26 protein-coding genes (1 of these 26 only partly in view) are annotated in these 57,671 nt (G+C 44.2%); 17 read left to right on the forward strand and 9 right to left on the reverse strand.

Going from position 1 to position 57,671, the window contains the following annotated elements; genetic code table 11:
* Window positions 1–329 precede the first annotated feature (329 nt).
* The 3 genes from MLE17_RS03625 to MLE17_RS03635 all read left to right on the forward strand — a co-directional run bounded on the left by MLE17_RS03625 (window position 330) and on the right by MLE17_RS03635 (window position 11,389).
* A complete protein-coding gene (locus tag MLE17_RS03625; RefSeq protein WP_243347153.1) occupies window positions 330–5,879 on the forward strand; it encodes an alpha-2-macroglobulin family protein in 5,550 nt (1,849 codons plus the stop codon).
* A 26-nt stretch (window positions 5,880–5,905) separates the two neighbouring features.
* The gene (gene pbpC, locus MLE17_RS03630; protein ID WP_243347154.1) at window positions 5,906–8,305 is read left to right on the forward strand and encodes a penicillin-binding protein 1C; all 2,400 of its coding nucleotides are present in this window, start codon (window positions 5,906–5,908) and stop codon (window positions 8,303–8,305) included.
* A 432-nt stretch (window positions 8,306–8,737) separates the two neighbouring features.
* Window positions 8,738–11,389: an alpha-L-arabinofuranosidase C-terminal domain-containing protein gene (locus MLE17_RS03635; protein WP_243347156.1), complete on the forward strand. Its 2,652-nt coding sequence runs from the start codon at window positions 8,738–8,740 to the stop codon at window positions 11,387–11,389.
* Window positions 11,390–11,722: 333 nt separating this feature from the next.
* On the opposite strand, the gene MLE17_RS03640 is transcribed toward MLE17_RS03635, so the two are convergent.
* The 3 genes from MLE17_RS03640 to MLE17_RS03650 form a co-directional block, all read right to left on the reverse strand.
* Window positions 11,723–12,883 carry an ATP-binding protein gene (locus tag MLE17_RS03640; protein WP_243347158.1) on the reverse strand — a complete coding sequence of 387 codons (1,161 nt, stop codon included), beginning with the start codon at window positions 12,881–12,883 and terminating at the stop codon, window positions 11,723–11,725.
* A gap of 218 nt (window positions 12,884–13,101) precedes the next feature.
* Entirely contained in the window at window positions 13,102–17,079 is a 3,978-nt protein-coding gene (locus MLE17_RS03645; protein WP_243347163.1) for a hybrid sensor histidine kinase/response regulator transcription factor, read from the reverse strand.
* A gap of 168 nt (window positions 17,080–17,247) precedes the next feature.
* Complete coding sequence (locus tag MLE17_RS03650; RefSeq protein WP_243347164.1) at window positions 17,248–19,665, reverse strand: glycoside hydrolase family 127 protein; 2,418 nt, start codon at window positions 19,663–19,665, stop codon at window positions 17,248–17,250.
* 303 nt (window positions 19,666–19,968) lie between these two features.
* Here MLE17_RS03650 and MLE17_RS03655 point away from each other — a divergent pair, with 303 nt between their 5' ends.
* The 8 genes from MLE17_RS03655 to MLE17_RS03690 all read left to right on the forward strand — a co-directional run bounded on the left by MLE17_RS03655 (window position 19,969) and on the right by MLE17_RS03690 (window position 36,667).
* Window positions 19,969–21,237 carry a putative DNA modification/repair radical SAM protein gene (locus MLE17_RS03655; protein WP_243347165.1) on the forward strand — a complete coding sequence of 423 codons (1,269 nt, stop codon included), beginning with the start codon at window positions 19,969–19,971 and terminating at the stop codon, window positions 21,235–21,237.
* A 57-nt stretch (window positions 21,238–21,294) separates the two neighbouring features.
* Entirely contained in the window at window positions 21,295–22,056 is a 762-nt protein-coding gene (locus tag MLE17_RS03660) for a TIGR03915 family putative DNA repair protein (protein ID WP_243347167.1), read from the forward strand.
* A gap of 415 nt (window positions 22,057–22,471) precedes the next feature.
* Window positions 22,472–22,669, forward strand: coding sequence for a hypothetical protein (locus tag MLE17_RS03665; protein WP_243347169.1), 198 nt, complete (start codon window positions 22,472–22,474; stop codon window positions 22,667–22,669).
* Between the two features lie 512 nt (window positions 22,670–23,181).
* Entirely contained in the window at window positions 23,182–27,600 is a 4,419-nt protein-coding gene (locus tag MLE17_RS03670) for a two-component regulator propeller domain-containing protein (protein ID WP_243347171.1), read from the forward strand.
* A gap of 295 nt (window positions 27,601–27,895) precedes the next feature.
* Window positions 27,896–31,144, forward strand: a complete 3,249-nt coding sequence (locus tag MLE17_RS03675; RefSeq protein ID WP_243347172.1) for a SusC/RagA family TonB-linked outer membrane protein — start codon at window positions 27,896–27,898, stop codon at window positions 31,142–31,144.
* A gap of 30 nt (window positions 31,145–31,174) precedes the next feature.
* Window positions 31,175–33,115: a RagB/SusD family nutrient uptake outer membrane protein gene (locus tag MLE17_RS03680; RefSeq protein WP_243347173.1), complete on the forward strand. Its 1,941-nt coding sequence runs from the start codon at window positions 31,175–31,177 to the stop codon at window positions 33,113–33,115.
* A 12-nt stretch (window positions 33,116–33,127) separates the two neighbouring features.
* Window positions 33,128–34,801 (forward strand): fibronectin type III domain-containing protein, encoded by a 1,674-nt coding sequence (locus tag MLE17_RS03685; RefSeq protein WP_243347175.1) that lies wholly within the window; start codon window positions 33,128–33,130, stop codon window positions 34,799–34,801.
* Between the two features lie 282 nt (window positions 34,802–35,083).
* A complete protein-coding gene (locus MLE17_RS03690) occupies window positions 35,084–36,667 on the forward strand; it encodes a glycosyl hydrolase family 28 protein (RefSeq protein ID WP_262920281.1) in 1,584 nt (527 codons plus the stop codon).
* A gap of 198 nt (window positions 36,668–36,865) precedes the next feature.
* On the opposite strand, the gene MLE17_RS03695 is transcribed toward MLE17_RS03690, so the two are convergent.
* Window positions 36,866–39,913, reverse strand: a complete 3,048-nt coding sequence (locus MLE17_RS03695) for a glycoside hydrolase family 2 protein (RefSeq protein WP_243347180.1) — start codon at window positions 39,911–39,913, stop codon at window positions 36,866–36,868.
* Between the two features lie 866 nt (window positions 39,914–40,779).
* Here MLE17_RS03695 and MLE17_RS03700 point away from each other — a divergent pair.
* On the forward strand, window positions 40,780–40,977 hold the full coding sequence (locus MLE17_RS03700; protein ID WP_243347182.1) for a hypothetical protein: 198 nt from the start codon (window positions 40,780–40,782) through the stop codon (window positions 40,975–40,977).
* 176 nt (window positions 40,978–41,153) lie between these two features.
* Here MLE17_RS03700 and pelA read toward each other — a convergent pair whose 3' ends face one another.
* From pelA to MLE17_RS03715, 3 genes are all read right to left on the reverse strand, one after another.
* Window positions 41,154–42,359: a pectate lyase gene (gene pelA, locus MLE17_RS03705; protein ID WP_243347184.1), complete on the reverse strand. Its 1,206-nt coding sequence runs from the start codon at window positions 42,357–42,359 to the stop codon at window positions 41,154–41,156.
* A gap of 370 nt (window positions 42,360–42,729) precedes the next feature.
* Complete coding sequence (locus tag MLE17_RS03710; protein WP_243347187.1) at window positions 42,730–43,740, reverse strand: family 43 glycosylhydrolase; 1,011 nt, start codon at window positions 43,738–43,740, stop codon at window positions 42,730–42,732.
* 120 nt (window positions 43,741–43,860) lie between these two features.
* On the reverse strand, window positions 43,861–46,206 hold the full coding sequence (locus tag MLE17_RS03715; protein ID WP_243347188.1) for a glycoside hydrolase family 127 protein: 2,346 nt from the start codon (window positions 46,204–46,206) through the stop codon (window positions 43,861–43,863).
* A 348-nt stretch (window positions 46,207–46,554) separates the two neighbouring features.
* On the opposite strand from MLE17_RS03715, the gene MLE17_RS03720 reads away from it, so the two are divergent.
* From MLE17_RS03720 to MLE17_RS03740, 5 genes are all read left to right on the forward strand, one after another.
* Window positions 46,555–48,465: a GDSL-type esterase/lipase family protein gene (locus MLE17_RS03720; protein WP_243347189.1), complete on the forward strand. Its 1,911-nt coding sequence runs from the start codon at window positions 46,555–46,557 to the stop codon at window positions 48,463–48,465.
* Between the two features lie 270 nt (window positions 48,466–48,735).
* The gene (locus MLE17_RS03725) at window positions 48,736–52,122 is read left to right on the forward strand and encodes a pectinesterase family protein (protein ID WP_243347190.1); all 3,387 of its coding nucleotides are present in this window, start codon (window positions 48,736–48,738) and stop codon (window positions 52,120–52,122) included.
* 240 nt (window positions 52,123–52,362) lie between these two features.
* Entirely contained in the window at window positions 52,363–53,268 is a 906-nt protein-coding gene (locus tag MLE17_RS03730) for an alpha/beta hydrolase (protein ID WP_243347191.1), read from the forward strand.
* 354 nt (window positions 53,269–53,622) lie between these two features.
* Window positions 53,623–54,927 carry a DUF5123 domain-containing protein gene (locus MLE17_RS03735; RefSeq protein WP_243347192.1) on the forward strand — a complete coding sequence of 435 codons (1,305 nt, stop codon included), beginning with the start codon at window positions 53,623–53,625 and terminating at the stop codon, window positions 54,925–54,927.
* 251 nt (window positions 54,928–55,178) lie between these two features.
* Complete coding sequence (locus tag MLE17_RS03740; RefSeq protein WP_243347196.1) at window positions 55,179–56,492, forward strand: NAD(P)-dependent oxidoreductase; 1,314 nt, start codon at window positions 55,179–55,181, stop codon at window positions 56,490–56,492.
* A 67-nt stretch (window positions 56,493–56,559) separates the two neighbouring features.
* Here the strand turns inward: MLE17_RS03740 and MLE17_RS03745 are convergent, their stop codons facing one another.
* Window positions 56,560–57,549, reverse strand: coding sequence for an ABC transporter ATP-binding protein (locus MLE17_RS03745; protein ID WP_243347197.1), 990 nt, complete (start codon window positions 57,547–57,549; stop codon window positions 56,560–56,562).
* An 11-nt stretch (window positions 57,550–57,560) separates the two neighbouring features.
* A protein-coding gene (locus MLE17_RS03750) for an iron ABC transporter permease (protein ID WP_243347198.1) crosses the window boundary here: on the reverse strand, window positions 57,561–57,671 show its end. It continues 942 nt past the right edge of the window; 111 of the gene's 1,053 nt are visible here — the last part of the coding sequence; its start codon lies off the right edge, out of view; the stop codon is at window positions 57,561–57,563.

Raw genomic sequence — 57,671 nt, forward strand, 5'->3', positions numbered from 1 at the left:
AACGAGCATTCTGCAAAATGCAGACTACAGCTCAACGTCATGTGCAAAAAGCGTTTGGTCGGTCAATGTAGCCTCCGGATCAATTCGAAACAAGAACAATCCCTTGCCTAAAAAATGACTATTCTTTCAGAAAGCGGGTAGTCTCCCCAATGGCATTCAATCCTCCTCTATCCCCTCTCACCACACCCCAAATCACACTTATTATCAATCATACAGGAATTTCCGCACAACAAATTCAAACCATTCTAAAAATCAAGTATATTTGTGTGCATTAAGATCAAATAATACAATTCGCTCTCTAAATTTCTACATTAAATTACAACAGTACCATGAAACCACACCTACTCTACCGCGCCACGCAATGGCTGCTTATCCTTTCATTTGCTGTATTACCGCTATCCTGTAAAAAAGAACTGAAACCCCTGACCGTTGATCCGGCCTTTGCGGCTTATGTGATATCCTTCACATCGGGGGTGGTATCCAATGCAACCAAAATACAGGTACGGTTGGTGCAGGAATGTAAAGAGGCTGTTCCCGGAAAAGAGCTGTCATCCAATCCGTTTTCGATCAGTCCGGGAGTGAGCGGAAAGGCGGTATGGGTGGATCGTCAGACAATTGAGTTTATTCCGGACGAAAAGCTGGAGTCAGGTGAGATTTATACCGTTGACTTTGCCCTGAATGATTTCGTACAGGTACCATCGGAATTGAAGACGTTGAAATTCCGCTTTCAGGTGATGAAGCAGAATATCTCGTACGAGTTTAACGGGATAGAGCCGGAGAATGAATCGGACATGAAGCTGCAAAAGATACGCGGTAGTTTTACCACCGCCGATGTGGCAGAGGGAAGCGAACTGGAGAAGATTATAGAATTCAGTGGGAAAGCCGGTGAGCATGTCAACTGGATTCACAGCAAAGATGGACATTTTCACAGCTTCACACTCGACAGTGTAGAGCGGAAGGAGGATGCTTATAAAATAGACATTGAATGGAATGGTAAGAAAATAGGGGCTAAAAATGGATCTGAAGAGTTTGAAATGCCCGGAATCAATGAGTTCAAGGTGATCCATGTCAAAACCGTTTCGGTTCCCAAAGCCCAGATTGAGGTCTATTTCTCGGATCCGGTGAGCAGGATGCAGGATCTGGATGGACTGTTTAAACTCTCAGGCAATATTCCCATGGGAATCATGGCCAACGGGAATGTGGTAAAACTGATCCCAACCCAACCAGTCACGGGGGAAGTAGATCTGATGGTTTACGGAGGAATCCGGAATACCCTCGAGCGTAGTATGGGGGCAGGCCAGAACTTCCGGTTGAAGTTTGTCAGCCTGAAGCCTCAGGTGGAACTTATCGGAGACGGTGTGATCGTTCCTCACAGCGGGGGAATAATGTTTCCCTTCCGGGCTGTAAGCCTTTCGGCTGTGGATGTGAGGATCATCAAGATTTTTGAAAACAACATCGTCCAGTTTTTACAGACAAATCAGCTGAATGAAAACAATGAGCTCAAACGTGTGGGCCGGGTGGTGTACAATCAGGAAGTACAGCTTACCTCCGAGGAAAAGATTGATTATACCCAATGGAACAACTTCTCGCTGGATCTATCCAAACTCATCGAAACAGAGCCCGGGGCTATTTACCGTGTGGAAATCAGCTTCCGGAAGAAGCATTCGCTCTATCCGTGTGTAAACAAATCGGAAGACAAAGAGGAGTACACCGAACCGGAAGATCCGAATAAAGAGTACAACGAACCGAACACCTGGGGGTATTACGAGGATGAAGGCGAATACGATTATGAAGATTACAAATGGCAGGACCGCGATGATCCCGGCAAACCCTCCTATTACATGGGCAATGCGCACAAGGTGGCGAGAAATATTCTTGCATCGGATTTTGGGATAATCGCCAAAGCCGGTACAGATAATAACTATTTCGTGGCTGTAACCGACCTCCGCGATACCAAACCGTTTGAAGATGTGGAACTGGAATTCCGGAACCTGCAGAATCAGGTCATCGGGAAATCGAAAACCGATGGCGACGGGTTTTGCAAAATCAGGTTGCAGGATAAGCCCTTTGTAGTCATCGCCAAAAAGGACAAAGAAAGAGGCTACCTCCGGTTGGATGACGCATCATCCTTATCGCTTAGTATGTTTGATGTAGCCGGTGAGGAATTGAAAAAAGGGGTACGCGGCTTTATTTACGGTGAACGTGGCGTGTGGCGTCCCGGTGATCTGATCTATCTGACATTTATCCTGGAAGATAAAAACAAATCGCTTCCGGCAAACCACCCCGTCATCATGGAACTGTATAATCCATCGGGGCAACTGATCAGCCGGATGGTGAAAACGGCTAACCTGAATGGCTTCTATAACTTCCTGATCAAAACCAACCCAACTGCTGCAACCGGAAACTGGTCTGTAAAGATGCGCGTCGGAGGTTCGGTCTTTGCCCGTAACCTGAGAATCGAGACGGTAAAACCCAACCGACTGAAGATCAATCTCAACTTCGGCTCGCAATTATTAAAAAAGGGTGTTCCGGTAAATGGTAAACTTCAGGTCAACTGGTTGCATGGCGCTCCGGCGGCTAATGCAAAGGTGAAAATTGACGCTACAGTAGCTGCGACCAATACTACCTTTGCCGCTTTTCCCGGATATATATTTGACGACCCGGTGAAGAAAGTGGCCTCTCAGGATATTTCTGTATTTAACGGCACACTCAATCCGGAAGGAGCGGCAGCAGTCAATACGCACTTTGATTTTGCATCCGATGCTCCGGGTATGCTGGCGGTACAGATGAAAACCACGGCCTTTGAAGGAGGCGGGGATTTCAGTACCGACCGGGCTATATTCAATTATTCTCCCTACAAATCCTATGTCGGGGTAAGAATACCACAAGGCAAGGGATGGAACAACGCACTCAACTCCGACGAAGTCAATCTTGTCCCCATTGCACTGGTGGATGAAAACGGAAGGGGAAAATCGGGAAAAGTCAAAATCGAAGTTTACAGCGTTTACTGGCGTTGGTGGTGGGAACATCAGGCAGAAGAGAATCTGGCCGATTACGTAACCAACCAACACACCAACCTGATCAAATCGGATATTGTTTCTATTACCGGTGGCCGCGGTTTTTACCAGATGTATCTCGGCTCACAGGACTATGGACGAAAGCTGATCCGCATCACCGACCTGGAGAGCGGACACAGTACAGGGGGTATTTTCTATACAACCTATAAAGGCTGGTGGAGCAATGCCGGAAACGACAATCCCGGTGGAGCGGAGATGCTCATGTTCCAAACGGATAAGAAAGAGTACAAAACCGGCGAAAAGATTACTATCGATCTACCGGTTACACACCGTGGTAAAGCGCTGATCAGCGTGGAGACAGGTAGCCGTGTATTGAAAAACTTCTGGTTTGAACCGGAAACGGATAATTCCCGCTTCAGCTTTGAGGCAACACCGGATATGGCTCCGAATATCTATATTCACGTCACCTATATCCAACCGCATAATCACGGCAAGAATGATTTCCCGATACGGATGTATGGCGTCCAGTCGGTAAAAGTGGAAGATCCTCAAACCCATCTTTCACCCCGAATCACCATGCCGTCTGAGATCAAGCCGTTGCAGAAATTTAACATTAAGGTGGACGAAGCGAGCGGTAAAGCCATGACCTACACCATTGCCGTGGTAGATGAGGGACTGCTCGATCTGACACGTTTCAAAACGCCAAATCCATGGGATGCTTTCTATACCCACGAAGCGTTGGGTGTGCGCACCTGGGATTTATACAAATATGTGGCCGGTGCATTTACCGGCAAACTGGCCGGACTGTATGCCATCGGCGGCGACCAGTATTTTGACCGAAAAGGCAAAAACAACAGTAACCGCTTCAAACCGGTGGTTTTGTATCAGGGTCCTTTCACGGTGGAGGCTAAGAGCTCCCGCACGCATACCTTTACGATGCCCAACTATGTGGGTTCGGTACGGGTAATGGTCGTTGCCGGAAATCAGGGAGCATACGGTTCGACTGAAAAAGCCGTTCCGGTGCGACAATCGCTGATGGTTTTACCTACTTTGCCACGTGTCATCAGTCCGTCCGAGACAATCAAAGTCCCGGTTTCGGTATTTTCAATGAATCCGAAGATTAGGAATGTAACCGTTCAGATTCTAACCGATAACAAATTCGCCATTGCCGATGGTGCTGTCCGCAAAATTGCATTTGATAAATCGGGTGAAAAGATGACCGAATTTACCCTGAAAGCCAAGAACACCACCGGAGCCGGTAGGATCATGATCAAAGCAATCTCGGGAAGTAACGTTTCCACGTCAGAAACTGTCCTGAACATCCGGCTCCCGAATCCACCGGCTGCAAAAGTCATCACAGCAACACTCCAACCGGGCAAAACCTGGTCGCAGGTGGTCAGTGCCTTCGGCATACCGGGTACAAACTCAGGTACGGTGGAAGTATCCCGTTTCTATCCGGTCAATCTGGAAAAACGGTTGAGCTACCTGATTCAATACCCGCACGGCTGTATCGAACAGGTGACGTCGGCAGTATTCCCGCAACTCTTTCTGCCTCAGATGATGGATATGAACGATGCCCGCAAAGCAGAAGTGGAAAGCAATGTAAAATCATGCCTGGCCAAACTGAAGAGTTATCAGTTGGTCAACGGGGGCTTCTCCTACTGGCCCGGTGAATCGAATATTGCAGATGCCTGGGGAACCAATTACGCCGGACACTTTATGCTCGAAGCACAGGCCAGAGGATATCAACTGCCGGTGGGGCTGCTTAATACGTGGTTAACCTACCAAACCCGTGAAGCCAACAACTGGAAACCTTCCCGTAAGAATTACGGAACGGATCTCATTCAGGCTTATCGTCTTTACACCCTTGCTCTCGCTAAGAGACCGGCCCTGAGCGCCATGAACCTGATGCGTGAAACAGCGGAGATTGATCTGGCGGCGCGTTGGCGGCTTGCTGCGGCATATTGTGCAGCCGGCAAACCCGAGATTGGTGCGCAGATTGTATCCGGTATTCCGCTCAAACCACAAAAAAGGGAAGAGTACTTTGACACCTACGGAAGCTACGGTCGGGACGAAGCCATGATCCTGGAAACTCTGGTCATGCTGAAAAGAAGATCGCAGGCAGAGGCTTTGGTCCGCGATATTGCCAATGTCCTGTCGTCAGACGAATGGTTAAGTACGCAGACAACCGCTTACATGCTGCTTGGCGTTTCCAAATTCGCAGGCGGAAATGCGAATGGCGGCAATCTGAAATGCTCGCTGAACATCGCCGAAAAAACAATGCAGATAAATTCTCCGAAAGTGATTTCGCAAAACAATATCGGATTTAATACCGGCTATCAAAAGAAAGTTACAATCACGAACAATAGCAGCCAACCTTTATTTATCCGCGTGATCACACAAGGCGTTCCCCTGATGAAGGGACAGGAAGCGACAGCTCAAAATCTGGCCATTGCCACTTCTTATGCAGATATGAAAGGACGTCCGTTGAATCCGTTATCCATCAAACAGGGAACACAATTCTATGTCAATCTGACGGTGACGCACCCGGGTGTCCGGATGGATTACAAGAACCTGGCCGTTTCGATGCTATTCCCATCGGGTTGGGAAATTCTCAATGCCCGTATGGATAACATCAAAAGTGCTGTCCTGAAAACCGACGAGCCGGATTATCAGGATATCCGGGATGACCGGGTGTACATGTATTTCAATTTGGCGAAAGGTCAGACCAAGACCTTCAGGGTATTGTTGCAGGCGGCTTACCTGGGCCATTACTATCTGCCATCCGTACAATGCGAAGCCATGTATGACAACTCGGTAAGAGCATATACCAAAGGATATTGGGTGGGAGTTGTCAGATGATAAATTTCAGTATTTGGACTAAATTGATGGATAAAACAAAAGTTATCAACATCCTCAACAAAATAAAAAGCCGGTGCATCAGACACCGGCTTTACTATCCTTATCCACGCTTCTGGATATTGACGGCATTTGCCATATTCATGATCTGGTTTGCATTCGCTCTTCCCAGACCCTTGTTTAAGCCGGTATATTCGACCATCATCGAAGACGAAAACGGCAACTTTCTCTCTGCCCGGATCGCCAACGATTACCAGTGGCGATTTCCGAAGACGGATAGCGTTCCTGATAAATTCAAACAATGCGTGAGGTTTTTCGAGGATGAATACTTCTTCTATCATCCCGGGGTAAATCCGGTCTCATTTGGTCGGGCCATTATCCAGAACATTAAAGCTAAGAAGGTAGTCAGTGGCGGCAGTACGCTCACCATGCAGGTCATTCGCATGAGTCTGAACGATCAAAGCCGGAATGTTTTCACCAAACTGTACGAAATGCTCCTGGCTTTCCGACTGGAATTAGGATACAGCAAAAATGAGATCCTCAACCTCTACGCATCACATGCACCGTTCGGAGGAAATGTGGTCGGGCTGGATGCTGCCGCCTGGCGTTATTTCGGAAGACCGGCCTTCCGCTTATCCTGGGGTGAAACTGCGGCACTGGCGGTATTGCCCAATGCGCCTGCGCTGATCTTTCCGGGGAAAAACCACACGATCTATCTGAAAAAGCGAAATCGCCTGTTGGATAAACTTTGTGCAAAAGGAATCATTGAAAAAACCACCTGTGAACTGGCAAAAGCCGAACCCCTGCCCGATAAGCCGAAAGCATTGCCCCAACTGGCTCCTCATTTACTGAATAAACTGATCAACGATGGGGTTTCGGGACAAACCATCCGCACCACCATTAATTCGGATATCCAGCAATTTGCCGCAAACACTGCCCGCAAGTACATTCGCTATTATGCCGGTAACTTTATCCACAACATGGCAATCGTTGTTTTGGATACCCACTCCGGGGAAGCCAAAGCCTATGTCGGAAACATTGATGTCGAGGGGTTGAAAAACACACCTTACGTGGACAATGCCATTGCCAACCGCAGTTCGGGAAGTATTCTGAAACCGTTTCTCTATGCAGCCATGCTCGACGAAGGGCAATTGTTGCCCACTTCGCTGGTATCGGATATCCCGACGCACTTTGGCGCCTATGCTCCCGAGAATTTCGAGAAGACCTACGAAGGAGTCGTTCCTGCGGACATTGCGTTGGCTCATTCGCTGAACGTACCGGCTGTGCGCGAACTGGACCAGTATGGTGTCGTGAAGCTGCATCATATTTTACATCAGATCGGATTTACCTCTATTGACCGTACGCCCGATTACTACGGACTCTCATTAATTCTGGGGGGAGCCGAGGTGAATTTGCTCGAAGCCACTTCAGCCTATTCAGGCATGGGGAGAGCGGTACTTTCTTATTTATCCTCCGGAAAATATTATGCGGATGATTTCCGTCCGGCCCGGTTGGTCAAAAAGGAGTATCCCGTCGATGACAAACCCGTTCCGTCTAAGATAGGTGCCGCAGCATTGTGGTACACCCTTGAAGCCTTAACCACCGTCAACCGCCCGTGGGGAGAGATCGGGTGGGACTTCTTTGCCTCCACCCATAAGATTGCCTGGAAAACCGGTACCAGTATCGGATCACGGGATGCCTGGGCTATTGGTGTCACCCCCGAATATACCGTAGGTGTATGGGTAGGAAATTCATCCGGTGAAGGCAGGCCGGGATTGACAGGAGTTACCCATGCAGCTCCCGTCATGTTTGAGATATTTAAAAGCCTGAAGACAAAAACCTGGTTCAGGCAGCCGACACAGGATATGCAAAAAATATCGGTTTGCAAACAAAGCGGCTTCAGGGCAACAGATAAATGCGAAGCCGAAGAGATGTGGGTTCCTAGGAATGGGGTAAAGGTGAAATCCTGTCCATACCACAACTCCGTGTTTCTGGATGAAACGGGTAAATACCGGGTTACCGGAGAATCCTATCCGGTGAGTAAAATGCAGATTCAGTCGCGCTTTGTGCTACCTCCGGCACAGGAGTATTATTACAAGCAGAATCATCCGGAATATACGGCGCTTCCGCCTTACATGCCGGGATGTTCTTTGCCGGGCGAACAGATGATGGACATTCTCGTGCCCGATAACAACACGGCGGTTTATATTCCGAAAGGGATTGACGGGAAGTTGGGGATGCTGGTTTTCGAAGCGGTTCACCGGCGAAAGGATGCGACTATCTTCTGGCACATCGACAATGACTTCATCCAAGAGACGCACGGCATTCACAAGATTGAGGTAACTCCTTCGATTGGCAAACACATCCTGTTGATTGAAGATGAAGAGGGGAATGTGGTTCGTCGGAGATTTAAAGTGCTGAATAACTAATCAAACAACGAACCTTCCTGCAAAATGCAGCAACCCCACCAAGCCCCATTTCAACCCGCTGCAAAATGCAGGAGCCTGAATGGCATCCCAACGGACTTTCTGCAAAATGCAGAAGAAAGAATGGACTCCCGTTTAACTTCCTGCATTTTGCACGGCTTTGGATGAGTACACATTCAACCTTCTGCAAAATGCACAGCCTTGTTTTACATCTCAACCAGCCTCCTGCAAAACGCACGAGCTTGAATGCCCTCCCCGTGCGCATTCTGCAAAACGCAGAAGCAAATTGTATTTGACTCCCCACCTTCCCATCCTCTCATTTGACACAAACGGATACTAAAACAAACTGTTTTATAACTATTTACCTGAACAAAAGGGGGTATCTATATGTATCTTTGTGTATCACATACTGTGACCTTATAAATCCAATCCATCATGAAACGAATTCTATGCATTGCTTTAGTTGTAATGGCATTTTTCGCCATCCGGACTGTAAATGCCCAAACGAAGCTTACTGTTGACGTAAGCCAGAAAGGGGTAGCCGTCAGTCCCACCCATTACGGCATCTTCTTCGAAGACATCAACCATGCCGCCGATGGTGGTTTGTATGCCGAATTAATCCGAAACCGTTCGTTCGAAGATGCCTCCACATTGGATTACTGGAATCTGGCTAACCAGACCGGAGCCAGCGCCACGATGAGCGTGGAGACAACCAATCTACTCAACAGCAGTCAGACCCAGGCATTGAAACTAAGCGTCACGCAGGCATCACCCACCGCCAGAGCCGGCGTGTATAATACCGGATTTTGGGGCATTAACGTGGTAAACGGTCAAAAATACACCCTGACTTTCTTTGCTAAATGCGATGCCAGCTTCACCGGTACGGTAACCGCATCGCTCGAAAGCAGCACGGGGGTGAAATATGCACAGGCTACCGTCAGCGGGTTGACCACGGGTTGGCAAAAATTTACCTGCACGCTCACCGCAACCGGGGAAAATACAGCCGGTCGTTTTGTTCTCTCCACCAATTCGACGGGCACGCTCTGGTTTGATGTGGTATCGGTGTTCCCGCCGACGTACAATAACCGGGCAAACGGCTTACGCCCCGATCTGGCTCAGATGCTGGCAGACTTACATTCGAAATTTATGCGTTTTCCGGGAGGATGTTTCGTAGAAGGAGATTATCTGGCCAACCGCTACCAGTGGAAAAAATCAATCGGCAATATCGAAGACCGTCCCGGCCATTACAACCTGTGGGGATACCGCACCACCGACGGAATGGGTTACCATGAATTCCTACAATTGTCGGAGGATATCGGCGCTATCCCCTTGTACGTAACCAACATCGGGGTTTCGCACAACGATTACCAGCCTTACACCGACCTCAACGGCTACATCCAGGATGCGCTTGATGCACTGGAATATGCCAACGGGGATGTTACGACCACTTACGGTGCAATGCGTGCTGCCAACGGCCACCCGGCGCCATTCAATATCCAGTATATTGAAATCGGAAATGAAAATTCATGGGGAGATAATTACAACAATCGTTTTGCCCTGTTTTACAATGCCATCAAGGCCAAATATCCGAATATCCAGTGCATTGCAGATGGACCGGTACCGACTACTACGCAGTTTGTGGACGAACATTACTACAGCAGTCCGCAATGGTTCATCGACCAGTTCAACAAATACGACACCTATAGCCGCACCGGTAGCAAAGTCTATGTGGGCGAATATGCCGTAACCTCCGATTGCGGGAACGGTAACCTGAAGGCTGCCATCGGTGAAGCGGCTTTCATGTGTGGCATGGAGAAGAATACGGATGTGGTGGGCATGTGCTCGTATGCGCCCATATTTGTCAACACCAACAACCGGGCCTGGAATCCGGATATGATTGTTTACAATGCCTCCGCATCTTATGGCACGCCGTCGTTTTACGTCCAGAAGATGTTTGCCAATAATATGGGAACTGTCACCATCCCGGTGAAAGATACCCTTAATCAAATCATCACCCCCATTGACGGAACGGGAAAGATCGGTCTCGGCACCTGGGCCACACAATCTGATTATTCCAACGTGACCGTCACCAACAGCACAGGTGCAACGCTGATTTCGGAACCGTTTGCCTCGACCGCCAACTGGACTCCGGGTACCGGTACCTGGTCGCTATCCAACGGCATCTATTCCCAGACATCGTCATTGACGGATTGCCGGTCCATTGACCAAACACTGATAAATGATTCCACTTATACGATTTCCCTGAAAGCCCGCAAGACGGGAGGGAACGAAGGCTTCCTGATCATCTTCGGATACAAAGACAGCAACGATTTCTACTGGTGGAATATAGGAGGTTGGGGGAATTCGCAACACGCTATTGAGCATTGCGTGGGCGGTTCCAAGACGGTATTGGTGCCGGTCAGCGGAAGTATTTCGACCAATGTCTGGTATAATGTCCGCATTGAAGTGTCACGCACCAAAGTCCTTTGCTACTTAAACGATGTGCTGATTCATACGCTGAATGCCTCATCTACATCGAAGCTCTACACCTCTGCCACACTGGATGAAGCGACCAACCAGTTGTTCCTGAAAGTGGTCAACCCCAATGCAACCGACTTCCGTACGACTGTTAATCTGAAAAATGCCTCAGCAAGCAGGGTATCGGGCACTGCCAGCATACTGACCTCAACCAATGTTTCCAATGAAAACTCGTTTGCTTCACCGAATTACATCGTTCCGGTAAGTTCGGCCATCGACACCCTGGGCAGTGCATTGAATTATACTTTCAAAGCAAATTCCGTAACCGTACTGAAACTCAGCACCGGCAACACCAATGGAGTAATCTCTACAAAGGCAGACGGGAAAAAGCTCGCGTTCTTCCCCAACCCAACAAAAGATTTCATTTACTTCAAAAATGCCGACGCTCAACCTATCTCTTTCCAGGTGCGCAATGTTACGGGACAAACTGTTCTGCAAAATAAAGCCATCAATGGTAAAGCTGATGTATCGGCTCTTCAACCCGGAATTTATTTATTGACAGCGCAGCAGGGAAACCAGATCGTTTCAGGAAAAGTAGTCAAAGAATAACCTAACCCATATTATCGGACAAAGCCGTTGCAGAAATGATTTGCAACGACTTTGTGGTTTTATACAATTGGTAGAATGCATTTGAAAATGCCATTTAACCTGCTACATTTTGTAGAAACAAAAACATGATTCCATTCAAGTCTCTACAAAATGTAGCACCTTGAATTATACTTCGACAAACCTTCTACAGTTTGTAGAAGTAAGAATGAGTATCCGTTTGATCGTCTACAATGTGTAGAAACAAGAAAATCGCGGCATTTGACCTTCTACATTTTGGAGCATCTTGATTGACTACCCAACGGACTTTCTACAAAATGTAGCGCATCAATGGCTCTAAAGTTCGCTCATTTTGAGGAAATCGCGCAGATAAACGTGATGGATTCCCTGGTAATTCCCTCCGGCATTAAATGCATCCATCGACACCACATACTTCGGATAACTATCAGCGATCTTCAATAAATTACCAAACTCTCTCTCGTGCGTCTTTTCATCAGGAATCAGGTAAGTGGATTGGATATATACCTTTCTTCCTTTTTTTATCCCGACAAAATCTATTTCCAGATTGTCAAGCTGCCCGACATAGACTTCGTAACCGAGGATCTGTAAATGCTGGTAAATGCAGTTCTCCATCAACTTGTGTATATCGCGGCTGAAATCAATATTTTGCAGACAATTCCTCAGCCCCAGATCTTCAAAGAAGAATTTATCGCCAATCTCAAATTTCTTCAACCCCTTGATATCGATACGACGCACTTTATGAATAATAAATGCATTACTCAGCGCCCGCAAATAATTGATTATAAGATTCACGGAAATATCCACTTTCTGGGACTTCAGGTATTTATGAATATTCGAAGCAGAAAACAGACTCCCTACATTATCGGCAATATATTCAACCAGTGTTTCGAGAAAATCCACATTACGAATATTCTCCCGACTAATCACATCCTTGAGCAAAATGGTCGAATAGACATTCTTCAGATATTCTATCGCCAGCTCGTCTTCCAATCCAAGTCTCGACAAATAAGGAAGTCCACCATAAGTCAGAAACTGCCTGAGAGCTTTATCGTCATCGCTCAGCTGATGAAACTCCAGAAACTCTGAGTAGTTCAGACTATGAATCCTAAACTCAATATAACGCCCCGAAAGATAGGTGGACAACTCACTGGATAACATTTTTGCATTACTACCCGTACAAATAATCTCGCATTTCATTTCAGCCTGATAGCTTCGCAACACATGTTCAAAGCCTTTTATATCCTGAATCTCATCAATGAAAAGATAATTCTTTACCCCCGGTAGAATCCGTTCGTTAGCATAAGAAAAAAGATCTGCATCATCATGAATTGACCGAAACTCTTCCAGTTCCTTGTTGATATAGATAGTATTAGCCTCCGGATTAGCCTGTTTTATATCTTTAATCAACTGCATAAGGATATAACTTTTACCGACACGACGTTGTCCGGTCAGCACTTTGATAATTCCTTTATCCATAAATGGCATTATCCTTTCACAATACAGAGGGCGATTGAAGAGTTGCATATCCTTTGAGTATAATCAAAACTTTACACAAATATACCATTTTCTTTGATTATAATCAATGAGCAATCCGAAATATCACACTTTATCACTTATAATCAACGCAAGTAAATTCGTATTATCCGATGTTTATCATTCACCCCTTCAAACTCTTACTTTACATGATCCCAGGCCTATTCATCCGGATGATTCTTATAATTCTGCGCGTATTGTGAAGGTGTTACCCCAAATGCCTCGCGGAAATATTTGGTGAAATATTTATGCGTATTGAATCCCACCCGGTCAGCCACCTCGCTGACAGACATTTGCCCCTGAGCCAATAGCTGAGCGGCCCGTTTGAGTCGGATGGAACGGATAAAATCCGAAGGCGCCATTCCGGTAATGCTCTGCAGTTTCTTATATAGAACGGTACGATCCATGCTCATTTCTTCGCTAAACTGCTGTACAGAAAACTCCGGATTATCCATATTACACTCAATGCAGGCTAATGCTTTTTCGACGAGTTGCTGGTCCAAAGAGCTAATGGTAATTTCTTTCGGATTGACCTCGATCTTTTGTGTAAACTGATGTTGGCGAAGGTTTTGTTGCTCAATCAGTTTTCTGATTCGAAGCAATAACAGGTCGAGATTGAAGGGTTTAGACAAATATTCATCCGCTCCCGCGCCGAAGCCTTCCAGCTTGTGCTCTTCAGAGGTTCTGGCTGTCAGCAGAATGACCGGGATATGCGAGGTTGACAGGTCTGATTTTATTCGCTGGCAAAGCTCAAGCCCGTTCATTTCAGGCATCATCACGTCACTGATGATCAGGTCAGGTTGGGATGATTTCGCCAGTTCCAGTCCGGCCTTACCATCGGCAGCATGCAAAACATCATAGCTTTTGGCCAATTCCCCAATCAGGAATGTTCGCAGGTCATCGTTATCCTCCACCACCAAAAGCCTGTACCGTTTCGTTGAGTCAACGGTTACATCAGGATGTGTCAATTCATCCGTAATGGAAGCTTCATTCTCAGCAGGCTGTAATGAAAGATTCATCGGTAGTAATATGGTAAAACAGGTACCTTTGCCCGGTTCGCTCTTCACGGATACCTCTCCGGAATGTAATCTGACATACTCTTTCACCAAATGCAATCCGATACCGCTACCCTCCTCCGATCCGGCAACCTGATAGAAACGATTGAAAATATCCGGCAGCTCACTCTCCGGGATTCCCTTGCCTGTATCTGACACCTCAATTTTCAGCGTTTTCTGTTCTTCCATAAGGATAAGACTCAGGGTAATCTGACCTCCGTTGGGCGTATATTTAAAAGCATTGGACAATAAATTATTGAGAATGCGGTACAGCTTTTCCCGGTCAAAATAGATATATGCCTCTTTCGAAGAGCAATTGACATCAAAGTTGATCCCTTTCGCCAAAGCCAGTCTGGAAAAAAGCTCTTTGAAACTGCTTATAAAATCCACAATATTCCCGAAAGACAGGTTCAGCTTTTCCCCGGTCACTTCCAGGCGGCGGAAATCAAGCAACTGGTTAACCAGATTCTGGAGATCCCGGGCATGCCGGTAGATGATGCGGAGCCTTGGCTCAAGTGAAGAATCTTTCATCTCTTTCAGCAGAGACTCAATCGGTGTGACAATTAAAGTCAGCGGCGTTCGAAACTCATGACTGATATTGGTAAAGAAGTTAAATTTCATCAGGTTAAGCTTCTCTTCATTCCGGCGAACAAGTTCACGCTGAGATAAAATCCGGTAATATCGCAAAGCAAAAAAGGCGGCCAGAACAATCACAACCAGATAAATCAGATAGGCCAGCGGCGTTTTCCAGAAAGGAGCTTTTACCTCAATAATCATTTCAGAATAACCGGCGGTCCACTCCTTGCTGTTGTTGGCAGATTTCACCTTCAACCGGTAAATCCCCGGAGACAGGTTGGTATAACCGGCTATTCCGGTTCCGTTCCGACTGTAAATCTCGCGCCAGTTGTCATCCACCCCTTCCAAGCGATACCGGAAGTAGGTCTGTGTTGGATTGATATAGTTCAGCGCTGAAAACTCTATCCCGATAAAATTCTGGTTATAATTCAGGGAAAAGCGTTCTATCGAAGAGACAGAGCGCTTTAAGATGATATTATCATCGTAGGATTGCCCCTGTTTTATGACATTTCCAAACAGCATCAGATTCGTAAACACCGGCTTGGGCAAGCGAGGATTGGTCGGATTCTTTTGAAGGTCGATCACATTAAATCCGTTTACTCCACCCATAAGCAACAGCCCCTGTTTTGACAACAATATAGAATTATACGAGAATTCATTACCGAGCACTCCGTCAAAATGATTGAAGTTGGCAATCACGAAGTTCGGTTTATTATTGCGGCTGGTGACAACAATGCGGGAAACACCACCGGCGGTAGTCACCCATATCCTGCCCTGCCGATCCTCAATAACGCTCTTGATGCTGTTATTCACAAGTCCATCATCGGTGTAGAGTGTCTGTACCGAATTACTGCCGGGCACCCACATACAGAGCCCGTCCTGAGTGCCAATCCACACCCGGTTCGATTTATCTTTGTAAATGCAGTTATATTGCTGATTGACTTTCCGCAACAATACATTCAGGGAATTGCTGAATTGTCTCTTCTGAAAATTGTAAATAAAAAGGCCGGTATTTCCTTTTCCTAACAGCCGATTCTTATCAAGGGAAATCAACTGTGAAACCCCGTTCGATCCTATTCGGCTAATCAATTGAATAGCGCCATTTTCGGGATTAAACTGCTCGATTCCTCGATTGGTAGAGGCAAAAAGCGCACCGTCAGCTGTTTCGCAAAGTCGTCGTATCGTTACCTGTTTCGGGTCATAATGCCGAATGCTATTATTTTGAATTGAATAGAGCCCCTGGTGATCTGTACAAATCCAGATCCTTTGCCGGGAATCTTTAATCAGAGAAGTGCATGCTACATCATTGGAAATACCCGGATATTGTGACACCAGGCCTGAAGCTGCATTGTAAATGTATAATCCACGGGAAGTTCCGACCAAAATACCATTCGGAGTATCGGCAAAACCGGTCACTTCAATATTCTTTATTCCATTTCCGAAAGAAGATAATCCGACATTGCCAAACTTGAAACGATCGGGATGATAATAAAGCAGCCCCCGGTTAAATGTCCCAATCCACAATCCGCCCTGGGAATCATGATATTGGGAACTGATCTCGCCGTTAATCTCAGATCCATCGACTAATCTGAAAGAAGAAATAAACTGCTTTTTCTGCAAGGATTTGTCAAAAATCCACATGCCAGACCTGCAACTTACCCAGAAGTTTCCGTATTGATCAATCGAGGGTGTATTCAGCCAATAATCTGTTTTCAATAAAACGGTTACTTCCTTCCGGGAAATATCATAACTGGTTATCAGGCCTTTTGCATCAGAACTGGTCCATAACTGATAAATGACTTTAGGGGTCACCGCCAAAAACAACGACCAGTTATCGTGTCTTTCGTCAGGCGTACTGAGCTGATTGATCTTGTAAATCGCCCGCCGGGATCTCAAATCATAGCATACCATCCAGCCGGAGCGGTAGAATAAATACACTTTGTCCTTTACAACTGTCAGATCAAGCAAATCATCTTTTTTGCCTGACGTCTGCGACACACGATATACAAATACGCCCGTTTTTCCGGTTGTGGCGTTTCTAAATAACAATTTATCCGAAACTGTTCTGATCCAGTAATTCTTATACTGATCCATGAAAAAGTCGGCAATCGGCTCGCGGATTCCCATTCCCGCAAGTACACTATCGGGGCGGGAGACACTCTGCTCCTGGTTGATACTCATGAGCAAAAGCTTCCCCTGATACTTCAACCAGATATAGGATTCATCAACATATTCACGATGAAAATTCCGGAATCCGCCCAAAGGCATTGCGTCACTTCCCTTCAGATGAATGTACTTAAAGGAGGTTCCATCGTATATGTTGGTAATCCCCTCTGTACTGATTACCATGCGACCATCAGGGAGTTGCAGAATATAACGAACCCGGTTCTCGGAAAGGCCGCTCCGGGTATCGACCGGGGTAAATACAAAGCGTTGCTGAGCTTGCACACAAGAGAGACAAGCATTCAACAATATATACGTCAGAAGAATGAAATTTCTATATGGCATTGATTGTCAGATATTCCTGATAATAGAACTACATTTGAGAACACTAAATTAGCAAGAAAAGAGATTACATCCTGATTTTGAGATGTTATTCTGATAAAAAGAAAAATGCAGCAAACACCCGGCAGGGATATTTGCTACATTTTCCACATTTACAGAGTCAGACAACTCTTATTTTTTTAGCACGGCAGGTGTATTGGCCGATTTAAGCAACCGGATAAAGAAAACTCCGCCAGCTACATTTCCAGATTGAGGCCGGAACGTAACTTTCACTTTACTTTTTCCTTTAACCATCGATTCAGGAATCGTGTATTCCGCATTTCTGAAATCATCCACTTTCCATTTTCCGACAAGATTTTCAGCAACCAGTTTTGCGTCATCGATGAAAATATCGAATGTGCGGTTTTTATTTTCGTTACCCCAATAGCGAACCATCAGTGTCAGATTCTTTTCATTTCCGGTTTTCATATTATAGCTGAAATATCCTCCTTCACGCGCATCACGCCAAAACTCATCCCTGTGTGTTCCGGTTGTTGAGTTGGATTTATCGATGGCATGATCTACCTCCGGCTGTTGCTGCCCGGGTTGCACAAAGTCAATCGTGCGGCTTTCCAGCTCCATTTTCTTCGCTTCTTCCTTAGCCAGTGAGTCAAGCACATTCTTGTATTGGTCGTTTGATAAATTCATCCAGTACATCATATAGCGGGCATCGTGGATTTTAAAGAACGGTTCCAGTTCAAGCGTATTCTTTGCATTGACAATGTTAGTTCCCGAGAATGTAAATGTCAGCGGCTTTCCGGCCACCGGAGTCAACTTACCGGCAAGTGCGGCACGATTATCATCCACAATGATCGGAGCCTGATCAACCGGCAACATGCGTCCTCCTGCGATATGCCCCCAACGGCTATCGTCAGCCACCAATCCTTTCAGGTCTTCAGTACCGGTTTTCGCACCAAGCAGAATAGGGCCGTGCATAAAGGAAATGTAGGAAGGTACATTATGCAACTGCTCAATCGTATTGCGCATTGGAAGAATAACTTCTACGACATCGTTGCTCTTCCATTTCCGCTTAATCGCGATGTATGATGACGGCTGTGATGTGTAAGATACAGGCTGGCCGTTAACCAGAACCTTCAGTTCGCCGCTTGCCACCCACGACGGATAACGCACCAATAAACTGAACGGTTTTGATCCGCCTTTGACGATGGTCAGTTTTGTTTTTTCACCATATGGGAAATTTGTCTCTTGCTTAAGGCTCACGCCCTTTTCTTTCCAGTTCAGTTCTGATGCGATAAACAGATTGAGGAACAGGGAGTCATGACGGTGGGTATAAATGAATTCACCGTATTTGCCATGATTCTCCATACCGGTACCTACACAACACCACATGGCCTTTTCAGGTGCTGAATATACGCGGTAATGACGGGGGCGGGCCGGGGTAAAATAGACATATCCGCCGTGCTCTGGGTGCTGCGTGGAAAGAATATGGTTGAACAAAGCACGTTCGTAAAAATCTGCATATTTTGCCAGGGGCTGCTCTCTGAATAAATCTTCGGTGAGCTTCAGCATATTATTGGTATTACATGACTCCGGACCTTCTACCATATTTACATAGTCGATCCATGACGATACCGGTGGAAAAAACTCACGACGACTGTTACCGCCTAATGACAAGCTACGGTTTTCTGTTACCGTTTCCCAGAAGAAACTTCCGGCAGTTGCATAATCCTTATCTCCGCTTACCTCGGCTATCCGTTCAAAGCCGACAGCTTTTGGCACTTGTGTATTGGCATGTACGTTGTCAAGATTATCCTCTTGAACAGACATTGCATTAAACAACTTTTTATGGGAAAATCTCTTTGCCGTATTCAGATATTTCACGTCACCGGTCATTTGATACGCATCGGCAAATACTTCGTTCATTCCGCCATGTTCGTTCCCGAGCATCTCTTCCATTTTAGCATCAGAGAGCCCCGATGTGAGCACAACCGCCCAGTCACAGAATTTCAGGAAGATTATTTTCGCGTCTTTATTTCCACCATACAACCACGCATCTCTCAGGCCGGCATACGTTTTATGGAGGTTATACCAGGGTACCCAGCTTTTCCAGATAGGGCCCATATTTCCGGTTTTAATCACAGGCCATATTTCGTTACTTTTGGGCACACCGCCGGCATATCCTACACCCCAATCAGGGTATTTAACGCTATTGGCGTCCTGGCAAGCTTTAAACTCAGCAACCATGTAATCCATCCGTTTCTTACATTCGGCATTTCCGGTAGAAGCGTAATGAATGGCAAGAGCCGACAAATAATGTCCGGCAATATGTCCATCCAGCCCATCGCTTTCCCAGTTGCCGTAATTCTTTGCCTTAGCCGGCAAGCCGGCAACCGTGCGATAAGGAGCCAGCAATCGGTCGGCATCATATTTAAGCAGAGTGGATACATTCAGATCCTGGGCATGCTTAAAAGGACCATCCAGCAATTTTACGTCCGAAAGCGGGAAGGTATTCGGATAGAGTTTTTCTTGAGAAAATGCGGTTTGTTTAAACACAAACAAAAGCGCAACCGCAATCAGTGATTTTTTCATGTCTCTTTAATTATATTTGTTTTGCTATAAAGGTAACTCACTAATAATGTTTCACATATTCGTTTCAAAAGTATTATTTCGTCAAAGTAACGCATTGACAAAATTACAATATCACCTTTATTGTGATAGGGACATTTCGTTGTTGGATAGAGGACATTTCGTTGTTTTTCCACATCAACCGGCATTTTTTTGATCCCATACAGTAGCTAAATATGACTACCAGATTTGTTTCATTACTTTATAATTTCTTCTAATGGTCATCTGAGGCAAATTGCCTTACTTTGTATAAGCATGTTCCTTTAGATGAAAGAAGAAGTACTCGAAAAGCTGAAAGTGCTGGCCGAATCAGCCAAGTACGATGTGTCGTGTTCCTCCAGCGGGACCACGCGCAAAAATGCGCCCGGAGGAATCGGAAATACAGCAGGCTGGGGCATTTGCCATACTTTCACGGAAGACGGGCGCTGTGTATCGCTGCTCAAGATCATGCTGACGAACTACTGCATGTTTGACTGTGCCTACTGTATCAACCGCAGAAGCAACGATATTCGCCGGGCGACATTCAGTGTATCGGAGCTGGTGGAACTTACCATTGAATTTTACCGAAGAAACTACATCGAAGGACTTTTTCTAAGTTCGGGTGTGGTGCGCAATGCCGACTACACAATGGAGCGACTGGTGAAAGTGGTTAAGGACCTGCGCACCGTGCATCGTTTTAATGGCTACATTCACATGAAAAGCATCCCCGGCGCCAGCGAAATACTTGTGCATGAAGCCGGACTGTATGCCGACCGCCTCAGTGTAAATATCGAAATACCAACCGAGGAAAACCTCAGGCGACTGGCTCCCGAAAAAGACCATACGAGTGTATATCTGCCTATGTCGTACATCCAGCAAGGGGTGCTCGAAAGCAAAGAAGAACGGCAAAAGCACCGGCACGCGCCGCGCTTTGCTCCTGCCGGACAGAGCACCCAGATGATCGTGGGAGCGACCAACGAAACCGACAAGCAGATACTTTTCACTTCGGCTGCGCTGTATGATCGGCCGTCAATGAAGCGGGTGTATTACTCGGGATTTGTGCCGGTCAATAGCTACGACAACCGGCTGCCGGCGCTCAAGCAACCGCCCCTGGTAAGAGAAAATCGTCTCTATCAGGCCGACTGGTTGATGCGTTTTTATGAATTCAAGGTGGATGAGATTGTGGATGACCGCTTCCCCGACCTTGATCTGGAGATCGACCCCAAACTGGCATGGGCACTGCGCCACCCGGAGCATTTCCCGATAGATATAAACAAAGCTGATTACCACATGATCCTGCGCGTGCCGGGCATTGGCGTGAAATCGGCCAAACTGATCGTGGTATCGCGCCGACATGCCCGTCTGAAGGCATCTGACCTCAAAAAGATCGGCGTAGTAATGAAGAAAGCGCAGTACTTTATTACCTGCAACGAACTACCGGCTTTTACCGTTCACGAAAGTTCACCGGAGTATGTCCGTCAAAAACTGACTGAAAAGAAATTACCTAAAGGCAAACAAATAGATTCGCAACAACTGAAGCTGATTTTTCCGGAGTGATATTACCCTAAACCTCCAGGGTTTTAAAAACCCTGGAGGTTTAGACCATACACCACCATGCTCGTTTTCCGATACGATAAAACATTCGAAGGATTGCTAACGGCTGTCTTTGACGCCTACAATCGCAAGACTTTCCCCGACAAACTGTTGGGCGAAGAGGATATTGCCCCAATGTTTATGGAAGAATGCTTTACCGTCATTACCGATTCGGAGAAATCTGAACGTGTATGGAAAGGGCTGCAAAAAAAGGTGGCTCGTGTTACCCTGAATATGCTCACTTACGTCTGGCTATCAGAAGAGGCGGGCTGCGATGAGTTGCTCTTCCGATACATCCGGAAAACATTTGACCACCCACAATCCATCGAAACAAACTTTGCAGATGATGATGTGCTGCAAGTCCAGAAGCTCGCCCGGAAAGTCAATCATGAGAAACACCGCATGATCGAATTCGTACGCTTCCAGAAAGCCGCTGACGATCTTTTCTTTGCATCTATCTCGCCAGACCATAACTGCCTCCCGCTGATTATCGGTCATTTCAAGGATCGCTTTGCTGACCAGAAATGGATTATCTATGACACAAAGCGCAATTATGGCTTCTATTATGACCTGAAAGTCATCACTGACATGACGCTCGAAGACAGCAATCTTTTCCCCGATGGAAAGCTCAACGAAGAGCTGATGGCCGAAGATGAAAAGCTTTTCCAGCAGATGTGGAAGGCTTACTACAAATCATTGACCATCCAGGAGCGCATCAACCCCAAACTGCACCGCCAGCATTTGCCCAAACGGTATTGGAAATACCTGACGGAAAAACAGTAGTAAAAAAGCTCCATAATACCTCTTACCTCTCAACAGTATCGTTAGAAACTCCGGATATCACTTTTTTCAACATTGAATCCTCATTTGGATACAAAAACGCCTCTAATTTAGAACAAAATAGTACCTGGCATATTCAATATCCACACTATATTTGACAAATCAAAGATATGAGCAGTTGCAGAGCATAGGTTCTGAAAATGACCTGATTAAGAGACCGATTAAGAATATCAGCATTCAAAATTGCCAATGGTCAAATAGTCCACATTTTTGACCGGATAGTATATCATAAAAATTGATTTCGTCACTAATTTTGAATCCGGATAACAACGAAAACCTTAACCTGAAAATAAAACCTGAACCCACTCTTTGATCAAGCTACAATAAAGAATAGACCCTAAACCCTCAAAAACTAAAAATGAAAACCCTGGAAGAACTACAAGTATTGATGCAAAATGCATCCACTCTGGAGGACAAGACTGCCCTCCGGATCAAAATGATTGAGTTAAACCGTGCATCTGAGCAACCTGATGCAGCCGTGATTAGCCCAATGTCAACGTTTTTGCACAATGTGCATCGCAAGCACAAGCACAACGTTCGTTTCAATGCCATATAGCATTTGAGGCAAAAGCATTTCGTCAAACACCTTTGGATTAGAAATCAATTAGATAATATATTCTGATTTCTCCGTTTAAAACAAGTAGAGATGTATCCTTTGGTTAGTAGGGCGTAGCTCGTTAATCATAAGAAAGGCCTGCAATTGCAGGCCTTTCTTATGATTATTATTTCCCTAAAACATTGCTTTCGTCATGGATGCCATACCAATGGCGGGAGCTGTCCTGAAAAGGTTTGAGACCGATGGGTTCATATACCTGCTCAGAAGGCTTATCCTGCGCAAACGAACTGTTGACCAAAGAAAGAATTGATCATCCCCGATAACGCCAGCATCTTCTTCCCAAACGCTATTGGAAATACTTAACCGAAAAGCAGTAACAAAAAAACGGTGATATTATACCAATAATTAAACTTTTCGCTGTTCTGACTTTGTTATATTTGCAGCGATACAAATTCCGTGTGGCGTGTCCCTAACAGAACGGGAGAAACCAACATTTATCCAAACCTCTTATCATGAAGAAACTAGCATACTCAATCGCATTTCTTTTTTGTAATTTATTCCTCTCTGCTCAAAACCAGACTCAGTTTGCCCACTATTCGGTGCGTGAAGGTTTGTCAGAAATCAACGTGCTCAGCATGATGCAAGACCACAAAGGACAGATGTGGTTTGGCACTTTCGACGGGCTGAACAAGTTTAACGGATATACCTTCAAAACCTACAAAGGCAATCCCGGACAAAACTTCAGTCTGGTAAACTACCGGATTGACCGGATTAAGGAAGATCATGAGGGGTATCTCTGGCTTCAAACCTACGACGGAAGAATATACCGGTTTGACCCGAAAACAGAAAGTTTCTTGCAGATTCCGCAATGTATGGAAGACTTCAAGGATTACAAATTACCCATCAAGAACATCTCCATCCTCAACGACGGTTCCATCTGGCTTAGTAGTGATGATGACGGCTGTTTCAGGATAAAAAACTCCGAAACACGGGAAAAGGTGGATATCGTTCATTACAACACCAGCAATGGTCTCCTGAGCAACAATCATGTCAACAAAGTTTTTCAGGATAAAAGCCAAAACACCTGGATACTTACGGCCAATGGACTTAACCTTTTGAAGCGAAACGCAACCAAGCCGGTTCAGTTATTTACTGAAAAAATCGCCGGTGGAATACTTTCCATTTCTGAAAATGGCCCCTTCATCTGGATTGGCGGTGAACACGGAAAATTGCGCATGTACGATAACCGAAAAGGTTCATTCGACGGCATCATGACTCCGGTGCTCTCCGGTATTATTGACATACACCAGGTGAGTAAAGATGAACTGTTCCTACTGACCGACAAAAGCGGATTTCTTCTCTACGATAGTAAAACACAACAATTTACATCTTTCAATAAATCAAACAACAGCGGGGTAAAAAGCGACAACTTCTTCTCCTGCTATCTGGACAAAAAGCACAACCTTTGGTTGGAGACAGACAATCCGAGCGTCGTATATTTTGAATCAGCTAAACGCAAGGTCAATAACTTTGATGTTTTTGTGGACAATTCGGCTCCTTTTGCTGTGCTGCCCAATTTCTTTGTACTGGAAGACAAACAGGGTAATACCTGGGTGCATCCCCGCTCAGGAGGTTTTAGCCGGTACAATGCCATAACCAATAAACTGGAATACTTTTACAACGACCCTAACTCGGAAGACCGGAAATTTTCCAATGTTATGCACTCTGCATATTCCGACAGACAGGGGAATCTGTGGCTGTGTCCCTACTCGCACGGCATCGAGAAAGTCGTTTTCCGTAAATCGCTCTTTACCTTCTACAAACCTGTCCCGGAAAAACTTTCTTCTGCTAAAAATGAGATACGCTCCATTTATCAGGACAAGGACAACTGGCTTTGGGTAGGTTCCAAGAATGGCTACATGTACCTTTATGACCAGAACCGGAAGCTTGTCGGTCGTCTCGGAGCAGATGGGCGGATCAACAGCGCCAATCCGCTGAAAGCCTCAATATATGGCATCACTGGTGACCACACAGGAACAATCTGGCTGGCGTCTAAAGGGATGGGGCTTTTCAAAGTAATCAAAAAAAGCGCCGGGAATAATCCGACGTTCGACATTACCAATTACCAGTACAACTCCGACGATATCTACAGCCTGAGTTCCAATGCTGTTTACTCTGTTTTTGAGGACCATTTACAACGCATCTGGATTGCAACATTCGGAGGTGGAATCAATTTACTGGAAAATATTGACGGGCAGATACGGTTTATCAGCTCACGGAATAAGCTGAAAAATTATCCGATTCAGCAATGTAACAAGTCCCGTTATATTACCGAAGACAAGAAAGGACAACTTTTCGTTGGAACCACAGGCGGTCTGCTGGCATTCCGTTGTGACAACCGTCGTCCCGAAAGTATTGTATTTAATCAATATACCCATGATCCGAAGGTCAAAAGTTCCATTTCGGGAAATGATGTTCACTACGTTCTACCAGCCAAAGACGGGAAACTCTATCTTGCCATATTCGGTGGTGGCCTCGACGTGGTGACCGAAGGATTTAACCTCAACAAACAACCCAACTTTAGGGCATATATGAAAGAAAACGGAGCTCCTTCAAATGTTATCTTCACGTTGAAAGAAGATGCGAAAGGGTATATTTGGTTCTCCACTCAGACAGAAATAGGTAAATTCAGTCCCTCTGACGGCTCTTTTGACACTTATAACCCTATTAATCCTAACGCATATAGCTTTATGGAAGCTACAGCCTGTAAAACACGGGTGGGAGAATTGGCCTACGGAACTACAGAAGGATTTGTCGTGTTCAATCCTTTGAAAGCGATTAAAAGTAAATATGTGCCAAGGATTATCCTTACCCAGCTCCAGTTGTTCAACAAAACAATGGAAGTGGGCGTGGAAGGTTCTCCACTGAAACAGGTCATTGACGATACCGAAGAACTGGAACTCAGCCACGAGCAGAATATCTTTTCAATTGGCTTTGCTGCTCTTGATTACACCGACCCGCAAAATATTCAGTACGCCTATAAACTGGACGGCTTTGAAAAAGAGTGGAACTATGTAGGAGATCTGCGAACTGCCACTTACACTAACCTCCCCAAAGGTGAATATACGTTCCGCGTAAAATCCACTAACTCAGACGGTGTGTGGGTCGAGAATGAACGGGTTATCAAGATTGTGAAGTTGCCTTCGTTCTGGGAATCATCGTGGGGAACCCTGTTTTTCCTACTTCTGTTCCTGGGCATTACGGTATTGGCGGCCTTTATCCTGTTCACCATTTACCGGTTGAAAAATGAAGTAGAAGTAGAACACCGAATTACCAATATGAAGTTGCGCTTCTTTACCGACATTTCACACGAACTACGGACTCCATTGACCCTGATTGCCTCTCCGGTAGAAAATATATTGAAGCATGAATCGCTTTCGGATGATGTAAAAGACCAACTGACTGTGGTCCATCGCAATACCGAACGGATGTTGCGTCTCATCAACCAGATTCTTGATTTCCGCAAAATCCAGAACAAGAAAATGAAGCTGATGATTGAGGAAATTCATACCGGCAGCTACGTCAACGAGATATGCGAAAGCTTCCGTAAACTGGCCGAAGAGCGTAAAATTCATTTTGAAGTGCATGATGACAGTAATGACGTTTCGCTTTGGGTAGATAAGGATAAATTTGAGAAAATCCTCTTCAATCTGCTCTCCAACGCCTTTAAATTTACCCAACCGGGGAATCCGATCGGAGTAATCATTTCAGAGGAAAAAGACACAGTCAGCATCACGGTCAGGGATCAGGGCACAGGTATGAGCAAAGACCGTCTGAAGCTGCTTTTCAACCGCTTCGAAAGCCTTGCATCGGCCAATGTATCGTCCTTCCAGCCGGGCACCGGTATAGGACTATCACTGACCAAGGAGTTGGTGGAAATGCACCAGGCAAAAATCGAGGTGGAAAGTGAACCGGGCAAAGGCTCTATCTTCAAGGTCACCTTCCTGAAAGGGCATGAACATTTTGCAGGCAACGAAGATTTTGTCCTGCAGGATATGTTGAAATCCGAACCGGACAACACCGAATCCGTTGCTGAAACCGCGTACGAAGAAGAGGAGGCAATAGTCGAAGAGCCTGCAACCCCTGAACGCCAGACTATTTTGATTGCGGAGGATAATCAGGAACTTCGTCTGTTCCTGAAGTCAATCTTAAGCCATCAATACGATATCCTGGATGCGGAGAACGGACAAGAAGCTCTCGAACTAGCTAAAAGCGCAATCCCAGATCTGATAATCAGCGACATCATGATGCCTGAAATGACCGGTCTGGAACTGGCCAAAGCCATTAAGGAGGATATCAATATCAGCCACATCCCGTTGGTGCTACTGACGGCAAAAACCGACATGGACAGCAAGCTCGAAGCTCTCCAATACGGTGCAGATGATTATATCACTAAACCCTTCAGCTCTGCTTATCTGGAAGCCAGGGTCGAAAACCTGTTGAAACTCCGCAAGCAACTTCAGGAACTATACCGCTCATCGTTGACCAGTGGGGTAATCTCGCCATCGAAACCGAATGTGGTGTCACAGGACGATATCTTCATCCAGAAAATCATGAAGTTTATTGAGGATAATATTGATAATTCAGAGCTGACCATTGAAGAAATTGTATCAAGCGTAGGCTTTAGCCGTTCTGCATTTTTCAAGAAACTAAAGAGCCTGACCGGACTTGCTCCCGTCGAATTCCTGAAAGAGGTACGTGTGCAAAGAGCAGCTCAATTAATCGAGACAGGCGAATTTAATATTAGCCAGATTACCTACATGGTAGGAATGAGCGACCCCCGTTACTTCAGCCGCTGCTTCAAGCAAAAGTTTGGAATGAGTCCGAGGGAGTACAAAGAGAAGTGCAACAGTTCCCAAAATAAGCAATAAGTTTTACCTCCCCCAGAAACAGAAAAAGGGGAAAAATCAATGAAACTTTTCAACGCCGGCAGTTGTTCTGTAGTAAGTTTATTACGAACAATTGCCGGCGTTCATTATATTAATACACCCTTAAATCACTTATAACCAAGCCCTTTAACTTCGTCTTTCTCCCTACACTCAAAAAGTCCAACAATTATACCAATTTCTTACACATACAACGTAGCTAATTGAGATTTCTTTGTACACTCACTCATCGTGTGTAAACCAGTGAAAAACAATTCAATCAATAACTAAATCTAATCTTATGAGAAAAATTCTCTGCTCATTACTGCTGACAATCCTCAGTGTTTGTTACGCGTATGCACAGACTACCGTAACAGGAGTCGTGAAGGATGATACAGGCGAATCTCTTCCCGGAGCTACTGTATCGATTAAAGGAACTACGACCGGAACCATTACCGACATCAACGGTAAGTTCAGCCTCAAAGTTCAAAACCCGGCTAATACCATTTTGAAAATCTCTTACGTGGGAATGAAGGATCAGGAACTCCCGCTTAAAGGAAGAGCTACTACCGGTATTCAGGTAAAACTTCAGGCAAGCTCGCACCAGCTACAAGAGGTAGTAGCTATCGGTTATGGTACGATGAAGAAAAGAGATTTGACAGGTTCGGTTACCTCCCTTCAAGGTAGCACGATTGCCTCAGTACCTGTAACAGGTACAGCCGAAGCAATGACCGGACGTTTAGCGGGTGTACAGGTTACAACTGCCGACGGTTCTCCTGACGCTGAAATCCTTGTACGCGTACGTGGTGGCGGTTCTATTACACAAAGTAACTCTCCGTTGTACATTGTGGATGGTTTCCCTGCGGAAAATATCAACAGTATCTCTCCGGCAGATATTCAAAGCATTGATGTATTGAAAGATGCTTCTTCAACAGCTATTTATGGTTCCCGCGGTGCTAATGGTGTTGTAATTATTACAACCAAAACTGCAAAAGGTGGAAAAACCCAGATTTCGTACAATGGTTTTATGCAAACCAAAAGATTGTCGAAACGCATGAGTGTACTTGATCCGTATGAATATGTGAAGTTAAACTACGAATTAGCGGCATTGAACGGTACGGATGGTATCTCATCATTCGAGAAAAAATTCGGTGTATATGATGACCTTGATTTATATAAATATCAAAAAGGTCATGACTGGCAGGATGATATGTTCGGATCTAATATCGTTTCTCAACAACACAATATCAGTATTACCGGCGGTTCAGAAAAAACAAAATTTTCTCTTAGTTCTACCTATAACAAAGATGGTGGATTGATGCAAAACAACAATTACACCCGTTATACAAACAACTTCAAATTAATTCATGAGATTTCAGATAAACTTTCTCTGAACATCAATGCCAGACTTGCCGATATTAAAGTAAACGGCTCAGGTTCATCTGGTGGAACCTATAAAATCCGCACATCTCAAGCGGTTACTTCTGCTGCTGTAAACGGATTGAGCGATCAGGTCGAAGTCGATCCGGCTACAATGTCAGATGAGGAATATCAGCAATGGATAGAGTCACACATGTCCTTGACCGAGCAAGCGCAACAATATTGGAAACAAAAAAACGACCGCACTTTTAACTTTTTAGGCAGTTTGGACTGGAAAATCATCAAGAGGCTGACTTTCAGAACCGAGGGTGGTTATGAGTATGGATTCAAAGATGAAAAAAACTACTGGGGAGAACGTACGACCAATGCCTCTTATGTGGATGGAAAGCCGTTGGTTGACTGGACAAAAACGACATCTGCACGCTACAGATGGGCTAATACATTGACATATAACACCAAATTCCAGCAAGATCATAGCCTTACAGCTATGGCCGGTACTGAGCTCAACAACTACGATAGCAACTACAACTACTTGTATGCTACCGGATTTGGCACAGACCTATCTCCTGAAACTATTTTTGCCAATTTAGGACTGGGAGGAAATACCAAGAACCTTTCAAGTTATTTTGCCGAACCTATTCGTAGCTTTTCATATTTTGGTCGCATAAATTATGGCTTTAAAGACAAATATTTATTTGCAGCAACCTTCAGAGCTGACCAAACCAGCCGTTTTGAACCAGGACATCAATGGGGATATTTCCCCGCTGTTTCAGGTGCCTGGCGAATTAATCAGGAAGAGTTCATGGCCAACACTAAGGACTGGTTGTCAAACCTTAAACTGAAAGTGGGTTATGGTGTCGCTGGTAATAGTAATGTTCCAACGGGACTAACCTCAACTTTATATTCTATTGCATCGACTAAAACTTATGGATTAGGCGACATTCAAAACAACTACTGGGCAACAGCAAGTAGCCAGCTTCCAAACCCGAAATTGGGATGGGAAACAAACTATACTGAAAACGTCGGTCTGGATTTTGGATTATTCAATGAAAGAATCTCTGGTACAGTAGAGGTATATAGTAATACTGCCAAAGACCTTCTTCTTACTATTCCGATTGTGGCTCCAGGTTATACTCAAACGACCATGAATATCGGTCAGACTTCGAATAAAGGTTTGGAGGTATCATTAAATGCGGGTATTATCAAAAGCAAAAGATTCAATCTGAACAGCAACTTTAATATTGCATTCAACAAATCAAATGTTGACAAACTGGCAAATGGAGTAAATGTACAGGAGTATGCTTCAGGATGGGCTGGTACTGACTTGAAAGGATATTACGATTACCACGTGGAAGTAGGTCAGCCGGTAGGTCTTATCTATGGCTGGGTAAGCGACGGTTATTACAAAACTTCTGACTTCGAATCTTACAACGCATCGACCGGTAAGTACGTATTGAAATCAGGTGTACCAACCTGTGGTATGTTGGGTGGTGTAATCGGAACCCGTCCGGGTACAGCTAAATACAAAGACCTGAATGGTGACGGTGTGGTTGATGACAAAGACCGTACTATCATCGGTAAAACTTCTCCTAAGTTTAATGGTGGTTTCGGATTCAATGGAAACTATCGCGATTTTGACTTCTCTGTATTATTCAGCTATGTATATGGCAACCAGATTTACAATGCAAACAAAATTGCATCATCACAACAATACAGAACATCAAATCCGAACCTGCTTGGTTTCATGAACCAGAGCAACCGTTATACCTATCTGGATAACGCAACAGGTAAAATCGTAACCGATCTTGCAACACTGGCTGAAATGAATGAAGGTGCCAATGCAAAACAATACTGGTCACCATTCTCATTTGGTAATGCCACAGTACTTCCAAGCTCATGGGCTATTGAAGACGGATCATTCCTTCGCCTGCAAAACGTTACTGTCGGATATACTGTTCCGAAAATACTGAGCAAAAAATTCTTATGCGATCAACTCCGTGTATATGCTACAGTTAACAACGTATTTGTACTGACAAACTATACCGGATATGACCCTGAAGTAAGTACTCCTGTTCGTGGATCATCAACTTCCAGCGTAACACCAGGTGTTGACTACTCTTCATATCCAAAAAGTTTCTCCTGGACATTTGGTGTTAACCTATCATTTTAAACGATGTCTATCATAAACAATTCAACAGTCATGAAAATCAATAAATATATAGCAATAATAGTCCTTGCGGCGTGTGGCATCATGACGTCGTGTAGCGATGAATATATGAATCCGACCTCAGCGTCAAACTTTGATTCAAAGTATGTCTTTTCCAACTCGGATGATGCGAAAAAAGCAGTACTTGGTGTATATGCTTTGTTTGCTCAGGATTCATACACTTCCCGCATGTCTTGTGTATGGATGCAAAATACCGACGTGGAAGTAACCGCTCCCGGAGCTGCTCCCGATGGTACCCGTCGTGACCTCTGGTCGCTTCAGGCTGGATTGCTTACCGGATTCAGCGATATTAAAATAGCATGGGATCATAACTACCTGGCTATTGACAGAGCGAATCAGTGCATTGAAGGAATCAAAGCAAGTGGTGTTGCCAATACAGCCGATATGAAGATGCTTTTGGGTGAAAGTTACTGTTTGCGTGCATACCGTTACTTCCTGCTCTGCAACTTCTGGGGAGATGTGCCCTATTTCCGTGATGCAGCTAAAGCTGGTATGCAACTGGATATTCCGAAAACTGATAAAAACATCATCTATTCGGGAATGATTCAGGATCTTGTTAATTGCGAAGGCGATATGTATTTTGCTGATCAGTTCAGCGACGGTATCGAGCGCATGAACCGCGAATTCGCATTGGGTATGATCTGTCGCTTGTCATTATTCCGTGCCGGCTACGGTATGACCAAATCAGGCGAAATGAAACATGCTGATGATTATCTGAATATCCAGAACAACGACAGTCTAGCTGTGAAATATACTATCAATGGCGTTGAAAAAGTAGCCAAAACTTCTGCTGAATACTATCAAATGGCAAAAGATTATGCTCAGAAGCTGGTTAGCTTAAGAGACCGTCAACTTATCGACTATGCAACCGTTTTCATGAATGAAAACAAATGGATTAAACCGGTTAACAGCGATGTACTGTACGAAGTTGCATTTGGTAATACCAACGGTGGTGGTGATGTGGGCTGGTGTATCGGTGTACCTGTTACAGCAAGTACGTATGGTGCTACGACTATCCAGGTAGGTTATACCCCTACATATTTCTTCTCATTTGATTCGAAAGACAAACGCCGTGATGTTTGTATCACCAGAGTTGGTTATAGCTCAGACACACAACAGAATCCACTGGGCGTTACCAGTTTGGCTGTAGGTAAATGGAATCGTCTGTTACTGAAAACTTCGCCGGGTGCTTCTTCATCCAAAGGGACCGGAATCAACTGGCCGATAATGCGCTATTCCGATGTATTGCTTATGCTTGCTGAAGCAGAGAATGAACTGAATGGCCCGACTGATCTGGCTAAACAGATGTTGAAAACGGTTCGTTCAAGAGCCTTCAGCACAGATGACTACTCAACCAAAGTACAAACATATACAGATAGCGTTAGCAGCAGCAAAGAAGCGTTCTTTAATGCCCTTGTAAATGAACGTGCCTGGGAATTCGGTGGAGAATGTTTACGTCGTTTTGACCTGGTCCGCTGGAATCTTTACGGAAAGAAAATTATTGAGACTAAAACCATGCTCAACAATATCGGTAAAGCACTAAACGGTCTGGAACTTGACAACCCAGATGTAGCCAAATATGCGAACTACGCTAAAAAGATCTATTACACTCAATCAGCTGATGGTAAAATCACCTTCCTGAATGACTATTATCAGCCGACCGATGCTCAATTGGCAAGCTGGGGAACCTGGACAGCAATCAGCTGGGGAACGTCACTTTATCAGAAAATTACAGCAACTGATAACACTGTAACGTATGCTCCGGCAGACTTCACCACTCGTTGCTGGAGAGGATATACCGATCCTACAGGATTAACCCCTGTACCGTATATCTTACCTATTTCAAGCCAGACTGTAGCAACAAGTAAATATCTGAAGAATGAAGGATACGGACTTGTTTTAACTAACAATTAATTCTCAAACGTCATGAAAAATAGAAATATAATCAAAATGCTCTTCTTCATCCCGGTTCTGATGCTGCTTGTTTTCACCAGTTGTAAGGATGAAGAATCACTTGGAAACGCGGATCGCTTATTCAGGCCGTTGATCAATGAGTCAACCGTAAGCATGACCTGGATTAAAATAGCATGGGACAAATATTCAGGTACTAAATACTATGATCTGGAAATCTCTAAGGACTCGTTCAAAACAGTCTTGCAGTCAAATCATACCGATAGTACCCAATTCACATTCCGTAATCTCGATTTCGACACTAAATATCAAATCAGAATACGGGCAATTGGCGATCAAACAATTAGCACAGGCGATACAATCAGCTCGCGTTATTATAATACAGAGTTAAGTACAATAGACTATCCTACTTTGTTAACTGTACCAACTTCGTCAGATGTTATTGATAACTCTATTAAAGTATCCTGGGCTCTTTCAAATCTGGTATACAGCCGGATTGATGTCATGCTGAATAAAGACTCCGTATATAAGAGTGTTCCATTGACCGCTGCGGATAACGCTGCCGGTGTCAAGATTATTTCTGGCCTTCAGCCTAAGACCTCCTACATTGTAAAAATCTTCGCTGAAGATGGTTACAAAGGCAAGAAAACGTTTAAAACGACTGCCTCTCAGGTATTCCAGGGTGACGTAGTGGATCTGCGTAACTATACCGATGAGCAATCGAAATCTCTACTTACACAGCTCTATGTAGATAGCCTTGGAGGGGCTCACCCAAATGGCTTTAACCTGATCCTATCGGGAGGTACAACATATACAATCCCAACGCTTATTCTGCCGGTCCCTATGAATATTGTAACTGGGTTGAGCTTCAGAGGTAAAGCATTGATGGCTGTAAACGGAAGTTTTGCAGTAAAAGGTGGTATCACAGTTGATAGCATTAAATTCGACAAAGTGTTCTTTACGGAAGGTAATACAACCGGTAAATTCAAAACGGATGCCAACTTTGGTGCAACATACGTGATCAACATGAATCAATCCGGAGGAAATATCAACAAACTCATCTTTGAGAATTGCGATGTTAAATACAAACGTGGTGCTATTCGTATGCAAACCACAGCGAACGTTAGTAAACTGACAATCAACAACTGTGTATTCGATTCAATTGCGGATTACGGTGTAGTCAATAATGGTAACGACGCCTCTTACATCGGAGATATTTCTGTTACCAATTCCACATTCGCCCACTGCTATAAGCTGTTTACATGTGGTAAAAAGCTGGGAATTAATTCGCTGAACATATCTAACATCACGACCTGTTACACACCTTACGTAAGTGGAGCAAGCATTTATTACTTATTCGATTACGCAACAAATACTATCCCGGGAGGTATCACGGTGAAAAACTCAGTGTTTGGAACCGGTGCGAACACAACATCAGGTGGATCAACCGCTGTTAATGGAATCCGGACTGCGACAGGAGCTATTACCAGTTTCACAAACTGCTATAAAACAAGCGACCTGACATGGGCAGTAAGCACAGTGGACGGCGTAACCCCGATTGCACCGATCAATGACCTGATTGATCTGAAAAAGACTTCAGCTGAAACTTTTGCCAATCCAACTCTCAGCAACTTCAAAGTGACAAATGCCACTTTGGTCAATAAAGTCGGAGACCCTCGCTGGTGGTAGATTAAGCATATAATTTATAAATAACCGTCCTTCTACTGCTGAAGGGCGGTTATTTTTTTTGTGATATCAATTTATTTATTCCCTTGTCCACTTTTATTATCAAATTCTCCACATCTATAAGAATAGCGATCCTTACTTTTGTTTAACTTAAATCCTCAATAGCAGGAAAAACGAGCTACAAAGAAAATCACATGAAACGAACGTACAGAAAGCATCAATATACGCAACACCGATAACTTTCGGTCCATATTTAACTAAAACAGAAATCATTATTGACGACATATGAATGTAAAATCTACCATTTGGATAACTCTACTTTACATAATCAATTGTGCGGGTCTATGCGCAGCATCACCAGATATTGAATTCAATCAACAAAATGCCATACAACGCACAGTTACCTTACCAACCATTCCAGTTGGCACATTTCTTATCACTAATTACGGTGCCATAAACAGCACGACAGTGGATAATACCAGTGCCATACAGCAAGCCATCAATGCCTGTTCAACAGCGGGAGGAGGTACAGTCGTGATTCCTGCCGGGACATACCTGAGCGGCCCACTCTCAATGAAAAATAAAGTCAATCTGCAAATATCAGCCGGTGCTGTATTAAAACTCTTACCTTACGGGAGTGGCAACGGAACAGTAGCCGGTACCTATCCAAACTCGGGCACTACAAATGACTACAACGATTTTATCTATGGAAAAAACCTGAACAACATTAAAATAAGCGGAACCGGTACAATTGAAGGTCAGGGTAGCGACTGGTGGACGGCATATAAAGCCAACACGAGCATATCACGTCCTTGTTTGATTCGCTTCGACGGTTGCTCTTACGTCGAGATTACAGGAATTACATTGCAAAATGCCCCGAATGTACACATCACCATTGGTAAATCGGGAACGAATGCAACGATCTCAAGCGTTATAATCATATCGCCTTCCACATCTCCCAATACGGATGGAATTGATACCTGGTCTCCTTACGTAAATATTCTTAATTGTAACATCGCCTGTGGCGACGACAATATAGCCATGGACAGTGGCAGCCAGTACATCACGGTAAAAAACTGCACTTTCGGAACCGGTCATGGTTGCTCCGTAGGCAGTTATGCCGCCAACGTCGGGAACATCGTGGTGGACAGTTGTTCCTTCTCTAAGACCACTTCGGGCATCAGGCTGAAAACGGCCCGCGACCGTGGCGGTGTGGAACAATATTTCACCTACTCCAATATCACGATGAGCGGGGTTACCACTCCGTTCTACATCACCAGCTACTATCCGAAGGAACCTACATCTCCTGGCACCGATCCCGCACAGGCCATTACCAGCACAACCCCGACATGGCAACATATCAATTTCCAGAATATAACAGTCACAGGTTCAAACAGCGCAGGAATTCTCTGGGGACTCCCGGAACAATCGATTACCGATGTGGTCTTTGACAACGTAAAAATATCGGCAACAACCTCCATGAAAGCCTATTACGTAAAAGATTTAGTTTTCAAAAATGGATCAACCATCACGGTAAACAGTGGTAACGCCCTACTCACTTATTCCACGAATGCCTCGGGAATAAATCAGACAACAGGTAAGGCAATTTCGACAGGGATTTCGGAAAACATTGCTTCACAGGTTAATTGCTTTCCCAACCCGGTGAAAGAAGGCAAACTTTCGATTACCGCTCCTTCCAACATCCTTTCAGTTACATTTCTTTCATTGCAGGGAAGCAAGGTAAAGGAATTGATATGCGATACACCTGTTATAAGTACAGATCTGTCTGATTTACCGAAAGGTATTTACATCGTCTCATTGAAACTCAGCGATGGCAATACTTCCGTTCAGAAAGTTATTATCCCCTGATAATTCAACCTATTTATCCATATTAAAAAGGGAATGCACAATCAATACATTCCCTTTTTTTAATCCCTGCACTTCGCTTACAGAGAAAACAGACAAAAACAACAGCAAGTACCTGAAAAACGCAACGGTTCCGCGTGATGCTATAAAAAACGGCTTCAGACAATACTGAAACCATTTTCCAATAAGGATGAATTCCTTTTATCTACTCGCAAACTTAATCATATTCATCAGCAGTCGTTGTCCGACAACATTTGACTGGTTCGCTCCCGAGGTATTAAAAGTATTCATTGATGCATTCTCACCATCAATATCGGTCACCTTCTTCACCGGCTTCAGATCCTGAATACAGGAGAAAATATCCAACGCGCAAAGGACAATCTTTCCCCTTCCGGCAGGAATAACACTCAAAGCGGAATAGACCTCTTTCTTATGGTCAGAGACGCATCCTACAACGGTCTCGCCATTGAAGAGTCGCAGGCCTGTGCGTTTGCGGTTATAGGTAGCAAAGCACTGGTATTCCCAGTTGAAAACACAATTCTGAGGAAGGCCGTCAAACAACGGATGCTCCTTCACAAAGAAATTGCCTCCATACCAGGATGTCCCCAGCTTTTTGCTTCCCCGGTAATCCAACACCTCTTTATCGGAAAGAAACTCAGCCCAACGCTCTGCATTATTCACTATAATCAGGGTGTGCCCGGCATAGACCCATTCCATGATATCTGAAATACCGGAACCCCATTGCTGTGGCTCAAATCCCCCGACCAGCAGGTAATCGCCTTTCGGTGTTCCTGACTTATATTCCGTTGTCTGAATGCCTTTTGCCGAAAGAAACCGGGAAAGTACTCCAGTGGTGTCAGCCACCATTCCGGTTAGAGCAGTAATGGGTTTATTTACGCTAATACCCAGGATTTGGTCATCCCCTGCTGCTACAACCTTACCGTTTTTTATCAGTTCGGCTTTCACGGTGTAATAACCGGGATTGGTTACAGGCACATTCCATCCGGCGTTGAGTAGTTCTCCGTAAACGTCTCCACCGCTAAGCTTCACTGCGAATGTTTTTGTCAAAACACTGTATCCAGACCCATCGGTAACGGTTGCTTTAAGTTGATAACCTCCGTGCAGATTCTTTTCATTCACAATGTGGAAATCCACGGTGGTATTACTTCCAACCTCAACGACTTTCCGGTTCATCTTTACCGCCACGTAAAGCGGCTTATTGTAACGGGCAATCAGTTCTACATCACCTTTGGGGTTACGGTAGTTATCCACAATGCCGGAATGATTTTCCAGCTTCATGCTTTCCCAGCCATTCACGGCATAACCGTCCACCACGTTGTTGATGCGGATATTCTCAATCATTCTGCCCTGATAATAATAGGATACATTCCCCATTGATTTAGTCAAAGCGTCCACTGAAGGAAAAGCTTTTGAGAATCCGGGGTTGTTTTTCAGGAACGAATCGTAAGCATCGTACCATTTGAGATAATCATCGGCCTCCCAACCGGTGGTTTTACCGCTTTTGAGTATTTCGTTCCGGATTAACTCTAACCGCGGAGGTGTACCGATTGCTCCTTCTTCGCCCCAATAGACAATCTCTTTCTTATTCGCGCTACCCCGGTGATAGCCGGTCGCATTTTTATAGAGAAAATCATGGTAAACTCCAGGGCCACCGGCATGATGTTCATCCCACCAGCCCACATCATGAAATGTGCTGTCATAGGGCAAAAGATGAGTTTTGAAATGAGCATCCGGTTTCTCAACGGGATTACTTCCGTTACAGGAGTTATAGGTCAGGATACGTGTTTCGTCCAGACGATGAGCGGTGGCCATCTCATCATAATCAGGTTGCTGAGGAGCAGCACTCCGTTCGTTGTGCATGTTGTAGATAATCAACGACGGATGACTACGGTCCCGCTTCACCATGCGGCTAAGTTTCTCCGTACGGGCTTTCAGGTAAAAATCCGATTGCATTTTCCCAATACTGTCTGTTGAGAAAAAGAGGTTAACCGGAAATGAATTTCCACCCGGCTCTTCAAAGTAGAGCAACCCCAATTCATCAGCGTAATCCAGCACATTGGTGTACCCGATGGTACGATGGAAGTTGAGCATATTCAGGCCGAGGCGTTTGGCTATCATCACCTGTTTCTTCGCCAGCGAATCGTCAGGCACAATACCGTTATCCGGCCAGAAGCTCCACGAGATTGCGGTTCGCAGGACAATACGTTTGCCATCCAACCGGAACTCACGGTTGCCATCTTTGTCATAGACCTCAAACCAGCGAAAACCGAAGCGACGGTTGAAAACATCGTCAGACTTTTCGCCTTTCAACCGGACTGTCAGGTCATAAAGATTCGGAGAGTCCACACTCCACAACTTCGCTTCAGGCAGGGATATGGTGAATTTCTTTACAGATTCCCCCGAAGAAAAAGCCGTTGCCGGATAGTTCTTGGTGTAAACGAGCTTTTGCCCCGTGTATTCACGCACTTCAAGGGTATAAGTTCCGGTAGAGTTTACTGGCAGACTATTTTGTGTGGTAATCTCCACATCTACTTCGTTTGCCCTGGGTTTGTTTTTGACAAAGACATCTTCGATATAAACTTTATCTTTGGCTGAAAGCATCACTTTGCCGGTTATGCCACCGAATCCGTGAGAAGGTATCGTACGGTAATCGCCCCACATGTAGTTTTGCGAATCTTTCCAGTTGAAATTCCCGTTTGGGTCGGTAATGCGGAAAGCAATCTCGTTTACCTTCCCATATTCAACAGCATCGGTAATATCGACCTGAAAAGGTGTACTGTTAACCACATCATAACCAGCCGGTTGCCGGTTGACAAATATCTCGGCCCGAAACCTGACGCTCTCTATATTCAGGAAAATGCGTTTTCCCTTCATCTCTGCCGGCACATTCACCTGCGTGGTAAACCAGGAAACGCCGGTATAATTCCCCGTAACGCCAAACGTGGAGCCATTATATCCCCAAAAGTGCTGCTCCACCGTAGCGGGAAGGTGAACCGTCTTTTGCGGCATCTGGTTCAAAGCGGCCCAACCTCCGGAAGGGAGATGAACCGGTAATTTCTTCAAATCAACCGGTGGGAGATATAACTTGTCATTTTGCCATTCGGCTTGTTTGTCGAGGGATATTTTCCAATCGAGGCTACTCAAGTCAATCTCCCTTATATTTTGGGAAAAGAGTGTCGCCGGTAAACATCCAAGCCACAGGTACAGTGGCAGAAATCGTTTTCTCATAATAAGCTTGGTTTGTTATGCAAATGAATTAATTTCCTCATGATTTGAAGGTGAAATATTGGTATTGTATTGGTGAATTCTGATACTTTCACCTCAAAATTGAAGGGACAAAATAAATTCGTATTTGCGGCGCCTTTTCAATTATAGAATTCACAGAAAGAATCACGCATTACCCATCATCTCTGACATTCTATCATAAAGGGAAATTCCAATGAACAACATAGGTCTATCTGATAAAATGCAACAACCAATTTATCCTAATACTGAATGTTATGCAATACTGGTTGAGTTGCCGGGCTCTCATTTTCCAAAACAATAGCAGATGTTATAAAGAGCAATAAGATGACTCACAGACTTAATCCGAATCATTCAACGATGGAATAACAGGAGTCTGATCTACATTTAATCATTTTTCAACATCCTGGCGGAACTCTGTACGATATTATCCACCATTTTGTACAAAATTGCATCCTCCTCATGCCTGTATCACCCTATATTTGTCATTATAGAAAAGATATTTCAGGAGATAGTTCAATTGTTCTACAGATAGGTATTTAAGGATAATCCATTCCGTTTTTAAGGGATTAATCATTTAAATGCCAGTATTTATAAATGATTATCAGCCCTCTTGACAATTGGACCAAATAGTTCACTTTTTTGACCAAATAGTTTCCCTGATTTTTTGATTTGGAGAGTACCTTTGGAACATACAAAAACTGAAGAAGATAGGATTGAGCACATATTTATATCCGGGATTTTATTAAAGGTATTTATACCCTGACCCTCTCTCCTCAATACTACATTCTACGTTTAGAGTTCAAGTTGAACAGAGTAAAGCTAAGACCCTATAACCCTTTAATATAAAAATGAAAACCCTGGAAGAACTACAAGTCCTGATGCAAAATGCATCCACTCTGGAAGACAAGACTGCCCTCCGGATTAAAATGATTGAGTTAAACCGTGCATCTGAGAAACCGGATGCAAGTGTGGTTAGCCCGATGTCGACTTTTTTGCACAATGTGCATCGTAAACACAGCAATCCACTTCGCTTTAAAGCGGTGTAATTAAGTTGTGTGGCAAAAAAAGCTTCCGGCTGATTCTAAAAGCCAAAACCCTTTCATATTTGATTAAATCAATCTCCGTTTAGACATAAAGAGATACAAACCCGGAATCACAAAGTGAAGCTTGATTATCATAAGAAAGGCCCGCAATCCAATATTGCGAGCCTTTCTTATTTTTCTCATTTAGCTAAAAGATTCTCCTCCGGAGCCCATTTCTTTTGCCACTGCGGATACTTATCCAACACCTCCTGCGGAGCATAAGTGTACCAACCGTATCCACTTCTTCTCTCCCGGCTTACCTCTGACAGCGAATAGAGAATCTTGCTATTCCGGTCACTGAACATCGGTTTTTCAGTCCCCAACTCATAATAACGTGTCCAGATCTGAGGCGCCAGAGAGTCTTTTACCACGACTCTGTCGGTAGTACTCGTTCTCCACTTCGATTTTTCGGGAGAAGCCTGCACCGTCATCACCCGGGTATTGAATATGCGTGAATCCTGAAACCATTTGACAGCTGATTGTATTGAACGGATTATTTTCGCATCAGGATGCTCTATACTCATCAGGAATAATACAATGCCGGCACTTTCACCATTACAGATACATGGCGGTTCAAAAGCTCTCGCCCAGGCCGGTTTTAATGTCACCTCATCGTGCTGCTGTCCCCACACAGTTAGTTTTCCGTTTTCCTCAATCTGGGTTTTCAGGATGCAGCTTATGCCTTTATCATATGCCTGAACCACTCTTTTACTCAACTTGGCATCAAGAAAAGCATATTCGGGGTGGTTATCCACAACCTTCTTTAGGACCTCCATCACGCCGATATAAGCCCCGTCATTAAAGGTAATGTGACAACTGTAGCCTTTTTCCAATGGGTAATATTGCGGCCATCCTCCGTTGGAAAACTGAGCTTTCAGAATAAATTTTATTCCATTCTCACAGGCTACTTTGTATTTATCCAAATGGGTTATTGCATATACCCTGGCCAAATAATCAACGTGGGTGTAGGTGGTGGAATTATCAAAAGTGGTATGCACCATATTCTTTGTTTTCACCAGACTATCAGCCTGTGCTGGTGTCAGGATTGCCTGAACGTCATAGTTCTTGGACCAGCCACCGTTATTCCGCTGATATAGCAGGATATTATCCGCAATCTTTGTAATCTCCGTCTCTTTGTACTTGAGCTGGTTAGAAGATGGATTAATGATATTGCTATCATCATGAATGCCATACCAGTGGCGGGAACTATCCAGAAAAGGCTTCAGACTGATAGGGGCATATGCCTGATCTGATCGCTTCTCTTGAGCAAAAAGGCTGTTGGTCAGAAACATTGCAGTGATGATTGTCATCATCTTTTTGTTGCCGGAGAAATGTGTTTTGGTCATGTTCATAAAATATTTAATCTATTCAAATCATTATATCTGATCAAGGGTAACCTAAAAGGTTTATTGAGTTATCGAAATTATAGTATTCTTTACGAACGAGGATTTGCAAAGTAATCAATTCGTTGACTAAATGCCGATAATATTTTGACATAAAAGGTAGAATAACTTACATACCCCTAAATTCGCAAAGATAAAATAATTACCGCGCGGTACTCCTGACTGGGTGTGTTTCATAAATTTTCCTCTGAAACCTAAAACCATCAGACTTTAGCAAATACACAAAAGCGGCATCAGTATGGATTACTGAAACCGCTTTCGTTATTGATATAATCGTTTAGACTTGACTGATCAGATCATAAGATCATCAAGTCTATTGTTTGGGTTGCAGATGCCCTTCTTTATTGAACTCCACCGAAACAATGGCCGGTTTAGAGAAAGGAGCAACCTTGTCATTTCCAAAATAAGTCCACCAGTACTGTCCGTTAAAGTCCTGAAACAGGCTGCCATGTCCACAGAACGGAACAGAAACATAACGAGCACTGTAAGGTCCTTTGATATTGGTGCTTTCAACCGTCATGTTATGATAATATCCGTGATAACGGTCGGCGCACGAAAGGTAGTATCGACCGTCTTTTTTAAACATAAATGCAGCCTCGAATCCCACATGATCTAACTCTTTACAGGAATGCTGTACATAATGATGTTCCCGGACAGTATCAATCACCGAAGGTATAATTTTGGTCGGTTTTTCGGCAAATGAAGTCAGATCTTTATTCATTGGCGCAATCATGCCGTCTCCCCAGAGAAAAAAAACCTTGCCATCATCATCCTGAAACAAGGAAGCATCAATTCCTTTATTTACGATGGGTCCATCAGGAATGGTTACTCCTTTGTATGGTCCTTCGGGACGCCCTGATGTACTTTTCATTATTCCCATACCCAGCCCGGTAACGGTATAAACCAAGTACCAATTTTTATTGATGTAATGAATTTCGGGAGCCCAGAGAGCACGGCGGGCATTTCCGTTTTTAGCTGTCCACTGTTTTTGCCAGGCGCCATCCTTTTCAAACGTCCAGATAACTCCCATGTCTTCCCAATTCTTCAGGTCTTTCGAGCGCCAGAGGGGTATTCCTTCATTATAAGTGGAGTCGCCATGATTATAAGGCAACGTACCGGTCATGTAATAAGTCTTATCTGGTCCGGCCATGATAAACGGATCGCGTATGCGCTGATCCATAAATGGCTTAAAATCGGGCAATTTGGGTTCGCCATTTACTAAAAACTCGTTCAGATCGATGCCTGTTTTAGCTTTTTTTGTTTGCGCAAAAGGCGCGCTTGCTAGGCAAAGGATGCCCAGTGCTAAGATTAGGATTTTTTTCATGATTGAAAATTGTTATTATTACATGTTCTTGATACCGATTAAGGGTTCAACCACGTCAATTGCGGATGTTTTCCAATATTCCAAACCTAATTTGCATACTTAACATATTGGGATTGATTTTTATTTCATGAGCCTGATATAGTAAACTCCTCCGGCTTTAGATTTTGGTGCTGCTACAAATTTCAATTTCAACACACCGTTATTGGCTTTTTTGATTTCCTCGGGAATTACATAATCAACGGTAAAAAACGCATCGCCTTTATCGCCATTCAACGTAACAGTTTCAAGCTTTGTATCATTGAGGAAAATATCAAAAGTACGTTTCCTGTCTAATCCGAAATAGGTGACCTGAAGCACTGTCGCTTCTTTTTGCTTGTCGAATAAGTCGTAACCAAACCATGCGGAAGCATCGCGCCAATGAACGCTGTTATTTATACCGGTATTCGTTTCTTCTCCTTTAAAATTATGGTCGGTTTCCGGCTGTTGTTCGCCCGGAGCAATCTGGTCGATTGTCCTTTTCTCAAGCACAAGTTTCGCCTTTTCTTTTTCAGCCATGGCTTGTTTCTTTGCTTCAAAATCTTTCATAGTCGATACAGGCCAGTATATCACGTACCGTGCTTCGTGTATCTCAAAGAATGGACGGAGAATCATGTTTTTGTTTTGCTGCGGGTAGATCAGATCCGGCATTTCGAAGGTAAGATGCTCCAGAACTACAGGCTTAATTTTCGAAGAAAAGTCCTTTTCTTCAGAAATAATCATTGGAGCCTCGTTGATCGCATAATAAGGTCCGCTGGCGACATGTCCCCATCGGCTGTCATCAGCAAACAATCCGTCGAGATGGGTCGAATCGCTGATTGCAGCCAATACAATGGGACCATATTTAACTGACGCCCACGGAGATCCATCGGGCAGGTTTTCGACGCCGATATGCATCGGCATCTCAATCTTTATCTCGTCACCATTATTCCATGTCCGGGACAGCACGATATAGTTGCTCTCAATCTTGAATTCCAGAGACTTTCCGTTTACCCCGATTTTGATCTCTTTCTCATTTGCCCATGCCGGTTTTCTGATTTTTAAAGCCAATTGACCCGGTTTGGCCATTTGTAATTTAAAAGTCGAAAAATCTTTGTAAGGGAATCGGGTATTTTGAGTCAGTTTGATTCCTTTTTCTTTCCATTTGAGTTCAGAGGCGATGAATAAGTTTACATACAGGTTGTTGCCTTCATGTGCATAGATCATTTCTCCATATTTCGCATGGTTTTCCATTCCGGTGCCTACACAGCACCAAAAAGATTCCTGCGGCTGCGAATAAACCCGGTAGTGGCGTGGACGCATTTGGGTAAAATAGACAAAACCGCCTTTTGTAGGGTGTTCCGACGATAGTATATGGTTAAACAAGGCTCTCTCGTAATAATCCATATACCTGGTGTCGGGATTAGTACGGTACAACAGCTCAGTCAACTTGAGCATATTGTAGGTATTGCAAGTTTCCGGTCCCTGATTTGTCTCAATCATCGATGAAAAATCATTCGCCGGATGGAAGTGTTCACGCACACTATTGCCACCGATAGAAACAGACCATTTGTTGACTACCGTATTCCAGAAGAAAACCGCAGCCGAATCCCAGGCCATATTGGAAGTAGCGTCTGCAATACATTTAAAACCGATCACTTTGGGTATTTGGGTATTGGCATGCAAACCGGCCAGCTTGACTTTTTGTTGAATCAAAGGATCCAAAAGAGCTCTATGCGACACCCTTATGGCCAAATCGAGGTACTTTTTATTACCGGTGATGGTAGCAACCTGAGCAAAAGATTCATTAAGCCCACCATGCTCTGCTTTCAGAATTTCCTGAATTTGTTCGTCGGTCAGATTTTTGGAAAGATCGTAAAACCAATCTGAAAGCTTGATGACAATATCAAGAGCTTTTTTGTTGTTCGTGTACTGGTAAGCATCGAGTAATCCCGCATATAATTTATGGATATTGTATAACGGCACCCAGCGGCTTTTCACAGCAGCAGTGTTTCCTGCCGCAATTTCAGTCCACATTGAATGTCCGTTCGGAATACCGGCAACATAGCCATTGCCATTTTTTTGCTGACACTTATCAAGCCAGTCGACCATGTAGTTTACGCGTCGCAACAACTCTTGATTACCTGTGGTAGCATACATCATCGACAGAGCCGAAAGATAATGCCCCCCGATATGCCCGTCTAAGCCCGAACTTTCCCAGTTGCCATAATTTTCCTTCAAAGGTTTTATGCCGGTATCTTTAAGAAAAGGAGCAAGCAACCTGTCCGGATCGAGAGCAAGGATATATTTCAAATCGACCTGTTGCGCGTTCAAAAAGGGGCCATCCAGTATTTTCACATCGGAAAGCTTGAATTCCTGAATATTGGCAGCCTTGACGTTGGCGCTAATAATCAGGAATAAGAATAAAATACATTTGTGCAATGTTCTCATAATGATATTATTTATTTGGTTTCCTATATTTCGGTTCATTGTGAATCTCTCACACTTTTCTCGTAGAACTTTCTTTATCTTAGGTTTGATTCTACTCACAAATGATTTTTCACATGATTTTGACTTCTCAAAATTACAAATGAACTTCTCGCGTCATGTGGACAAATTGACAGAATTTGTATTGTCTCATAATGTATTATCTCTGCAAACCGGCATCTTTCTTTTTGAAATCAAAAAACAAAGTGGCAAATCAAAAAGTACATCTTATATATCAATTTGTCAACCACGACGAAACCCTTTCAATCTAACTTTGCCCTAGACAAACAACCTCTAAACCCTTAGACATTAATGAAAGAACTATTCAAGACTCTTCTAATTTTCACCATTGCCTTTATCGGGATGAGCGCGACAAGCGCCAGTGATCCGACTATCTATTTTATCGGTGATTCGACTATGGCCGATTATGATCCTGCCGTATATCCCAATCAGCGCGGATGGGGACAGATGTTCCGGAACTTTCTGACAGGGAATATTAATTTTGTTAATGCAGCCCGCAATGGGCGCAGCAGCCGCACGTTTTATAAAGGCGCCGACAGCCTCTGGGCGAATGTGCGCACAGCGCTTAATCCCGGCGACTATGTCTTTATTCAATTTGCCCATAACGATGAAAAATACGGTGGGCTGTCCGATCCTGCAACTACCGGACAAGGAACTGCTCCATGGGGTGATTATCAGGATTACCTGCGCAGCTATGTAAAAGAAACACGCGCTAAGGGCGCTATCCCCGTTTTAGTTACGGCTATCGTGCGCAATTACTTTGCAGGGGATACGATTACATATAAAGGACGACACAACCTTGCCACGGATGATTCGACCCTGAATTATGTACGGGCAATGAAAGCGGTAGCTCGTGAACTCTCAGTTCCGCTTATCGACCATACTGCCCTCACCCGGGCATATGCCGAGAGTCTTGGAGCTGCAAATGCTACATCAACTATTTATGCGCCCGGCGACAATACACACCTGAATCCGACCGGCGCAACGATTTATGCCCAGCTGGCCGTGCAGGAAATTTTGAAACAGAAGATCCTTACCGGCTATCTAAACGCTTCACCGAGCCTGATCATAACACCGTCCGAAATTGATTTTGGGACAAGTTACATTTCGGCATATTCTTCTTCCAAAATTTCCGTTTCAGGCCTGAGCCTGTCGCCTTCATCAGGCAACATCACAGTAAATGCACCCGATGGTTTTGCTGTGGGATTAAGCGCTTCAGGAACATTTGCATCATCGGTACAGTTGCCTTATAGTGGCGGAAACCTGAGTACGACCGATGTGTTTGTTCATTTCCAACCTACTGCTGAAAAAACGTATAGCGATTCCATCTCCATTTCGTATGGCTCAACAACCAAAAAAGTATCGGTTAAAGGCATCGGTCTTTCGATGATAAATGGAGTGAAAGCTTCGGTAAACTATCCCCTTATCTCCAATGCTACGCCAACAGTTTCAGGACCAATTACAAGTGTAGATGAAAGCTGGACCGGCATGACTCTCAAAAACTATGCTTCTATAACAACGTGGCCGACGGGAGTAACCGTAACCAACGTGCAGCGCAATGATATTACTGGGGGAACATGGCCTGCCGGCGAGATTGATATCAATACTTCGCGTTACATTCAATTCGGGGTAAAACCAAATGCCGGAACAAGCCTGACAATTGATTCTATCGGCTTGTATGCCGGGGTTGCCGGGGGAAATGGGATGAAATACCGTGTACTGTATTCGAAGAGTGAAAATTTCAGCAATCCGGTAACTCTCGAAGACAAAACTTCAAATACCAGCAATACGATGGTTGCATTGTCATACAAACCCATGGTGCAGGTAGCAAAAAACGAAGTATTTTATCTTCGTTTCTACCCTTGGTACTCAGCGACAGCAACCTCCAAATACTTTTGTTTGTCAAATCTTACGATCAGCAGCAGAGTGACAAACAAAACAACCGGCATTGAACAGGCAAAAGAAGGCAACCGACTGACCGTTTATCCCAACCCATCGAAAGGGGTTTTCTATTTAAACAATGTCGATTTGAGCAGCGCCTGTATAGCCGAAGTGTATAATCAGATAGGCGCGCTTATTTGCAGAAGCGTGCTTACCAATAATCTGCAAACCATTGATTTATCGGAAATGCCAAACGGAATATACATCCTCAGGATAATCAACGGGCAACAAGTTGAGAAACAATTACTGATTAAAGAGTAAGAGTAGTTGATATAAAACAAACAATCTTTTTTATACGATTTAATTTTCATAGTTGATTTATTAAGTAATAAGAGGGTGCTCGTGACATCCTCTTTTATTTTATCTTCTACAGCCAGCCTGTTCTCACATTACCCTTAACTTATATCCCGAAAAAACAGCGGGCAGTCCTCTGAATCAAAAAAGTACACCTTTTAAGTCAATTATTCAACAAGCCGACTGTTCCCTGACAATAATTTTGCATCCTGTAAACTCACTTAAAACTAATTCATTATGAAAAACAAAAGACTCTCTTTTCTGATTCTACTGTGTTTCAGCCTAATCTTCCAGATGAAGGCTGCAACACAAGTAAACACCACTACCACTATCACGTGGCCTTTCAATTTAGGAACTGCTGGTCAGGTAGCGACCTACACAACTGGGACTGAAAACTATTTTAGTACAAACTGGGTAGACAAAGGATCCAACCTTGCTTATAAAGATGCCTTTAAAACGACTAATGGCTATGATAATAAAACATATACCCGTTTCCAGCCTGTCACTCAATCTGCTTCTGTTGATGCAACTAACCTAGTTAGTTTTAATATCCGCCCTGCAACAGGAATGAGTTTTACTCCGACTAATATTACCTTTGACTGTATGCGTTATGGTACAGATGGTGGCAATATTGACTTAGTATGGAAATCATCTGATGGTACAACAAAAACAATTGCAACTGCATTAAAACCAAACAGAGATAATAACGTTGCCGGAGGATCTCATTTTACGTATGACCTGAGTTCATTATCTATCCCTGCTTCAAGCGGAGATTGCGCATTATACATTTATATTTATAACCTTGGAAATACAAAACAAATTGGCTTAACCAATATAGTTATTAACGGCAATCTAACAGGTGATCTGGTAACAGTTACAAAATACGCATTAAACTCGGTGGTTTACCCAACTACAGCTGGAACTGTTACATCTAATCCGGTAGGAACCAGTTTTGATGCAGGTACATCTATTTCAATGATAGCTACCCGCAATTTCGGATATCAGTTTAAAGAGTGGCGTGATGCAAATACTGACGCTGTCGTTTCAACTTCCAATCCTTATATTTTTACGTTGAATTCTGATGCTTCTTTAAAAGCTGTATTTACACCGATCAATACTTATTCTCTTACTGTTAATGCTTCAGGGGGTGGACAGTCGTATATGATTTCTGCATCACCAGCTGGAACAACAGTCAATGGACAGACAATGTATGAGGATGGCACCAATGTAACCCTTACAGCGAGTAATAATTCAATATTGACTTTCAATAACTGGCTGACCGGTGAAACAAATTCGACTTTACCTGTTGTCATGAATCAAAACCAAAATATCACAGCCGTATATAGCGCTGTTGACTATATTGTGGGTTGGGATTTCTACAAATCAGGAGCAAGCGGTCGTCCGGCTGATTTTTATTCAACATCAGACAATCAGGCATCAGCATTGATTCTCCGCAAAGCTGATGGAACAACAAGTTCATGGTTAGACAAATCGATTGTTGCTGCCGCTGGATACGGATCGCCAGCCCGTGGTTCTGCCGTAAACTGGAAACCATTTGCCGACCAGTACTACTATCAGATTAGTTTCTCTGCAAAAGATTTTACAGACGTAAAAATCTCTGCCGGAATGCTTTACAACTACAATGCATATTCTGTTCAGAACTGCCAGTATTCATTAGATGGAACCAATTTTACACAGTTGGGCACTTACACATTATCCACAGGGAATACATGGGTTGATCAGACATTCAGCCTGCCGGCAGACGCCAATCATGCTGACAAAGTTTATATCCGTTGGATTCCTGACTATACATCAACTGTAGTCGGATCAACATCGACAAATGACGGAACATCAATTTCAAATATATACGTAACAGCAAAAGCAGCCATCTACAATGACGGTGTTGCACCGGTATTTAGCTGCTCAGTTCCTGCCGAAGGAGCAACCAATGCATCTACAACAGGAAAAGTTGTTTTGACATTTGACGAAAAAGTGATGCTGACCTCAGGCTCTGTTGCCGGCACATTAGGCAGCAAGCAATTAACACCTGCGGTTTCGGGAACAACCATTACCTTCCCTTACACCGGACTGGATTACAATACTCAATACACTTTTACTTTGCCGGCTAATTCAGTTTCAGATTTGGCAGGAAATACGTTGACTTCACCAATCACTGTTACCTTCACTACGATGACACGTCCTACCGTTTCCAAGAAACTGTTTGACTTCGTAGTAGGTGTTGACGGAGACTTCAAAGCAGCAATTACAGCTGCAACTGCTGCCTCAGCTTCAGGAACCCGCTTCCACATCTTCTTTCCTAACGGAGAATACAACATCGGGGCAAACACCGGAAATGCAAATCAGATGACAACGATTACTTTACCTAATGTATCTTATGTCGGTCAAAGTTCTGATGGAGTTGTTCTATACAACCAAAATACGGCGGAAGGTATCGGGGTAACAGCTACCATGTATTTCACAAATGCAGCCAATAATTTGTACCTACAGGATCTGACCCTGAAAAACAAGGATTACAGAAGCGGATCTACTTCAATAGGACGTTGTGTAGCTTTGTGGGATCAGGGAACGAAAAACATTTACAAGAATGTAAACCTGTTGAGCAACCAGGACACCTATTACTCTGGTTCAGGACGTCTTTACTTTGAAGGAGGAAGTATCCACGGAACTGTTGACTTCATCTGTGGTGGTGGCGATGTCTACTTCAATGAATGTCTGCTTTACCTCGAGAATCGTAGCGGTAACTGCATCACCGCACCTGCAACCTCTTCTTCCTGGGGATATGTATTCAATAACTGTACAATTGATGGATTCAGCATCAACAACGGAAGTTACTATCTCGGTCGTCCATGGCAGAATTCTCCGAAATCTGTTTATATCAATACGAAAATGAATCAGTTACCAACAGCTGCAGGCTGGACTGAAATGGGGGTTGTTCCCGGGTTGTTTGCCGAATACAACAGTACTACATCCGCAGGTGCAACTGTTGACTTAAGTTCGCGCAAATCAAGCTACACTTATAACGGCGTAACTTCACCTGCACCAAATCCGGTTCTGACTTCAACTCAGGCAGCTCAGTACACAATTGAAAATGTACTTGGCGGAACTGATACCTGGCAGCCTAAACTTTATACTGACGCAGCAACTACTCCGGTAATTTCCGGCAATGGAAGCTCAATCAGTTGGGCTGATAACAATTACGTATTGTGCTGGGCGATCTTCAAAGACGGTGTATTTGTTACATTCACAACGGCAAACAGCTACTCAATTCCTTCTTCAATTGCTTCCGGTACATACACAGTCCGTGCAGCAAACGAAATGGGTGGATTAAGTGCTACATCAAACACTTACACATACAGCTCTGTGACAACCGGTACAATGAACACCCCTGAACAGAAGGTGATTGCTATCAGCAAAGACGGCGTACTACACTTGTCAAACCTGCCGGCTCCATGCAAGTTGGAAGTCTATGCTATCAACGGAAAAATGCTCGTTAGCCAAAAAGCAACAACTTCTACGGTTGCACTTCCATTAAGTGAAAGCTACGCAATCGTTCGCGTGATTTCAAACAACGAAACAACGGTATTTAAGGTAAGTAATAAATAATCCGTTTCATTTCATACATTCATTCATCCCCCGGTTTACCCGACCGGGGGATTTTTATTTCCCGAAACTACACCTGTCAATAAATACACTTTATATATCAATAAATAAACATTCGCGGGAGCACAGGTATCTATTTTTGTATTACTGAATCTAACGTTCTACGAAACGAGCATGGCAATGTATGCGATACCGATACCTATCGGATCCATGTGTAGCCAGAATAAAAATAATTAATGACGCATGAAATATCCGCTTCTCATTCTATCTGTAGTTTTCTTTTCCGGAATCCTTCAGGCGCAACAGGTAATTCCCCTTTGGTCCAAAAAACAAATGCCCAACAGCAAAGGGCTCAAAATCAAAGACAGCATTGCCAATGAGCGCCAGTATGTGGTGGCCAATCCGAATATCGAAGTGTACACACCTTCGAAGGAAGAAAACCGCAACTTTGCAGTGCTGGTTATTCCCGGAGGAGGCTACGCCCGTCTTGCCCATGTGGTCAGCGGTTCTCAACTGGCCAAATACATCAATACGCTGGGCGGCACGGCATTTGTCCTGAAATATCGACTGCCCAACAGTCCTGACCTGAAGCAACGGGAAATTGGTCCGCTGCAGGATGGTCAACGCGCTATAAAAATGATTCGGGCTTTGGCTCCGCAATATAATATTGATCCTCATAAGGTTGGAGTATTCGGCACATCAGCCGGAGGTCATCTTGCCTCATCTTTGGGTGTCAACACAGATGATTACACCGAGGTGAAAGATACGGTTTACAAATACTCCTTTACACCTGATTTTATGATACTGCTATCACCGGTCATCACGCTGGCAGACCCTTTTGCGCATAAAGGCTCCAGGGAAAACCTTCTGGACAAAAATGCTTCAAAGGAGATGATTGACCGATTCTCGACCCATTTGCATGTCACGGAGAAAACTCCTCCTACCCTGCTCATGCATGCGAATGACGATACGGCAGTTCCCTCATTAAACAGTGTTTTCTTTTACACTGCACTGCGTGAAAAGGGGATAAATGCATCCCTGCACATCTTCCCTCATGGGAAACACGCCATAGCACTGACCCATAATCCGATATCCACCCAGCTCTGGATGCCGGTACTGGATAGCTGGCTGAAGGAGCTTGGCTACTAAATTCAAACATACTTCGAATAAAATTCCATCAAAAAGATTGATCAATGAAAAATATCAATATCCGTCTCATCCTTGCGCTTATTTTTCTTTTTCTCTGTGCAGCAGCATTGATTATTATGCTGAATGCGTAATGGCTTTGTTACTGATTCCATAAAATAAGATTGTTTATCTGATTACAATGAAATCAAAAACATGCTGAAAAGCAAACTTATAAGTCCCTGACTATTACATATCACATCCAAAATTTTCAGTTTTACAAAAACTCCACCTTTTATACCAAATAATCAAACTTCGCCGGATATGCAGATTGCTATATTTGCATTCATCGTATTATTAACTATTAAACCCAACCTTATGAAAACGAAACTCTTACTCTTTTCTACGTTAGTAGCAGTATTTACCCTGCTAAGCTCTTCGCTTAAAGCGCAGGAAGTCATCAACATTGGAGTAAACGATAGTATCAAAACTGCTCTGGTTAATTATACCGGAGGGAATAGTGCTGTTACAGTTGTACTCCCGACAGGATACACCAGTCCGGAATTCATGGGAAGCAAAAACATTGACTTGTCATCTATCCCGGCTTCCATTCAGGATCTGACAATTAAGTACAGCTCTACAACTCCGGATACACTATTGTTGAAGCAGTTTGTACTACCGGCCAGAGCGATGAACTCATTCACTGTTGAAAATGCCATTCTGAGCGGTGTAAATGAAGTTACATCTACAAAACCGTACACGATTGGTAACTACATCATCAACGCTACAACCGCAATTAACGTTACAAATTTTGCATTGAAAAATTGTCATATCGCCAACGTTCGTGGCGTTATCCGCTTGCAAGGTGCTCAAACGCTAACCAATATATCTTTGGACAACTGTATTATCAGAAACGTAGGAAATGCAGTCGGTAGCAGCTACAGCTTGCTTACACCTGCCACAACATCTGTTGTTAAGACTATTTCTCTTACCAACTCTACAGTTTACGGATTTAATGCGAACTTCCTGCCTTTGAGCAATATCCAGACTATTCTTACTTCCGTTACAATCGACCACTGTACATTTGACCAGATTATGCTGGGTTCAACAGGTAAATATCTTATCGACTTCGGAAGTACTGGTTCATCCACTGCCAGTGTAGCCGTTACAAACTCTATCTTTGGACGCGTTGCTGCAAGTAACAAAGGTGTACGTACTTTTGCAACAGGACAAACTACTACTTTTACCGGCAATTACGCAACCACAGACTGGGTACTATCTTCTAATACTTTCACTACGACTGCTTACACAGGTACTTATTCTGCTTTGTTTAGAACTCCGACTGTGATTGACGCAACCAATCTCACTGCTACAGTAGGAGATTATGCTATTATTGATGCAGCTTTCGAAGGAAAAACATCAGCCGGAGATCCCCGTTGGTATTATGGCAACACCAGTGCAATCAAAACAATAAACTCTTCTGACATCAATATTATCGTAGCGGATGGAAAAATCCAGCTATCAGAAGCTGCAAACGCTGAGATCATCAATATTTCAGGCAAAGCAGTAAAATCGGTTACTGACGTTCAGACAATCTCTACCAGCGACCTTTCTGCTGGTATCTATATCGTTAAAGCAACTAATGCTACCGGTTCAAAAATCCAGAAAGTAGTGATTAAATAACCTACTGACTATATTCATCATAGAAGCGGTCAACTGCATGTTTTGCGGTTGGCCGCTTTTCTGTTTTATTGAAAGGCTTTCTTTGATTCCTCATTGATTCTCTTTCATTTACAAAAAACGGAAGAATAAGTTAAAAATGCAATTTAGACCTATCTTGCAATATACAGATTGCATTTTGTATGTATATTTGCAATCTCAACATTGCATTTTACTACACTAATCAAATTATCTATATCTTAAATCTGACAGGTATGAGCGAATCAAAAGAACTTCGTTTTGACGAAATCAGCGAAGGCTTTACCGCCAGGGAAGCCATTGACGAGGCCAAACGCTGCCTCAACTGCAAGAATCCATTGTGCGTTAAGGGTTGTCCGATCGAACACAATATCCCCGGCTTCATACAACAATTGTCGATGGGAAACATCGGCAATGCCATGCAGATCATCAATGAAAAAAGTAACCTGCCGGCCATCTGCGGACGTGTTTGTCCGCACGAAAAGCAGTGCGAAGGCCATTGCATCCTCAACAAGAAGGATGCCAAAATCCGTGTGGGCAAGCTGGAACGCTTTATCGCCGATTTCGATAGCGACATGGCGCTCATCCGCGAAAATATAGCCCCCAAAGTACGGGGGAAGGTCGCTATTATCGGTTCCGGTCCTGCCGGACTGACTGTAGCGGGTGATCTTGCCCGTCAGGGATTCAATGTCGTGATTTACGAAGGGGAAAAAGAGTTGGGTGGCGTGCTTCTTTACGGCATACCGAAATACCGTCTGCCCAAAGATGTGGTGCGTCGTGAGATCCGGAAAATCGAAAGCCTGGGTGTCACCTTTATCACCAATTGCATGGTAGGACGTGATATTACCATCGACGAGATGTTCGACCGTGGCTTCGATGCAGTCTTTGTGGGTACAGGAACCGCACTACCGAAGAAACTGGAGGTGCCGGGCTGTGATTTACGGGGCGTTGTGCAATCCTCCTATTTCCTCCGCACGGTTAGTCTTTATCAGGATGGAAGCCTGGGACGCCAGGAAGTGCCGTTGAAAGTAAACGATAACGTATGCATAATTGGTGCGGGAAATGTGGCCATGGATGCCGCACGAACTGCATTGCGAATGGGTGCACAAAACGTGACAGTGGTCTATCACCGGACCGAAAGTGAGATTCCGGCACTTCGTACAGAGTATGAGGAAGCAGTGGAAGAAGGCGTACAATTTATGTGGAATACCAGCACACTGGAATTTATCGGGAAAAGAGGAAAACTAAAAGAAATCAAACTCTCAACACCGGAAGGAGAACAGACTCTCCCGATGGATGTTGCCCTGATTGCCATCGGATCAAGACCGGCTAACCGCATTGTATCGACCACAACAGGCATTGAGATCAACGACGCAGGTTATGTGGTGATTAAGGAAAAACCTTACGGCATGACCACCCGCAAGGGAATCTTTGCCGGAGGTGATGTCGTACATACTCCGCAGACTGTCGTGCTGGCCATGCGTGAGGCAAAGAATGTAGCGAAAGGCATTGCTCAGTTTGTAGATGCTAAAAAGCTATTGGAAGAGTAACAAAATATTTATGGGGTTTCGACAGGAGGCGCGGTGAAGGTCATGTATCTTCCCGCGCTTTCGATTTTTACAGAGAGTCCAGATGGTTCAGCAACGATTCAATTGTATCAAACGATTCTTTTGCATCGGGAAATGCAATGCGATATCCATCCGTGTTATGGATAATCTTCAGTTCCGCCTCATCACACACCTGATACCCTTTTCTGATCAGGGCTTTCTCCAGCCAAATACGGGTTACTCCTTCTACCTCGAGCTGCACTTTACGCACCGATTGGCTATTCAACAAAAACGTTCCGGTATTCAGATCAAAAGAGAGGCTCTCTTTGTCAAAGAAAGAATTGAACATTCCCGACAATGCCAGGTCTTCAGGTGTTCCGCTGACAATCTCCCGCTTTTTAGCCATCAGCCATATTTTATCCGCCAGTTGCAATGCAAGATCGAGGTCGTGTGTCGAAAGCAGGATGGTTTTGCCATTCTCAGCACTGAGCTTGCGCAGCAAAATCATAATTTCCACTCGCGAAGGCAAATCAAGAAAAGCTGTCGGTTCATCCAACAGGATCAACGGAGTCTCCTGTGCAATCGCTTTAGCGATCATCACCTTCTGTCGCTCGCCGTCACTCAGTTCACTGATGTTTCGTTGGGCAAAATGGGCAATACCCACACAATCGAGTGCATATCGGATCATCTCGTCATCTTTGGCAGAGAGTCGTCCGAAGAAATCGGAATAGACGTAACGGCCAAATGAGACTACTTCATAGACGGTCAGATTCCCGGCAGCAATATTATCGGTAAGCACCACGCTGAGTTTGCGTGCCAGCTTTTTCTTCGAAATAAAATGAATCTCCTCCCCTTCCAGAAACACCTTCCCTTCCATGCCCAGTTGAAAGCCGGAAAGCGTTTTCAACAAGGTCGATTTACCCGCACCATTGGTTCCGAGCAGACAGGTCAGTTCGCCTTTTTTCAAGAAAAGGTTGATGTTGGAATGCACCACTTTGTGCGGACGCTGGCTGACATACCCGATCGTCAGGTTTTCCAGTTGTAGAATGGGTGTACTCATAAGGCGTCAGGTTAATGGATTTGCTGGAATTTCTTCCGGCTGAGTAAGACATAGAGCACCACCGGCGCTCCCAGTATCGGAGTAATGGCATTCAATGGCAGGATACCTACGTGACCGGGGAA

The sequence above is a fragment of the Parabacteroides sp. FAFU027 genome (assembly GCF_022808675.1).
Lineage (GTDB): Bacteria > Bacteroidota > Bacteroidia > Bacteroidales > UBA7332 > CAXXIC01.

What these genes read in the sequence shown, in the direction of transcription:
- MLE17_RS03680 (WP_243347173.1), top strand. Translation starts at nt 31,175, where the DNA reads ATGAAAATCAATAAATATATAGCAATAATAGTCCTTGCGGCGTGTGGC.
- MLE17_RS03635 (WP_243347156.1), top strand. Translation starts at nt 8,738, where the DNA reads ATGAAACGAATTCTATGCATTGCTTTAGTTGTAATGGCATTTTTCGCC.
- pbpC (WP_243347154.1), top strand. Translation starts at nt 5,906, where the DNA reads ATGGATAAAACAAAAGTTATCAACATCCTCAACAAAATAAAAAGCCGG.
- MLE17_RS03700 (WP_243347182.1), top strand. Translation starts at nt 40,780, where the DNA reads ATGAAAACCCTGGAAGAACTACAAGTCCTGATGCAAAATGCATCCACT.
- MLE17_RS03655 (WP_243347165.1), top strand. Translation starts at nt 19,969, where the DNA reads ATGAAAGAAGAAGTACTCGAAAAGCTGAAAGTGCTGGCCGAATCAGCC.
- MLE17_RS03710 (WP_243347187.1), bottom strand. Translation starts at nt 43,740, where the DNA reads ATGAAAAAAATCCTAATCTTAGCACTGGGCATCCTTTGCCTAGCAAGC.
- MLE17_RS03730 (WP_243347191.1), top strand. Translation starts at nt 52,363, where the DNA reads ATGAAATATCCGCTTCTCATTCTATCTGTAGTTTTCTTTTCCGGAATC.
- MLE17_RS03650 (WP_243347164.1), bottom strand. Translation starts at nt 19,665, where the DNA reads ATGAAAAAATCACTGATTGCGGTTGCGCTTTTGTTTGTGTTTAAACAA.
- MLE17_RS03695 (WP_243347180.1), bottom strand. Translation starts at nt 39,913, where the DNA reads ATGAGAAAACGATTTCTGCCACTGTACCTGTGGCTTGGATGTTTACCG.
- MLE17_RS03715 (WP_243347188.1), bottom strand. Translation starts at nt 46,206, where the DNA reads ATGAGAACATTGCACAAATGTATTTTATTCTTATTCCTGATTATTAGC.
- MLE17_RS03735 (WP_243347192.1), top strand. Translation starts at nt 53,623, where the DNA reads ATGAAAACGAAACTCTTACTCTTTTCTACGTTAGTAGCAGTATTTACC.
- MLE17_RS03665 (WP_243347169.1), top strand. Translation starts at nt 22,472, where the DNA reads ATGAAAACCCTGGAAGAACTACAAGTATTGATGCAAAATGCATCCACT.
- MLE17_RS03675 (WP_243347172.1), top strand. Translation starts at nt 27,896, where the DNA reads ATGAGAAAAATTCTCTGCTCATTACTGCTGACAATCCTCAGTGTTTGT.
- MLE17_RS03625 (WP_243347153.1), top strand. Translation starts at nt 330, where the DNA reads ATGAAACCACACCTACTCTACCGCGCCACGCAATGGCTGCTTATCCTT.
- MLE17_RS03670 (WP_243347171.1), top strand. Translation starts at nt 23,182, where the DNA reads ATGAAGAAACTAGCATACTCAATCGCATTTCTTTTTTGTAATTTATTC.
- MLE17_RS03645 (WP_243347163.1), bottom strand. Translation starts at nt 17,079, where the DNA reads ATGCCATATAGAAATTTCATTCTTCTGACGTATATATTGTTGAATGCT.
- MLE17_RS03725 (WP_243347190.1), top strand. Translation starts at nt 48,736, where the DNA reads ATGAAAAACAAAAGACTCTCTTTTCTGATTCTACTGTGTTTCAGCCTA.
- MLE17_RS03720 (WP_243347189.1), top strand. Translation starts at nt 46,555, where the DNA reads ATGAAAGAACTATTCAAGACTCTTCTAATTTTCACCATTGCCTTTATC.
- MLE17_RS03685 (WP_243347175.1), top strand. Translation starts at nt 33,128, where the DNA reads ATGAAAAATAGAAATATAATCAAAATGCTCTTCTTCATCCCGGTTCTG.
- MLE17_RS03745 (WP_243347197.1), bottom strand. Translation starts at nt 57,549, where the DNA reads ATGAGTACACCCATTCTACAACTGGAAAACCTGACGATCGGGTATGTC.
- pelA (WP_243347184.1), bottom strand. Translation starts at nt 42,359, where the DNA reads ATGACCAAAACACATTTCTCCGGCAACAAAAAGATGATGACAATCATC.
- MLE17_RS03660 (WP_243347167.1), top strand. Translation starts at nt 21,295, where the DNA reads ATGCTCGTTTTCCGATACGATAAAACATTCGAAGGATTGCTAACGGCT.
- MLE17_RS03690 (WP_262920281.1), top strand. Translation starts at nt 35,084, where the DNA reads ATGAATGTAAAATCTACCATTTGGATAACTCTACTTTACATAATCAAT.
- MLE17_RS03640 (WP_243347158.1), bottom strand. Translation starts at nt 12,883, where the DNA reads ATGGATAAAGGAATTATCAAAGTGCTGACCGGACAACGTCGTGTCGGT.
- MLE17_RS03740 (WP_243347196.1), top strand. Translation starts at nt 55,179, where the DNA reads ATGAGCGAATCAAAAGAACTTCGTTTTGACGAAATCAGCGAAGGCTTT.